This is a genomic window from Microbacterium neimengense, assembly GCF_054782995.1.
Map to the genome: position 1 here is coordinate 1 of NZ_BAAGRK010000015.1, position 56,771 is coordinate 56,771.

Here is a 56,771-nt window from a genome sequence, read left to right on the forward strand (position 1 = left end):
CGGAAGCTAAGCCTCTCAGCGCCGATGGTACTGCAGGGGGGACCCTGTGGGAGAGTAGGACACCGCCGGACTCCTTTTAGAAATGGCCACCCAAAGCTGGGTGGCCATTTCTGTTTTTCCAGGGGTTTACGTCGCGAGGAGAGAGCGAATGACGAACAACGACGACAACGAGCAGCGTCGGGAGTCTTCGCGCCCCCGCGGCGGAGACCACCCACGTCAGGGTGGCGACCGTGCCTATCGTCCGCGTCAGGACGGTCAGGGCTCGGATCGTCCGTACCGTCCGCGCGAGGGCGGCCAATCCGAGCGTCCGCGTCGCGATGGTGAGCGTCCGTTCCGCCCTCGTGAGGGTGGCGACCGTCCGTATCGCCCCCGTCAGGATGGGCAGTCTTCCGACCGCCCGCGCCGGGACGGCGATCGCCCGTACCGTCCGCGCGAAGGTGGGCAGGGCGGCGATCGTCCGTATCGCTCCCGCGAGGGTGGGCAGGGCGGCGATCGCCCGTATCGCCCGCGCGAGGGTGGGCAGGGCGGCGATCGCCCGTATCGCCCGCGTCAGGACGGGCAGTCTTCCGACCGCCCGCGCCGGGATGGCGACCGTCCGTTCCGTCCTCGTGAGGGCGGCGACCGTCCGTATCGCCCAAGTGAGGGTGGGCGGTACGGCGACCGCCCGTATCGTCCCCGTCAGGATGGGCAGTCTTCCGACCGCCCGCGTCGCGATGGCGATCGCCCGTACCGTCCGCGCGAAGGTGGGCAGGGCGGCGATCGTCCGTATCGCCCCCGTGAGGGTGGGCAGGGCGGCGACCGTCCGTTCCGTCCGCGCGAAGGTGGGCAGGGCGGCGATCGTCCGTATCGCCCCCGTGAGGGTGGGCAGGGCGGCGACCGTCCGTTCCGTCCTCGCGAAGGTGGGCAGGGCGGCGATCGTCCGTATCGCTCTCGTGAGGGTGGGCAGGGCGGCGATCGTCCGTATCGCCCGCGTCAGGGTGGGCAGGGCGGCGATCGTCCGTACCGCCCCCGTGAGGGCGGCGACCGTCCTTACCGCTCCCGCGAAGGCGGGGACCGGCCCTACCGCGGTGGCGGTTACGACTCTGATCGTTCCTCGCGTCCGCCGCAGCGCGACGCCGTGCGGGCGGCAAAGATCGCGGAGCCGGAGGTTCCCGAGGACATCACGGCACGGGATCTCCATCCGAGCGCGCGCAACGAGCTCAAAACCCTCAGCAAGGAGAACGCCGAGGAGGTCGCCCGTCACCTCGTGATGGCAGGGCGGCTGATCGACGAAGACCCCCAGCGTGCCCATGAGCACGCCCTCGCGGCATCCCGCCGTGCCGGCCGCATCGCTGTCGTGCGCGAGAGCGTGGCCATCACCGCCTACGCGACCGGCGACTACGCGCTCGCGCTGCGCGAGCTGCGCACCTACCGTCGCATCTCCGGCAACGAAGACCAGATCGCCCTCATGGTCGACAGCGAACGCGGTGTCGGCCGGCCCGACCGGGCGATCGAGGTCGGTCGCGCGGTCGATCGAAGCACGCTCCCGGTCGCGGTGCGCGTCTCTCTCGCGATCGCGCTCTCCGGCGCACGCCTGGACCTCGGTGAGACTGAGCGAGCCCTCGCCGAACTCGACATCCCCGAGCTCGACCCCGACCGGGCCTTCGAGTGGAGCCCGGCACTGTTCGCTGCCCGCGCCGCGGTGCTCGAAGAGCTCGGACGCGACGAGGAAGCAGCCGAGTGGACGCGGCGGGCGGACATCGCCGCCGAAGCGCTCGACGAGGCAGCAGGCAACGGATCGGACGAGGAGATCTTCGTGGAGGAGATCTTCGACGAGGAGTTCACCGAGGACACCGACGCCGATGCGCCTGACGTGGATGAGGACCTCCAGGCTGAAGCCGACGAGCGCGTGGACGTCGATGCTGACCATGACGACGAGGACGACTACTCCATCGCCGCGGAGGTGGAGGAGCTGCTCGCCGCCGCGGATGCGGCCGCCGACGCGCAGAGCACGACGACCGCGGATGACGAGGACGAGGCGCGCTGATGGCCCTGTTCACTCGCTCCGCTCCGACTCCGCTCGAGGGAGTCGACACCGTGCTTGCCGACCTCGACGGGGTCGTGTACGCCGGCGCGGGTGCGCTGCCCTACGCCGTCGATGCGTTGAACAACGTCGCGGCGACGCGCCGACTCGGCTTCATCACCAACAACGCGTCCCGTACCGACGCCAGTGTCGCCGCGCACCTGACCGAGCTCGGTCTGACCGTGACCGCCGACGATGTGGTCACCAGCCCCCAGGCCGCGGTGCGACTGCTGCGCACCCGCGTGCCCGCCGGAGCGACGATCCTCGTCGTCGGGGGAGAGGGACTTGTCGTCGAGCTCGAGAAGGCCGGCTTCGTTGTCACGCGATCGGCCGAGGACAATCCGGCCGCCGTCGTGCAGGGCTTCGCGCCGCACGTGGGCTGGTCGGATCTCGCTGAGGCCGCATTCGCGCTCAAGACGCCCGAGGATGAGGGCGGGATCCCGTGGATCGCCACCAACACCGACTGGACCATCCCGCAGGCGCGAGGCATCGCACCGGGAAACGGGACGCTCGTGTCCGCGGTCCACACCGCCATCGGACGGCTCGCTGTCGTCGCCGGCAAGCCCGAGACGCCGATCTTCGAAGAAGCGCTCGCCCGGTTCGACGCGCGCCGCGCGCTCTTCATCGGTGACCGTCTGGACACCGACATCGCGGGCGCGCAGGCCGCCGGCATCACCTCGGCGCTCGTGCTCACCGGCATCGATCGACCCAAGCACGTGCTCGCCGCCCCCGCGACGTCCCGTCCCGACTTCATCCTCGGCGACCTCCGCGAACTGCACGAGCCCTATCCGCAGACCAAGGTCAAGGGCGATGTGACCATCGTGGGCGATGCGCGCGTCGCCGTGGACGGTGCCGATCTCCGCATCCTGTCCGCGGGCTCGCGTCCCATCGATCTCGTGCGCGCGGGGGCTGCGGCGATCTGGTCGACGGGGCGAGCGATCTTCGGATTCCGCGTGCCCGAGGAGCTGTACGCGGATTCGTTCCATCGGCCCTGACGCGCCGTTCCCGCGGAGGGTGAGCCGTATCCTGGGGTGATGCACGCAGAACCCACGGAGCCGGCCGATGATCTGCTGCCCGCACTCGAGGTGATCGAGCAGCAGCCCCTCGGCGATCGAGCCGCGGCGTACGCGGTCCTGCTCGACGACATCGCTCGCCGCCTCGACTCCGGACCGCACGCCGGATGACCGAGCGCCTCGACGCCTCCGTCGCCGCGCGCGGGCTTGCGCGCTCCCGCACGCAGGCCGCGACTCTCATCACGCAGGGCCTCGTCTCCGTCGACGGCACCGTCGTCGTCAAGCCCTCGCATCGGGTCAGCGAGTCGGCCGAGATCGCCGTCGCCGCATCCGATCACTACGTGAGCCGGGCCGCCCACAAACTGCTCGCCGCGCTCGACGCGTTCTCGATCGACGTCGCCGGACGCGCCGCGTTGGACATGGGGGCCAGCACCGGAGGATTCACGCAGGTACTCCGCGAGCGCGGTGCCGAACCGGTGCTCGCGGTCGACGTCGGACACGATCAGCTCGCCGACAGCGTGCGCCAGGACTCCGGCGTGATCGCCGTCGAAGGGTTCAACGTCCGCTTCATGGACCCCGCCGCCCTCGCCGCCGCGGCAGGGTCGCCGTACACGCCGGAGGTCGTGACGGGTGATCTGTCCTTCATCTCCCTGTCCCACGTGCTCGAGCCGGTGCGCTCGGTCGTCACGGAGACGAGCGATGTCGTGCTGCTCATCAAACCGCAGTTCGAGGTGGGCCGTACCGCCGTGCGCGGCGGTCTCGTCACAGACCCGGCTCAGCGCGCCGAATCGATCTCGGCCGTGCTCTGGCAGGCGTGGGATGCGGGCCTTCAGACGGCGGGTTTGATCGCTTCTCCCGTGGTGGGTACCCACGGCAACCAGGAGTATCTCGTGCACCTCGGGCGCACCGGCGGGCGCATTCCGTCAGAATGGGAGAGCACTGTGACCGAGCTGACGGGAGTGCGATGACCGATACGCGCCACATCCTCGTGGTGGCCCACGCGCGCCGCGCAGACACCGTCGAGGCGGCCGATCGGGTGATCTCCGCCCTCAGAGCCGCGGGCGCCACTCCGGTGCTCGCCGAAGACGACCGCGACGAGCTCGCCGAAGTGCTGCCGCGGTGCGCCGACCTGGCCGTCCTCGGCGTCGACGTGCCCCTGCACGAGATCGAACTCGCGATCGTGCTCGGCGGCGACGGCACGATCCTTCGCGCCGCGGAGATGGTGCGCAGCGGCACAGCCCCCGTGCTCGGGATCAACATGGGTCACGTGGGCTTCCTCGCCGAGAGCGAGCGCGATGACATGGACGAGGCCGTGGCGCGGGTCATCGCCCGCGACTACCGCGTCGAAGAACGCCTCGCCCTGTCGGTGCGGGTCAAGGACGCCTCCGGGCAGGTCATCTACAGCACCTGGGCCTTGAACGAGGCGACGGTCGAGAAGGCGAGTCGCGAGCGGATGCTCGAGGTCGTCATGGAGATCGACGGCCGGCCCCTCTCGAGCTTCGGATGCGACGGCGTGGTCATCGCGACACCGACCGGATCGACGGCGTACAACTTCTCGGCCGGCGGACCGATCATCTGGCCGACGGTCGAAGCGATCTCGGTCGTCCCGCTGTCGGCGCACGCGCTGTTCGCGAAGCCGCTCGTCGTCGGGCCGGAGGCCGCGGTCGCGATCGAGGTGCTGGCCCGCACGCACGGCACCGGCATCCTCTGGTGCGATGGCCGCCGTTCGCACGAACTGCCCCCGGGGGCGCGCGTGGTCGCACGTCGATCCGCGGAGCCGGTGCGTCTCGCGCGGCTGCACCCGCCGGCATTCACCGAGCGCCTCGTGCAGAAGTTCCACCTGCCCGTCACCGGATGGCGGGGGCCGGCGGGAGAGGTCACCGCGTGATCGAGGAGATGCGCCTGCGAGAGCTCGGTGTCATCGCCGACGCGACGCTGCCCATGGGGCCGGGCTTCACCGCCATCACGGGCGAGACCGGTGCGGGCAAGACGATGGTCGTCACCGGGCTCGGGCTGCTGCTCGGAGCGCGCGCGGACTCGGGTGTCGTGCGATCGGGGGCGAGCGCCGCAGCCGTGGAGGGCGTCTGGCTCGTGGATGCGGACGGTGCCGCCGCCGAGCGCGTTCGCGAGGCCGGCGGGGAGCTCGACCCGGTCGCAGGCGACCGTGCCGAGCTCCTGCTCGGGCGCACCCTGAGTGCCGAAGGACGCAGCCGCGCCACGGTGGGCGGCAGATCGGCGCCGGTCGGCGTCTTGACGGATCTCGCCGATCTCCTCGTCGCCGTGCACGGGCAGTCCGACCAGCTGCGCCTGCGATCCGGCGCGGCCCAGCGGGACGCCCTCGACCGGTATGCGGGCCGGAACGTGGCCGTGCCGCTGGCGGAGTATCGGAGTGCCTACGAGCGCCTGCGTGCGCTGGATGCGGAACTCGCCGAGCTGGTGCAGCGCCGCGACGAGCGCGTACGCGAGGCGGAGCAGTTGCGCGCCGATCTCGCCGCCATCGACGCCGCAGCCCCGCAGCCGGGGGAGGACGTGCAGCTGGCGGCTCGCGCCGAGCTGCTCGCCAACGTGGAGGAGCTGCGAGAGGCCGCGGCTCTCGCGCACGAGGCGCTCGCCAGCGAGCAGGACGCGCCCGATGCGTCCACACTCGTCGCCGAGGCGCGTCGCGCTCTCGAACGCGTCTCCGACGCCGATCCCGCCGTGGCGGCGATGGCAGAGCAGGCCGCCGAGATCTCCTATCGGATCGTCGATCTCGCCGGGGCCGTCGCGGGGTATCTCGCAGACCTCGACGAGACGGGGCCGGCGGAGCTCGCCGCGGTCGAGGAGCGCCGCAGCGTCCTCGCCGGGCTCATCCGCGCCCACGGCAGCCTGGAAGCCGCGCTGACGCTCGCCGCCGCCGGCGGGGACCGCCTGGCCGAGCTCGACGACGACGATTCGCGCGTCGAACGGCTGAGCGCCGAACGCGCTCAGCTCGTCGAGCGCCTCGACGCCGCCGCCGGCGCGCTGACCGTCGCGCGACGGGAGGCGGCGGACCGGCTCGCGGCCGACGTCACCGAGGAGCTTCATGCCCTCGCCCTGCCCGACGCCCGCGTCGAGGTGCAGGTGAGCGAGACGCCGGCATCCGCCGCGGGACGCGACGAGATCGCGATCCTGCTCGCCCCGCATCCGGGGGCGGCGCCGCGTCCCGTGTCGAAGGGGGCGTCGGGTGGCGAGCTCAGTCGCGTCATGCTCGCGATCGAGGTCGTGATCGCCGCGACCGACCCGGTGCCCACGTTCGTCTTCGACGAGGTGGATGCGGGAATCGGCGGCGCGGCGGCGATCGAGGTCGGCCGACGCCTTGCCCGCCTCGCCGAGACCTCGCAGGTGATCGTGGTGACCCACCTCGCCCAGGTCGCGGCGTTCGCGACGAACCACCTCAGCGTCGTGAAGCAGAACGACGGCTCCGTCACGCAGTCGAGCGTGCGGCGCCTCGCGGGGGCCGAGCGCGAAGCGGAGATGGCGCGACTGCTGTCCGGTTTGGCAGACTCCGACGCAGCACTCACCCACGCGAGGGAGCTGCTCGCCCTCGCCGGTCCCGCCCACTGATAGGATAGAAGCCCGTGACGAACTCTTCCGGCTCAGGCCTCTCCCACGGTACGAACAACGACGACACCACCAAGCACATCTTCGTGACGGGCGGTGTCGTCTCCTCTTTGGGCAAGGGTCTGACCGCCGCCAGCCTCGGCAATCTGCTCACCGCTCGGGGCCTGCGCGTCGTCATGCAGAAGCTCGACCCGTACCTGAACGTCGACCCGGGAACGATGAACCCGTTCCAGCACGGCGAGGTCTTCGTCACCGACGACGGCGCCGAGACCGACCTCGACATCGGGCACTACGAGCGCTTCCTCGACATCGAGCTGAGCCAGGCGGCCAACGTCACGACCGGTCAGATCTACTCGCAGGTGATCGCTCGCGAGCGTCGCGGCGAGTACCTCGGCGACACGGTGCAGGTCATCCCGCACATCACCGACGAGATCAAGCGCCGGATGCGGCTGCAGGCCAGCGAGTCTCCCAAGCCCGACGTGATCATCACCGAGGTGGGGGGCACGGTCGGAGACATCGAGTCCCAGCCGTTCCTCGAGGCGGCACGTCAGCTACGCCACGAGCTCGGCCGCGACACCGTGTTCTTCGTGCACGTGTCGCTCGTGCCGTTCATGGGCGCCTCCGGTGAGCAGAAGACCAAGCCGACGCAGCACTCGGTCGCCGCCCTGCGTTCGATCGGCATCCAGCCCGACGCGCTCGTGCTGCGCAGCGATCGTCCCGTCACCGACGCCAACAAGCGCAAGATCGCGCTGATGTGCGACGTCGACGTCGAAGGCGTCATCAACACCGTCGACCTGCCGAGCATCTACGACATCCCCTCCACCCTCAACGAGCAGGGCCTGGACGCGTACATCGCGCGCCGGCTCGGGCTCAGTGAGAAGGCGGCGGAGGTCGACTGGTCGCGTTGGCAGCAGGTGCTCAACGCCGTGCACAACCCCAAGCACGACGTCACCATCGGGCTGGTCGGCAAGTACATCGACCTTCCCGACGCCTACCTGTCGGTCACGGAGGCGCTGAAGGCCGGCGGCTTCGCGCACGAGACGCACGTCAACATCCGATGGATCCCCTCGGACACGTGCGAGACGCCCGAGGGCGCCGCCGCCGCGCTCGCGGATGTCGACGGGATCGTCGTGCCCGGCGGGTTCGGCATCCGCGGCATCGAAGGCAAGCTCGGCGCCCTCCGCTTCGCGCGCGAGCAGGGCATCCCGACGCTCGGCATCTGCCTCGGTCTGCAGTGCATGGTCATCGAGTACGCCCGCACGATGGCGGGCCTGGAGGGCGCGTCCTCGAGCGAGTTCGACCCGGACACCGTGCACCCGGTCGTCGCCACGATGGCCGAGCAGGTCGACATCCTCGACCACGGTGACCTGGGCGGCACGATGCGACTGGGGCTGTACCCCGCCGACCTCGCCGAGGGTTCGATCGCGGCGGAGGTCTACGGTTCGGCCCGCGCCTCCGAGCGCCACCGCCACCGCTACGAGGTCAACAACGCGTACCGCGAGCAGCTGGCCGAGGCGGGCCTCGTCTTCTCGGGGCTGAATCCCGACCTCGGCCTGGTCGAGTACGTCGAGCTGCCGCGCGACGTGCACCCGTACTACATCGCGACCCAGGCCCATCCCGAGCTTCGCTCGCGGCCGACGGCGCCGCATCCGCTGTTCCGCGGGCTCGTCGGCGCGGCGCTGGACCGCCACCGCGCGAGCGAGCTGTTCGACGTCGAGAACGCCTGAGCGGGCGCGGCCGTGATCCAGGACGAGCGGTTCGACGGCGAGGTCGTCGACACGAGCGTGGTCTTCCACGGCCGCGTCTGGGACGTGCGCTCGGATGTCGTGCGCTACGGCGACGGTGAGATCGTGCGCGACTACGTGGATCACACGGGCGCTGCGGCGGTCGTGGCCGTCGACGACGAGAACCGGGTGCTGCTCATCCAGCAGTACCGGCATCCGATTCGCCACCGCGACTGGGAGATCCCGGCGGGGCTGCTGGATGTGGCGGGCGAGAGTCCGGCCGAGACCGCCCGTCGTGAGCTCGCGGAGGAGGTGGATCTGGCCGCAGGAAGCCTCGAACCGCTCGTGAGCCTGTTCACGAGCCCCGGCGGCAGCGACGAGATCGTCCACGTCTTCCTGGCGCGCGACCTCGTGCAGCTCAGCGCGCACGAGCGCACCGACGAGGAGGCGGACATCGTTGCGCAGTGGGTGCCGCTGTCCGAGGTCGTCGACGCGATCCTCGCCGGCGGCGTGCGTAACGGGATCCTCATCTCGGGTGTGCTCGCCGCGGCCGAACGGCTTCGCCGGGACGACCCGGTCGGTTGAGATGCGCATCGGCCGCGCGGTCGAGGTGTACCTGCGTCATGTGACGATCGAACGCGGACTGGCCTCCCACACCGTCGACGCCTACCGCCGTGACCTGGCGACCTATGTCGCGTGGCTCGCCGAGCGGGGCGTCGACGACGTCGACGAGGTGGATGCGGCGATGATCGCCGCGTTCGCCGCGGAGAAGGCGTCGGCCGAGCCGCGGCCGGCCGCATCCAGCCTCGCGCGTCTGCAGTCCTCGGTCCGCGGGCTGCACCGCTTCCTCGTACGTGAAGGGATCCGCGAGGACGATCCGGCGCAGGATCTTCGGCCGCCCAAGCTCGCGCAACGCCTCCCGAAGGCGTTGACCATCGAGCAGGTCGAGCGCCTCCTCGATGCGTCGGGCCCCGCGCCCGGTCGGGCGGATCAGGCCACCTCCATCCAGCTTCGCGATCGGGCGCTCGTCGAGCTGCTCTACGCGACGGGCGCGCGCGTCTCGGAGATCGTGCAGCTCGACGTCGACGACCTCGCTCACGGCGAGGTGCTGCGGGTGCGGGGAAAGGGATCGAAGGAGCGTATCGTGCCGGTCGGCTCCTACGCCCGCGCCGCGGTCGACGCCTACCTCACACGTGCGCGGCCCGAGCTCGCGCGCCGCGGCCGGGGCACTCCGCGCCTCTTCCTGGGTGCGCGCGGGGCGGGGCTGTCGCGGCAGAGCGCGTGGGCCGTCCTCCAGCAGGCGGCGGAAGGGGCGGGGCTCGAGGCGCACGTCTCGCCGCACACGCTGCGGCACTCGTTCGCGACGCACCTGCTGCAGGGCGGGGCAGACGTGCGGGTCGTCCAGGAACTGCTGGGCCACTCCTCGGTGGCCACGACGCAGATCTACACGCATGTGAGCGTCGACGCGCTCCGAGACGTCTACGCGGCGGCTCACCCGCGGGCGCGCTGAGCCGAACGCGCTCTCGATACCCGCCACCGGGGATAGTCACGGCTCCGCCGGGGGCGGTAGCCCGTGCGCCCGCGGATCATCGGAGGGGTGAGGAGACTGCGCCGCACCACGATGGGGGAGAGAGCCTCGGAACGTCCGGGCTTCGCCTACCTGCCCGCCGACACCGTATACCTGGATGCGGCCTGTCAGTCGATGCGCCCCGTGCCGGTCATCGAGGCGCTCGACGAGTACTTCCGCACCCGGAACGCGTGCGGCGGGCGCGCCTCTTACGAAAGCGCGCGACAGGTGGATGCGGGCGTCGCCGACACACGGGCCGCGGTGCTGCGTGCGCTCGGGTTGACCTCGCGCACGCACGCCGTCTCGTTCACGCTGAACACCACGTACGGCCTGAATCTCCTTCTGACGCAGATGCCGGCCGGCGGGTTCCGCCGAGTCGTGACGACGGTGACCGAGCACAACGCGGTCTTCCTCAGCACCATCGCCTTCGCCCGTGCTCGCGGGATCGATCGTGTCGTGCTGGAGCGCGATGCCCTCGGTGCTCTGATGTACCGCGACGCCGACCTCGCCGATGCCCTCGTGGTCGTCTCGGCCCAGAACAACGTCGACGGCGCCGTCATCGCGGATCTGGCGGGACTCGTGGCCGACGCGCACCGTCTCGGTGGGACCGTCATCATCGATGCCGCCCAGGCGATGGCGCACGCGCCCGAGGCCCTGCGCTCTCTCGCCGCCGATGCGATCTGCTTCTCGGCCCACAAGGCGTACGGCCCGTCGCTGGGTGTCGTCGTCGCGACGCGCGCGCTGCTGATGTCGCTCGAGGTCGGATTCGTCGGCGGCGGCCAGGTGGCCGAGGTCACCGCCGACGACTTCGTGCTGCTCGACGAGCCGCACACCCGCCTGGAACCGGGACTGCAGGCATGGGGGGAGATCCTCGCCTTCGGCGCGGCGCTCCGCTGGCGGGAGGCGTACGCGCGTGCCGCGGGGGAGTCGGTGGAGCAGCGCGAGCGACGGCTCACCCGTTCGCTGCGCGAGGGGCTCGGCGAGATCCCGAACCTGACCGTCTTCGGCGACCCCGACGGCGCGCTCGTGCCGCTTCTGGCCCACCGCGTCGACAGCAACCGTCTGGCGGTCTTCCTCTCGAAGGCCGAGATCTCCGCGCGCAGCGGCTACTTCTGCGCGCACTACTGGCTGCGCGAACGCGAGCGGGTCGAGCCGCTGCTGCGGTTCAGTCTGGGCGCGCACAACACCGAGGAGGACGTCGCACGCTGTCTCGATGTGCTCGGCCGGATGCTGAGGGGGCTCTGAATGCTGTGCATCGCCGCGTTCCTCGTGCTGCTCGTGCTGGCCGCCGTCTCCGCGAAGTACCGGCGCCTGCTCGGCACGGCCTGGCGGTGCGTGACCCGGCGCGTGACTTTCCGTCCCTGCGACACGTCGTTCCGCGATGACGTGAAGAACAGCATGCTCGCACCGCTCGCGGTGCGGGCGCCGAGGCTCGTGAAGCCGGCGAGCATCGCGATCGAGGTGACCGCCTGGATCATGGTGCTCTCTCTCGTGATCAGCCTGTACATCGTCGGCAAGAGCGGGCTGAACCTCTTCGTCTACGGGACCTGCAACCCGCAGGACACCCAGGCCTGCAGTCTGTCCGCGGGGGCGTGCAGCATCGACGCCGGTGCGGACGACTTCGGCTCGGCGCTCGCCAAGGGGGATGTGGTCGGCGCGTTCGCCGCGGAGTTCCGCTCGCTCGGCAAGACCTTCGACGCGCTCCCGAGCCGGCTGAAGGACTGGGATGCCGGCGAGTACCTTCCCGAGGCGGCGAGCTACGCCGGCGGCTATCGAGACGGGCTGCCGGTGTCGGTCGAGGTGATCGATCCGGGGTGCCGCTTCTGCGCCGAGCTCTTCCGCAACATCGAGAGCGCGGGCTTCGCCGACGAACACAACCTCGCCTACATCCCGTACCCGATCGGACCCGATGCCGCCCCGAAGTTCACGAACTCTCCTCTGATCGCGGACTACCTCACCGCTGTACGCCTCACGGAGCAGGGCGATGTCCCCGTAGGGGGAGGAACGGACTGGCGGATCCTCGAGCACATCTTCACGGGTGAGCGCCCCGACGGCGTCGCCTGGCAGACGTGGTTCAACGAGCAGGCCTCGACACAGCAGGCCGAGACCCAGCTGCAGGAGTGGCTCGCGGAGGCCGGCTACGACGCGGCCGGCATCCACGCCGTCGCGGGGCTCGCCGCATCCGACCGTGTGCACGACATCGTCGCCGACGGCAAGCGGATCGTCGAGCAGGAGATCCGCACGGCAACGGTTCCCACCCTCATCGCCGACGGCGCCCTGCACCCCGGCGTCGTGTCGGTCGACCGGCTCCAGGGGATGCGGTGAGCCGGACGCATTAGTCACGGCCGCCGCGCCCCATGAGTCGGACTTTTCGCGCGCACACTGAGCGCATGAGCGTTCCCACCGCGCCCCCGTCACGCGCGCTCGCCGTCTTCTGGATCATCGCCGGCCTGCTCGGCTGGGCGGTCTCGTTCCTGCTGTACCTGGAGTACATCGGGCAGTTGCGGGGCGTCGACCCGCTCGTGTCCTGCCAGTTGAGCGTGATCGTGACGTGCGGGCCCAACCTGCTCTCGCCCGGCGGCAACCTTCTCGGCTTCAGCAACTCGATCATCGGCGTCGTGCTCTTCCTCGGTCCGATCTATGCCGGCGTGACGGCACTCGGGGGCGCGGCGGGCCTCAGGAGCTGGTACTGGCGCACCTATCTGGCTTTCATCGCCGCGGCGTTCGTGTTCGTGCACTTCCTCGCCTACCGCAGCGTCTTCGAGTACGGCTCGCTCTGCCCGTGGTGCATGGTCGTGTGGCTCGTCACGATCCCGCTGTTCTGGGTCACGCTCGGCTGGAGCGCACGGGCGGGGCTGTGGGGGAGGCGGATGCGGCCGGTGGGCCGATGGCTCGCCAGCTGGGCGCCGCTGGTCGCCATCCTCGATGTCGCGCTGATCGCCGTCGTCGCGCAGCTCAGGCTGGACGTCCTGGGCTCCCTCTTCTGAGTCGACCCCGCGCGCGTGGGCGCGTCGCGTTACGAACCTGTGAATTGTCTAAGCGATTGACGCCGAATCCGACTAGCGTCGGGCGGACCGGGGAAACGCGAGAGGACACCACGTGACGACATCACGGCCACGAGCCACCCGTATCGGCATCGGAATCGGCGTCGGCGCGGCGCTGGCGGTGACCGCCGGCATCGCGCCGGCCTCCGCCGTCGATCCGGCCGATCTGGAAGAGCGGGTGACGGTGGACGCCGTCGTCGGCCACCTGCAGCAGTTGCAGGACATCGCCGATGCGAACGGCGGCAATCGGGCGGCGGGCACCAGCGGCTATGAGGCCAGCGCGGTCTACATCGAACAGACGCTGACGGCAGCCGGGTACACGCCGGAGCGTCAGTACTTCGACGCCGACCTGCAGACGATCGACGGGTACACGTTGACGATCGACGGCTACAGCCCTGCCGATCCCTTCGGCATCCCGATGGAGTTCACACCGGGCACACCCGTCGGCGGACTCTCGGACCTCCCGCTGATCGCCCCGACCGCACCGCTGGGGTGCACCGCGGACGACTGGGCGGGCACCGACGCCGCGGGCGCCATCGCACTCGTCTCCCGGGGCAGCTGCTCCTTCGCAGAGAAGTCGGCGGCGGCAGCGGCCGCGGGCGCGGAGGCCGTGATCATCTACAACAACGAGCCGGGGCCCCTCCAGGGCACCCTCGGCGCGCAGACGCCTGACCTCGCACCGACGGTCGGCATCCTGCAGAGCGAGGGGCAGGACCTCCTCGCCGCACTCGCCGACGGGCCGGTCCTGGCGGACCTCGATCTGCAGCAGCACATCGACTCCGTCGAGACGTTCAACATCATCGCCGACACGCCCACCGGACGCGATGACAACGTCGTGATGCTGGGCGCGCACCTGGACTCGGTCGAGGACGGTCCCGGTATCAACGACAACGGATCGGGCTCGGCGGCGATCCTGGAGGTCGCCCTCCAGCTGGCTGCTTCCGGTGAGCTGGAGAACACGGTCCGTTTCGCCTGGTGGGGTGCCGAGGAGATCGGGCTCCTGGGATCGGCGCACTACGTCGACGATCTCTATGAGACCGGTGGAGACGCGGCGCTGGAAACGATCGCGACCTACCTCAACTTCGACATGGTCGCCTCGCCCAACTACGTGATCGCCGTCTACGACGCCGACCAGTCCACCTACGAGGCGCCGGTGGAGGTCCCCGAGGGGTCGATCGCGACGGAGGCGGCTTTCACGAGCTACTTCGATGCGATCGGGCAGCCCTGGATCGACACGGCCTTCGACGCCCGCAGCGACTACAACGCGTTCATCCTGGCGGGCATCCCCGCATCCGGCCTGTTCACGGGTGCCGACGACGTCAAGACGGCGGAACAGGTCGCGCTGTTCGGCGGCACGGCGGGGATCATCATGGACCCGAACTATCACACGCCCGCTGACGACATCTCGAACATCAACGTCGAGGCGCTCGGGATCATGCTCGGCGCCATGGCGCACGTCACCGCGGCGCTCGCCAACGACACGTCGGCCGTCAACGGTGTCGCTCCCATCGTCGACCCGGCGGCGCCGGCTCCCGAGGTGACCGAGGAGGGCGACCACCTGCTGGCCGCATCCGGCTCGGAGATCTCCGGTGCCTGGCTCGGCGGCGGCATCGTGGCGCTGCTCGCGGGTGCCCTCGTGCTGGTCGCTGCCGCACGTCGCCGCCACACCGTCTGAGCACGGTTCGGGGAGGGGGCTCGGTGCGCCCTCCCCGAACCCGCGGCCCGCCGTCGCTAGAATCGATCGAACGACCAAGCAGAGCGGGAGTACGGTGGCGGAGCGCGCAGTGAAGCAGGCGGGTAAAGGCACGAAGGGCGATGTGCCCCTCGGCCCGACCGGTCGCCCCTATCAGGGGTTCGCGACACCGCCGGCGCTCGCCGCCCACGGCCCTGCCCGCATCATCGCCCTCTGCAACCAGAAGGGCGGGGTCGGCAAGACGACCACGACCATCAACCTGGCCGCGTCTCTCGCGCACTACGGCCGCAAGGTGCTGGCGGTCGACTTCGACCCGCAGGGCGCGCTGTCCGCGGGCCTGGGCATCACCACGCACGATGTGCCCACGATCTACGACCTGCTGCTGGACACCAAGCGCGACCCGCGCGAGGTCATCGTGAAGACCTCCGTCGAGGGGCTGGACGTGCTGCCGGCCAACATCGACCTGTCGGCCGCCGAGGTGCACCTCGTCAACGAGGTGGCCCGCGAGACGATCCTCGCCCGGGTGCTGCGCCATGTGGCGGGGGAGTACGACGTCATCCTCATCGACTGCCAGCCCTCGCTGGGGCTGCTGACGGTCAACGCCCTGACGGCGAGCCACGGTGTGCTGATCCCGCTCGAGTGCGAGTTCTTCGCCCTGCGCGGCGTCGCCCTGCTGATCGAGACGATCGACAAGGTGCGCGACCGGCTGAACCCCTCGATCACCCTCGACGGCGTGCTCGCCACGATGTACGACCCCCGCACGCTCCACTCGCGCGAGGTGCTCGAGCGCGTGGTCGAGGCGTTCGGCGACGACGTGCTGGAGACCGTGATCGGGCGCACCGTGAAGTTCCCCGACGCGTCGGTGTCGGGGATGCCCATCACCGAGTTCGCTCCCGAGCACGCCGCGGCGCAGGCCTACCTGCGTCTCGCGCGGGAGCTGGTCGCCCGTGGCGCCGTCGCCTGAGCCGCAGGACGCGGCCACCGACGGATTCCGGGTATCGCTGGGCGTCTTCGACGGCCCGTTCGATCTGCTGCTGACTCTCATCTCGCAGCGCGAGCTCGACATCACGGATGTGGCGCTCAGCGTCGTCACCGACGAGTTCATCGCGTACCTGCGCCAGCTCGGGCCGGATGCGGAGCTGGATGAGGCGTCGGAGTTCCTCGTCGTCGCCGCCACCCTGCTCGACATGAAGGTGGCGGGACTGCTCCCGCAGGGCGAGCTCGTGGATGCGGAGGCTGTGGCTCTGCTCGAGGCCCGCGACCTGCTGTTCGCGCGTCTGCTGCAGTACCGGGCCTTCAAAGAGGTGTCCGCCTGGTTCGCGCGCTCCCTGGAGCGCGAGGAGAGGCGGCACGCGCGCAGCGTCCGCATCGACGAGCGGTACCGGCAGGCGGCACCCGAGCTCGTGTGGACGCTCAGCACCGAGGATTTCGCCGCGCTCGCCATGCTGGCGATGGCGCCGAAGGAGATCCCCACGGTCGGGCTCGACCACCTGCACGCGCCGCTGGTCAGCATCCGCGAGCAGGCCGCGATCGTCGTGACCCTCCTGCGCCAGCGCGGCACGCTGACCTTCCGCGAACTGATCGCCGGAGTGGACGCCTCCGGCATCGTCGTCGCACGATTCCTCTCCATCCTCGAGCTGTACCGCCACGCGGCGCTGTCGTTCGAGCAGCTGGAGCCCCTCGGCGAGCTGACCCTGCGCTGGAGCGCGGAACGCTGGTCCGAGGAGAACCTCGCCACTCTGGGAGCCGACTATGACCGATGACATCCGCACCGAAGAGTCGGAGACCACCGCCTGGCCGCAGGATGTGGGTTCCGTCGCGCGCCGGCTCGAGGCCGTGCTGCTGATCCTCGACGAGCCGCACAGCGTCGTCGCGCTCGCGGCGGCCGTCAGTGCGCCCGTCCCGGCGGTGCGCAAGGCGATCGCGGCGCTCGTCGCCGACTACGACGGCGAGGACGGCGGCCCGCGACGCGGCTTCGAGCTGCGGGAGGTCGGCGGCGGATGGCGGCTCTACGTGCGCGAGGAGTACGACCGCGTCATCACCGAGTTCCTCGGCACACAGCAGCCCGCCCGTCTGTCGCAGGCGGCCCTGGAGACCCTCGCGGTCATCGCGTACAAGCAGCCCGTCACCCGTGGACAGGTCGCGTCGATCCGCGCCGTCAACGTCGACTCGGTCGTGCGCACGCTCGTGGGCCGCGGGCTCATCACCGAGGTGGGCCACGACGGGGAGACCGGTGCCATCCTGTACGGCACCACCGACGTGCTGCTGGAGAAGCTCGGCATCAACACGATCGACGAGCTTCCGCACATCTCACCGCTGCTGGATGACGGCAGCACCGGCTTCGAGGAGATCGCACGATGACCGACACCGAGGGCGTCCGCCTGCAGAAGGCGCTCGCGAACGCGGGCGTCGCCTCCCGCCGCGTGGCGGAGCAGTACATCGTCGAGGGCCGGGTGCGCGTCAACGGCGCCGTCGTGACCGAGCTCGGAAGCCGGATCGATCCCGAGACCGACCTCGTCGACGTCGACGGCGTCGCGGTCGAGTTCGACCAGTCGAAGCGGTACGTCATGCTCAACAAGCCCACCGGTGTCGTCAGCTCGATGGGGGACGACCGAGGCCGCCGTGATCTCCGCGAGTTCACCCGCGACTTCGAGGAGCGCCTCTACAACGTCGGTCGCCTGGATGCCGACACGTCGGGCCTGCTGCTGCTGACCAACGACGGGGAACTGGCCCACGTGCTGGCACACCCCTCGTTCGGTGTCACGAAGGTCTACATCGCGAAGGTCGACGGTCGGGTGTCGGCGCAGACGATCTCGACGCTCACGCGCGGCTTCGAGCTGGAGGACGGCTTCATCCGGGCGGACAAGGCGCGGCTGCTCGATGCCTCCGCCACGAGCAGCCTCGTGGAGCTCACGCTGCACTCCGGCCGCAACCGCATCGTGCGCCGCATGATGGCCTCGGTGGGGCATCCCGTTCTCGAACTCGTGCGCCGGCAGTTCGGGCCCCTCCACCTGGGAACACTCCCGGCAGGGAGGATGCGGGAGTTGACTAAGATCGAGCGGGGTGCGCTTCTCACGCTCGCGCGCCGCGACCAGGTGTCCGACCCGCCCGGAGAGCAGGAGAACCAGTGAGCGAGTCGAACGGCACCAGCGCGCCCGCGCGGGTCGCCGCGCGCACCTCGGGCACGGTCCGCGTCGTCGGCGCGGGTCTGCTGGGCGCCAGCATCGGTCACGCCCTCCGTGCCCTGGACGTCGACGTCGTGCTCGACGACACCTCACCCGCCCAGCTCCGCCTCGCCATCGATTACGGCGCGGGTCGTGCCGCGGCGCCCGGCGACGCCCCACGCCTCGTCGTCGTCGCCGTGCCGCCGGATGTGATCGCCGACGTCGTCGAGCGAGAACTCGCGGCCTACCCCGATGCCGTGGTGACCGATGTCGCAAGCGTCAAGGGTGAGCCGTTGCGCGCGCTTCGTGCCCGCGGCGTGGACCTCACGCGGTACATCGGCTCGCATCCCATGGCCGGACGCGAGCGCGGCGGTGCCATCGCCGCCCGCGCCGACCTGTTCATCGGGCGGCCGTGGGTGGTCTGCCGCGACGAGGAGACCGCCGCCGCCGATCTGGCGCTCGTGGAGGGGCTCGCGCTCGATCTCGGCGCGATGCCGATCGAGATGGCGCCGGACGAGCACGACCGCTCGGTGGCCCTCGTCTCGCACGTGCCGCAGCTCGTTTCGAGCCTTCTCGCCGCGCGGCTCACGGCCGCGCCCGAGGACGCCCTGCGCCTGGCGGGGCAGGGCGTTCGCGACACGACCCGGCTCGCCGCATCCGCACCCGAGCTCTGGGCGCAGATCCTCGGCGCCAATGCTGCTCCGGTCGTGGACGTGCTCGATGCCTTCGCCGAGGATCTCGCCGCCGTCGCCGACGCGCTGCGGGAGCCGGATGCACCGGGCGCGCGTCGCGGCGTCGCCGATACGATCCTGCGCGGAAACCAGGGCGTCGAGCGGCTGCCCGGCAAGCACGGGCAGAACCGCCGCTTCGAGACCATCGTCGTCATGGTGGACGACACGCCAGGGCAGCTCGGTCGCCTGTTCGGCGAACTCGGCGAGCTGGGTGTGAACGTCGAGGACCTGCGCCTGGAGCATTCGCCCGGCGCCCAGTTCGGCCTGGCAGAGATCAGTGTCGTTCCCGCGATCGCCGCGCCCGCCGTGGCGGGCCTCGAGGCGCGCGGGTGGAGGATTGCGAGCAGTGCAAATGAGTGATTCCGACGTCGCCATCGTCGCCGTCGACGGACCCGCCGGCAGCGGCAAGTCCTCGGTCTCGAAGGAGGTGGCGCGCCGCCTCGGTTACGGATACCTCGACACAGGCGCGGTCTACCGATCCCTGGCGTGGCACGCCCTCGACCGGGCCGTCGACACCTCCGACGCCACCGCTGTGCTGGAGGCGATGGGCGACTTCGACGGCAGCATCTCGCTAGATCCCGACGACTACTGGGTGCGAGTCGGCGACACGGACGTCACCGAGGCGATCCGCGAGACCCGCGTGACCGACGCGGTCAGCGGCGTCGCCCGCGTTCCCGTCGTCCGTCACACCGTCAATGCCCGTTTCCGCGCCCTCGTCGCCGACTCCGGACGACCCGGTGTCGTCGTGGAGGGCCGTGACATCACCACGGTCGTGGCTCCCGATGCGCCGGTGCGCATTCTGCTCACGGCAGCGCCCGAGGTGCGCGCTGCCCGGCGCAGCGCCGAGGTCACCGGACAGGATGCGGCGGCGGTCGCCGACTCGCTGCGCCGGCGTGACGCATCAGATTCCACCGTCGTCGACTTCATGTCGGCGGCCGAAGGGGTCGAGGTCGTGGATTCCACGCACCTCGACTTCGATGAGACAGTCGCGGCCGTTCTCGCGGTCGCAGAGAAAATGCAGGAGGTGCGCGATGCGCGCTGAGGACGAGTACGAAGCCGGACCGGATCAGCTCGAGGAGACCCTCGCCGGAATCGACGACACGCTGGCCGAGCAGCGCGCGATCGCGCTGCGGGCGTCGCTGGAGGACTACGACCTCGACGACGACGACGCCGAGGTGCTCGCGGGGCTCGTCGGCTCCGGTGACGGGATCGAGTACCTGCCGGCGCTGCCGGTGGTCGCGATCGTCGGCCGCCCGAACGTCGGCAAGTCCGCGCTGGTGAACCGCATCCTCGGACGCCGCGAGGCTGTCGTCGAGGACACTCCCGGTGTGACGCGCGACCGCGTGACGTACAAGGCGGAGTGGCTCGAGCGCCGCTTCTCGCTCGTCGACACCGGCGGTTGGGAGCCGGATGCCAAGGGCATCGACCGGTCGGTCGCCGCCCAGGCCGAGGTCGCGATCGACCTCGCCGACGTGGTGCTGTTCGTCGTGGACGCGATGGTGGGCGCCACCTCGACCGACGAGCACGTCGTGAAGCTGCTGCGTCGCAGCGGCAAGCCTGTCATGCTCGTCGCCAACAAGATCGACGACGCGCGTCAGGAGCCGGAAGCGGCTGCCCTGTGGAACCTGGGTCTCGGGGAGCCGCATCCGGTCTCCGCCATCCACGGCCGCGGCGTGGCGGACCTGCTCGACGAACTCGTGAAGGTGCTGCCGGACGTCTCCGCCGTCGCCAAGCACGAGATCGGCGGGCCTCGTCGCGTCGCGATCCTGGGGCGCCCCAACGTGGGGAAGTCCTCGCTGCTGAACAAGGCGGCCGGCGAGGAGCGCGTCGTCGTCAACGAGCTCGCCGGCACCACCCGCGACCCGGTCGACGAGATCGTCGAGCTCGGCGGCAAGCTCTGGCGTCTGGTCGACACCGCCGGCATCCGCCGCCGCGTGCACCTGCAGCAGGGCGCCGACTTCTACGCGTCGCTGCGCACCTCGGCGGCGCTCGAGAAGGCCGAAGTCGCCGTCGTCGTGCTGGACGTGTCGGAGCCGCTGAGCGAGCAGGACGTGCGCATCATCGACATGGTGCTCGAGTCGGGCCGCGCGCTCGTGCTCGCCTTCAACAAGTGGGACCGCCTGAACGACGACGACATGGCGAACATCGACCGTCGCCGGTACCTCGAGCGCGAGATCGAGCAGGATCTCGCGCACGTCGCGTGGGCGCCGCGCGTCAACATCTCCGCGCGCACCGGTCGCCACCTCGAGAAGCTCGTCCCTGCGCTGGAGACGGCTCTCGAGTCGTGGGACCAGCGCATCTCGACGGGCAAGTTCAACGCCTTCCTCTCCGAGCTCGTGGCGGAGCACCCGCATCCGGTGCGCGGCGGCAAGCAGCCCCGCATCCTGTTCGGCACGCAGGCGGGCACGCGGCCGCCGACCTTCGTCCTGTTCACGACCGGATTCCTGGACCCCGGCTACCGCCGGTTCATCCAGCGCCGCCTGCGCGAGCTCTACGGCTTCGAGGGAACGCCCATCGTCATCAACATGCGGGTTCGCGAGCGCCGCCAGCGCTGAGCTCAGCGCACCGCGAACCGCGCGAACCGCTCACCGGGCACCGCGTCGAGCGAGACCTCGTAGGAGGCCTCGCCGACGCGAGGCAAAGGGATGCGGGTTCCTTCGCTGCGGAAGCGCTGCAGCGCCCAGCACGTGACGCCGGCGTCGGCGAGGCGGTGCCCCAGCACGGCGAGCTCTGCCGCATCCGCCGCCTCGGGGTGCACCGTCGTGCGCACCTCGTAGTCGAGGGGGCGGGCGGTCCCCGCGCGCGCCGCCGACTCGGCGAGGACGACGGAGAGCGAACCCCAGGAGCGCTCGGCGCTGTTCGAGTAGCCGGTGACCTTCTCGTAGAGCCGTTTGCTCGTCTTGATGTCCAGACCCACCCAATCCACGTGGGGCAGGATGCGGACCAGCGCCGCCGGGTAGATCCCGGCCGTATGCAGGCCCACCGCGAATCCGAGCTGCCTCACCGCCGCGATCGCCGCCGGAAGCGCCGGCTGCATCGTGGGCTCCCCGCCGGAGAACACGACGCCGTCCAGCAGGCCGCGCCGCTTCTTCAGGAACGTCCACAGCGCGCGCCAGCTCATCGCGGCCGGCGCGCGCGGCGCGCGCAGCGCCGGGTTGTGGCAGTAGAAGCAATCCCACGGGCATCCCTGCAGGAAGACGGTCGCGACGAGCTTGTCGGGCCAGTCGACCGTGGACAGGCGTGTGAGACCGGCGATGCGCAGGGTGGCCGGGTCGATCGCGGCGGGGATCACCTCACACCGCCGCGGCGGCGAGGGAGCGCGACTCGGCGAACGCGACGCGCTCGGCGGCCTCGCCCTTCTTGCCCACGTTGAACGACGACACGGGGCGGAAGTAGCCCATGACCCGCGTCCACACCTCGCAGTCGGCGCCGCACTCCGGGCAGAGAAGGTGCTCGCCGGAGCGGTAGCCGTGGCGCGGGCAGATCGAGAACGTCGGCGTGATGGTGATGTACGGCAGCCGGAACTTCTCGAGCGCGCGCCGCACGAGCGTGCGGCAGGCAGCGGCGGAGGAGACCGCTTCGCCCATGTACAGGTGGAGCACGGTGCCGCCGGTGTATTTCTGCTGCAGGTCCTCCTGCAGCGCGAGCGCCTCGAACGCATCGTCGGTGTAGCCCACCGGCAGTTGCGAGGAGTTCGTGTAGTAGGGGTTGTCGTCGGTGCCGGCGTGGCGGATCCCGTCGTAGCGGGCGATGTCGCTCTTCGCGAAGCGGTACGTGGCGCCCTCCGCCGGGGTCGCCTCGAGGTTGTACATCGTGCCGGTCGCCTCTTGGAACTCCACCATCCGGTCGCGGATGTGTTCCAGGATGCGGGCGACGAGGGCGTGTCCCGCCGCCGAGGTGATGTCGTCCGTGTCGCCGGTGAAGTTGCGTACGAGCTCGTTGAGCCCGTTGACGCCGATCGTGGAGAAGTGGTTGTCGAGCGTGCCGAGGTAGCGCTTCGTGTAGGGGAAGAGGCCCCCGTCGATGTGCCGCTGGATCACGACGCGCTTGGCCTCGAGGCTGTCGCGGGCGATCTCGAGCAGCTCGTCGAGGCGGGCGATGAGACCCGCCTCGTCGCCCGGGTGCAGGTAGCCGAGGCGCGCACAGTTCACGGTGACCACTCCGAGGGATCCGGTCTGTTCCGCCGAGCCGAACAGGCCGTTGCCGCGGGCGAGCAGCTGGGTGAGGTCGAGCTGGAGGCGGCAGCACATCGACCGGATCATGTGCGGATCGAGGTCGGAATTCACGAAGTTCTGGAAGTAGGGCAGCCCGTACTTGGCGGTCATGGCGAACAGGGCGTCGACGGCGGGGTCGTCCCAGTCGAAGTCCTTCGTGATGTTGTAGGTCGGGATGGGGAAGGTGAAGGCCCGGCCGTCGGCGTCGCCGGCGGTCATGACGTCGATGAACGCCCGGTTGATCATCGCCATCTCGGGGGCGAGGTCGCCGTACGTGAAGTCGCACACCCGGCCACCGATCATGGGGCGCTGGTCGGCGAGGTCGTCCGGGCACGTCCAATCGAGGGTGAGGTTGGTGAAGGGCGTCTGGGTGCCCCAGCGGGAGGGAACGTTGAGGTTGAAGACGAACTCCTCGATCGCCTGCCGCACGGCCTCGGCATCGAGGTCGTCGAGGCGCACGAACGGGGCGAGGTAGGTGTCGAACGAACTGAACGCCTGTGCGCCCGCCCACTCGTTCTGGAGCGTCCCGAGGAAGTTGACCATCTGTCCGAGCGCGCTCGACAGATGGCGGGGCGGAGCGGAGGACACCTTGCCCGGCACGCCGTTGAAGCCCTGCTCGAGGAGGGTGCGCAGTGACCAGCCGGCGCAGTAGCCGGCGAACATGTCGAGGTCGTGGATGTGGATGTCACCGTCGCGGTGCGCGGCGCCCGCCTCGGGTGCGTACACCTGATCGAGCCAGTAGTTGGCGATGACTTTGCCGGACGTGTTGAGCATCATGCCGCCGAGGGAGTATCCCTGGTTGGCGTTGGCGTTGACGCGCCAGTCTCCGCGAGAGAGGTACTCGTCGATCGTGGGGGCGACGGAGATCGAGCGAGCGGTGGTGGACGTGGACATGCAGGCTCCTTCTAGCCGTGGGGTGAAGGTGATCTGCGGTGGTGTGACCACTGTATGTAGGGTCGCGGCGCGGTGTCGAACCCATATGTTGTGGAATAACAGTCCTCGTCGGATTTCCCTGCCACCGGCGTTGTGGGTGCCCACAGTCGCGCGCGTCGGTCCCTGCCCCGACCCGGGTGGGGGTGTATCGGGCGGGTCGGCTCTCCCGAATGCGTCGACGGTCGCGTCGGCATCCTCACAGTGTGCGAGGCTGTCAGCGTGACGATCGAACCCCCCGCCCCCGGAGAGCCGCGCCGGCCGCTGGGACCGCGGGATCCGGGGGATGCCTGGGTCGTCGCCCCGACGGGGGAGCGCTACTGGGGCCGCTTCGGGGCCGCGGGGCTTCTCGCGGTCGACCAGGTGCGCGGAGTGCTGCTGCAGCACCGTGTGTCGTGGAGCCACCACGGCGGCACGTGGGCCCTGCCGGGCGGGGCGCGCCACGAGGGCGAGTCGGCTCTGGACGGTGCGCTGCGCGAGGCGACCGAGGAAGCGGGTGTGCCCGAGGGTGCGGTCCGGCCCCGGCTCATGAGCGTGTTCGACCTCGGCTACTGGTCGTACGCGACGGTGCTGGCGGATGTGGTGGATGCGTTCGATCCGGTGATCAGCGACCCCGAGAGCGTGGAGCTGTCGTGGGTGCCGGTCGCCGACGTCGACGACTATCCGCTGCACCCCGGCTTCGCCGCATCCTGGCCGCGGCTGCGAGAGCTGCTGGCCGTGCGGCCGAAGATCGTGGTGGATGCGGCGAACGTCATCGGCTCGGTGCCGGACGGCTGGTGGAAGGACCGCGCGGGCGCGGCCGAGCGGCTCGTCGAGCGGCTCCGCGGCCTGGCCGTGCGTGGGATCCCCGGCGATGCCCTGGGATTGGCGGAAGACCGCTGGTACCCGCAGATCAAGGTCGTGCTGGAGGGGAAGGCCCGCGAGGCCGCGCCGGGCGCCGAGGTTCTCTACGCCGCGTCCTACCGGACTCCGGACGTGCTGGTGATCCGCGCCGAGGCCGCGGGCGACGACGCGATCGTCTGGACGGCGCGCGAGGAGGCGGAGTGGGGTGCTCGGGTCACCGTCGTCACGAGCGACCGCGAGCTCGCGGCACGGTGTGAGGCCGTCGGTGCCTCCGTCCGCGGTACGCGTTGGCTGCTGGACCTTCTCGAGGGCTGAGCCTCGGTGAGTGCTTCGCGGGATTCCGTCTCCGTCGCGCTCGTTGTCGCGGCCACCCCGGATGTCGTCTGGCGCGCGCTCACCGTCGATCGGGCGGAGTGGTGGCCGGATCTGCGCTTCGACGCCGTGGTCGGCGCGCCGCTCGTCGAGACCTGGATTGAGGCGGCGCAGCAGCGGCAGGCTCACGGGTTCGTCACGCGCTGCGAAGAGCCGGAGCTTCTTGCGTTCCGCTGGCGGGAGGACGGATGGGCGGCGCCGCTGGAGGTGAGGTTCGCGCTGGAGCCTCGTGGCTCCGCGACCTCCGTGACGATTACGGAGACGGGGTTTCGCCGTGCGGATGTGCCGCCGACGCTCGCCGATGAGCACGAGGAGGGGTGGAGCTACCACCTCACGCGGCTGGCGTGGGCGTGCGGAACATCGGATGATTCAGGCGTACCGACCCAGGATCGAACGGACTCATGAACGATCAGCCCTCTGCGCTGTTGCGCGCGGTTCGTGCCGCAGGCCTGCTCGTCGATCCCGTCGAGGAGGAGGGAGTTGTCCGCGGACCCGCGCGGCTCACCGCCGCCGGGTACGACGTATCGATCAATCTCGACCCCGAGCCGGAGTTCGATCCCCTCGACGACGAGTTGGGCGCCGAGCCCGTCCAACCGGCCACCCTCATCGCCGCGGCGGAGGCGTTCCTCGCGATGAGCCTCCCGCAGTGGGAGCGTCTGCTCGATGAGATCCTCGAGGAGATCGAGGACGGATTCGGGCCGGTCGCCGGGCGTCCCGTCGGGTGCGAGGACCTCGTGATCGAGTGGGTGGCGGTCGTCCCGGACGCGTACCTGGTGTCGTTCCCCGTGCCCCGCGAATCGCCCGAGGTCTTCATCCGCGCTCAGCTCGACGCCGACTTCCGGCTCGACGAACTCTACGTCGATGACGACGCGGACGACGACGACGATGATGATGACGCGATCGAGTTCGCCTCGCTCGAAGCACTGCTCGATGAGCTCAACGGCAAGAACGGGAAGGCCTGATCGCACGTCGCGACATGCTCTCCATATCCGTGTGCAGGCGAGAGCGAGCATCGTCTTACGGGTTCCGGCCCGTTGCGGGCTGAACGTCGTTTCATTGTCAGGGCGATCCGAGGGTGACCTTCGCTAGAAGGGCGGGTCGGCCGCGTCCGTGAAGACGACACGGGATGCGGGGGAATCGTGATGCTGTCGGCCCTGCGGGCTGGTCCACTCGAGGACGCCGTCCGGCCCGAGCCTGACGCGCCACGGCGAGGCGTGTTTGAGCGAGTGATGTCGTCGGCAGAGGTGCGCGAGATTGTCGACGTGCGTGGTTCCGCCGTGGGCCCAATCGACCGTGTGGTCGATGTCACAGCGGTGGGCGGGCATGCGGCATCCGGGGAACCGGCACCGCTCATCCCGCACCCGCAGCAGGCGCCGCTGGTCTTCGCTGGGCCGGTATCGGTCGACGCCCACCACGTTGCCCGTGACCGGATGGGTCAGCACGCGCGTCCACGCGGCGGCACCCCCGGCGAGCCGGCGCGCGGTCTCGGCGTCGACGGGGCTGACACCGATGAGCTCGGCGCCCGCATCCGCCGTGCCGAGGAGCGCAGTGGCGGGGATCGTCACGCGCACGTGCGCCTGCACGGCGTCGATGCCCGCATGTGGGGCGTCGGCGGTGTCGGCGGCGGTCGAGGTGAGCAGGAGATCGCTGAGGATATCGGCGCGCAGCTGGTCGATCGTGCGCGGATCGGCCTCGGCATCGTGGGCGTCACGCACGAGGTGTGCCATCCGCGTGAGCCGGTCGTGTGCGCCGTGAGCCTCGATGACGGGAAGGACGGCGGTGAGCTCGGCCATGCCGTCGGCCAGATCGCGCACGAAGACACCGCGGTGTGCACGGGCCTCGCGGTGGCGTTCCGTGAGCGGGCGCTGCTGCGCCTGCTCGGCCAGCCGGCGGAGGATCGGGCGCAGACGGTTGACGGACATCTCGGAGGCGGCCGCTGCGGCACGCTCGTCGTAGGCCGTGAGCTCGGGGCCGTCGAGCCCGGCGGAGGCCTCGTGGATCGCGCGCAGATGGCGGCGCGAGATGCGGCCCTCAGCAAGGGCGGCGAGGGAGCGCGGCAGCCGGCGGGCGATGTCGGCGGCGTCGTGCAGTTCGTTCTGCATGCCGCGGTCGTTCGCGTGCAGAGCCGTAGCGAACTCCGCAGCGATGTCGCGCAGCGGCATCTCGTGCGCCCGGGCCGACGGATCGGACAGGCGAGAGGTGCGGTCGGCGGCGATCCGGCGGGCGGTCGCGAGCAGATTCAGCTCGAGTGCTTCGAGCGCGGCGATGGATGCGCGGGTCTTCTCGACGCCGGCGAGCAGGCCCTCGAGCATCGCCGCTTCGGCGTCCTCGGGGCTCATCTCCGCCGTATCCTTCATGCCTGAAGTCTGGCACCGACCTCCGACATCGCCGGGGCCCGATCAGTCGTCGGCGGAACGCCCTCGGAGCCGGTCGATATCGCGCCTCTCGCGCTTGGTTGGACGCCCCGCGCCGCGGTCTCGGACCGGCACGAACGCGGTCAGTTCGCGCGGGGGTGGTGGGGGCGTCTTGTCTTCCGCGGCGAGGGCGGCGAGGGGTGCGCTGACCCGTTTGACGATCGTCTGGCGGACGACGAGGATGCGGTCGAAGCCGGAGATGCGGATGCGCACCTCATCGCCGGGGCGCACGAGCTGCGCGGCCTTCGCGCGGTCGCCGCCGATGCGGACGTGGCCGGCGCGGCATGCAATCGTGGCGGCGGATCGTGTCTTGTACACGCGGACGGCCCAGAGCCACGAGTCGACCCGAACGGGGGAAGCCGCATCCGTCATCCCTCCATCCTGGCGGATGCGGGCTCAGCCGAGGTCGAGTGCGACGATCGGCCGGTCGGCGCGGGGTCGCGCTGTCTCGACGAACCCCGCGTCGAGGAAGGTCGTGAGGGCGCCGTGGAAGAGCTCGTTGGACGAGGTCTTGGCCTCGGCGGTGTCGACCGGGTAGGCCTCGACGAGGCGCGCGCCGTTCTCGCGGGCGAAGGCGATGGCCGCGTCAAGCAGGCGGCGCGTGAGTCCCTGCCCGCGGAACTCCTTGCGCACGGAGAAACAGCTGATGGCCCAGGTGCCTGCGTCGGTCCAGGGTTCGGGGGAGGTCTTGCCATAGAGCTTCGTGCGCGCGAGCCGCTCGTGGTCGGGGCGCGGTCCGACGCGCACCCAGCCCGCGCCGACGCCGTCGACCGTGGCGACGAGGCCCGGCGGGACGGATGCGGCCGTCTCCTCACGCAGGAGCTCGGTCTTCTCCTCGACACTCAGCGCGCTGAAGCGGCTGCCCGACATCATCCACCACTGGCATTGACACGCCCGGCCGTCGCCGCCGCCGGTGAGGGCGTTCTCGACCTCGTCGAAGCGCGCGCTCGTCGCGGGAAGCACCTGGATCTCGCTCATGTCGTGACCGTACTCCCGGCCGTGGACACACATCCACCCCGTGCGCCACCCGCCGCGTTCGCGGCACGCTCTCGGACCGGCTAAGATGGTTGAGTTGCCCGCGCGCGGGCGGCTCCGGGATGTGGCGCAGCTTGGTAGCGCACTTGACTGGGGGTCAAGGGGTCGCAGGTTCAAATCCTGTCATCCCGACCGGAATGAGAAAGGGTCCGCCGTAGGCGGGCCCTTTTCTCGTTGCTGCGAGCGGATTGTTCAGGCGGGCCCCTGCCGCCGAGGCTTCGCGCGGTCCGTAGCGCCGGGTGGAGAAGCGGTAGGTCGCATCCCGACTACTGAGCTGGGCGACTAACTTGCTATGCTCGGCCGACAACGCTGCCAAGGAGACCCGATGACGGACGAACGCACCCGCGTAAAGCGACCGCATGGGCTGGAGACGCAGCAGGCCCTACTCGTGGCAGCCGGCCAGGTGTTCTCCCGTCTGGCTTATTCCGAGGCGCGGCTGAAAGACATCGCCGAAGCCGCTGACATCAGCCAGGGTGCCCTGTACTTCCACTTCGGCAACAAAGAGGACGTCGCGCAAGCGGTCCTCGATGTGCAGCAGCAACGCATGCGCGCCGTTCTCGATTCGGCCGTGTCCCACGAGGGCACCGCTCTCGAGCGGATGCTGAGGCTGTTCGAGGGTCTCGGAAAGTTGGTGGCGACCGACGAGCTCGTGCAGGCAGGAATCCGGTTGTCGATGCAGCCAGCGACAGGACTCGACGCGAAAGCGAGCTCGCCCTACCGGGACTGGGTCACCGTGGCCAGAGGCATCATCGAAGACGGCATCGCAGACGGCTCGATGTCACCCGGCCTGGCCCCGGACGCGGCCGCCGAGCTCGTGAACGAGATCTTCGTGGGAGCGCAGACGCTCGCCGGCCTCGAAGACAAGTGGGCTTCGCTGCCGAGACGGGTAGGGTCGGCTCGGGGCGCGATCGCTTTACTGCTCACCGGGTCGTCGCGGGCGTAAAGCACGTGGACGTGTCGATCATCGCGGAGTGCTCTGAAGCCGCGTACAGACCGATACCTCCCTCTTTGGTGCACAAACGCAATCCGGACAACGTCTGGGTCCGCTATCCCCGACCGCGTGCCGAGAGCGACCTCCACCTGGAGTTCAGCCACCCCGCCGATCTCGCAGGCGCCCGTCTTGCCGACCTCATCGAGGTGCAGCGGCAGGCTGGCATCTTCTATGTGCACTCCCGTCTCGGAGTTCCGGAGGGGGACGCGTTCGTGCTCTCTTCCATCTCGCTCGAGCGCAGCTCCTGGTCGTTCGAGCGGCCCCACGATTTGGCCGCGGAAGGAGGAGCGGTGGTCGTCCGGGAGGGGGTCGGCGATCACGAAGTGCCGACTCGATCTCCCTCTATCAGGCTCACCTTCGACCTGATGGCCAATAGCGGAGCGGCCACGGGGGCGGCCGCCGTGCGTGTGATCTCGCGGCGGGCTTACGAGCGGGTTCGCAGGTTGACGGCGCCCGAGCCGCAGGACGTGGAGTCCAACTGGGACTATGCCGGGCCGATCTTCGTTGACGAGAGCGACCCGCTCGTTACCGACCACTCCACCGACCACATGTCGGCCATGGCCGTGATCGTGTCCATCGAGCAGAGCGTCCTGTCTCTCGGAGCCGACCGTGTGGATGCGCTGTCGGCTGAGTTCAGGGCGTACATCGAGGAGGGCGAGGGCGCCGTGTGCCGGCTGAGCTTCGGCGCCGACGGCGCGTTCGCCGGCGCCGTCTCGCAGGCGGCGTCGGTCTGCGCAACGTTCACCGGGCGTGCTGTGGTGCAACCAGAAGGGTCTCTCGCATGAGCGGGCGTCCGCTCGCTGTCGTGACCGGTGCCACAGGCGGCATCGGGCGCGAGATCTGCGTCTCCCTGGCGCGGGCAGGACACGACTTGCTGGCGCAGTTCCATGTCGATGCGGAGGGTGCCCGGACGCTGGCGGCGGATGTGGCCGCCGAAGGAGGCCGGTGCAGGGTCGTCGCTGCGGATCTGAGCGGAGCCGAGGGTATCGCCGTCGTCCTCGAGGCGGCGGCCGAGGAGCTGAGTCGGCCCGATGTGCTCGGCCTCCGCGCGCTCATCAACAATGCGGCGAAGCTCCTCGGACCATCATTCAGCACAGCGACGCTCGCCGACTTCGATGCCTACTTCGCGGTGAACACCCGCGCGCCGTTCTTCCTCGCGCAGCAGCTCGTTCCGAAGATGTCGCGTGGCTCCAGCATCGTCAACGTGTCGTCCGCCAGCGCGCACTTCTCCAGTCCTGGCGACATCATCTACGCGATGAGCAAGGCGGCCGTTGAATCCATGACCAGGAATATGGCCGAGGCCGTCGCCGACCGTGCGATCAGGGTGAACGCGATCATCCCGGGGTTCACCCACAATGGGCACCCGGCGTTCGCCAACGAGGAGGCGCTGGCGTACATGTCGAGCTTCTCGGTGCTCGGCGGCGTTGCCGAGCCGAAGCACATCGCCGACGCGGTCCTCTTCCTCGTCTCCAGCGCGTCAGCGCGGACCACGGGCGCGATTCTCGATGTGAGCGGCGGGAGCACGCTCGGGGCGCGCGGCGGCCGTGCCCACTCCGTCCGCGACCTGCTCTGAGGGCTGATCAGGCGGCGCGCAGCAGCTGCCTCGAGGCGAGGTCGCGGTAGAGATCGCAGGTGGCGAGAAGCTCGTCGTGGGGTCCGAAGGCGACGAGCCGCCCTGCTTCCATCACTGCGATGTTGTCTGCCGCGATCACCGTGGACAGGCGGTGGGCGATGACGACGAGCGTTCGGCCCTGACCTGCGACGGTGAGAGCGTCCTGCACGAGATGCTCGTTGGCGCTGTCGAGATTCGAGGTGGCCTCGTCGAGGAGGATGACGTCGCTGTTGCGCAAGAGCGCCCGCGCGATCGCCAGACGCTGGCGTTCGCCCCCGCTCATCAACGCTCCCGCTTCGCCGACCTGCCGCGAGAGGAGCTCGTGACCGTCCTCGATGTTCCGAGCGAGATTCACCGCCAGGAGACCAGCGACGCACTCGGCGTCTTGGAGGTCGGGCCGGCCGATGCGGAGGTTATCGCCGATCGTCCCGGGGACGACGGGGCCGCCCTGCTCCACGTAGGCGACCCGCCGCCGGACGGCGTCTCGTTCGAGGCCGCGGACGTCGTCGCCGAAGAATCGCAGGCGGCCCTCCGTCGCGTCGTAGAACCGTTCGAGGAGGTGGAAGAGCGTCGACTTCCCGGCTCCGGACGGGCCGACGACGGCGGTGAACTGACGTGCGGGGATCGCGAGGGTGAGCCCGCTGATTGAGGGCCGGTCGGCGCCCTTGTGGCGGAAGGAGACGTCCTCGAACTCGAACGCCGCGTCAGCGCGTCCGGTTGCGACGCCGCGGACGCCGGTGGCTTCGACCTGCGCCTCCTGAGGCTGTTCGAGGACTTGAGCGACGCGCCCGAACGCTCCGAGCGCCTCGCTGAACCGCGTGAGGACGCCGGCGACCGCGGCGATGGGCGCGGTGACCATCATGGTGTACATCAGGAACGCGCTCATGTCGCCGATGCTCGTCTCGCCCGTCGCCACCCGAAGGGCGCCGACTCCGACGACGGTGAGGAGGAGCACCTGGACCGCGATCCCCGAGAAGGATCCGGCGATCGCGCGCAGCCAGGCAAGCCTGTAGCCGACGGCCCGCGCGTCCTCGGCGACGGAGATGACGCGCGAGGCCTCCTGCTCCGTCGCGACCGATGACCGGATCAACGGCAGGCTCCGAATCGTGCCGGCGACCATCCCCGACAGAGTGCCGAGCGCGGACTGCAACGCGAACGATGCAGGACGAGACCTCCGGGTGATGACAGCCATCGCCGCCACGACGGCGAGGAGCGCAGCGACCACGATGAGCGTGAGCAGCGGGTCGAGCACGATCATCATGCACAGCGCCACAGTGACGGAGGCGGCGGAGATCAGCAGGTCGACGATGCCTTGGCTGAGCAGGCCCCGAAGGGTGTTCGTGTCGGTGACGACTCGCGAGACGAGGTCGCCGTGCGCCGAGCGGTGGAGGGTCGCGACGGGAAGCCGCGCGACATGCTCGACGAGCCGGGAGCGGATGGCGAGGACGAAGTCCTCACTGCAGCGTTCGAGGATGACCTGCCGCAGGGCCCCGAGCACGATGCCTGCGACGAACAGGGCTCCGAGAGCGGCGAGTGTTCCGATGGCGATCCCCGTGCCAACCTCGTCGACGATGTCGGAGACGAGCATCGGCTGCACGAGTGTTGCGCCGGAGGCCGCGAACCCGATCGCCATCGCGACGCCGACGCGGCGTCGATAAGGCGCGAGGTACGGCCACAGGTCCCGGAGCCGCGCCTCGGAGGGCAGCCGGCTCATCTCGGCGCCAGCACGGTGCCCAGGCTCTTCCTGGATGCCGCGGCCGCGGGTACCCGGATGGAGACGGCAAGGGGGATGAAACCGACAAGCACCGTCAGGGCGATCACTCCGACGTTCACCACGAAGTGCGCCCCGCCCCCGGTGAGCGCGACGGGCAGCCCGATCATGAGGCTAGCGAACGCGCTGATCAGCACGCTGAGGATGAAGGCGGTAACCGCGTAGATCGCTGCCTCCAGGAGCCCCGCCGTCTGCGACATGGTCCGCGGGGTCCCTGCGGCGCGCAGAGACCCTTCGTACCTCTCCCTCCCTGCGCCCGTGGTGAAGAGATTGCAGGTGGCGGCGATGATCGCGAGCACAGCGCCGGGGCCGAAGAGGATGAGGCCCTGCACCGTGTTCGAGCTTCCCCCCGACAGGCCGCGGCCGAGAACGGACTCCCACGTCGAGATCACGCTGAAATACACCCCGATCATGGCGGCGGCGATCATGAGGGGGATGACGGCGGCTGTCGTGGACCCCAGGCGCGCCAGCACGTAGCGGCGTGCGAGGAACCACGCCGGGACGCTGCCTTCGCTGATGACCCGCGTCCAGAGCTGGGTGAGCGGAGGGAGCAGCCATGGCGCGCACAGCGTGACGAAAACGATGAGGGAGAAGCCTGCGAAGATCGCCTGCATGGCACGGTCACTGGTCTGGTCGGTGCCGAGCGCCAGCACCCCGAGCCCGATCGTAGCAAGGCCGAAGATGCCGCCGAGGATCCACCTCGCCCTGGTGTGTGTGCCGGTGCTGAGCTTCTCGGAGAACAGGACCGCAGGTTTGACGGTGCTAGCTCGCTTCGCAGGCCGGAGCGACCCGAGGAAGGTCAGCAGGCACATGATCACGATAAGAGCAGCGAAAGGCACGACCCCGAGGGTCACCCGAAGGTCGACGGGGATGTCGGTGGAGGAGACGAGGTAGGTCACGGCAGGCTGCAGGAACGGCAGCGAAAGCGCATATCCGACGAGCGCGGCGAGGACGGCCACCAGGAACGAGCGAATCCTCACGGCCTGCCTGACCTGGCGCGGGCTCGCTCCGGCCAGCCGCCAGCTCGCATACACGGTCTCGCTCTCACGAATCGCAAGCGACGAGACGATCGACGCCGTCACGATGATCGGCACGCCGAGGCCGAGAACGATGAGCACGATCGCGAGCGAGGTCAGCGCGCCGGCCGTGCCCGAGGGAGCCGCGTCGATCGCGGCCGCGCCAGCCGGGGTGATCGCCGACCAGAGGAAGTGCAGGGCGATCGAGAGGAGCACTGCGGCAGCGGTGAGCAGGAGGAACGGCGCGATGACAGCGCGTGCATCATGCCGAAGTGAGGAGTATGCGAGTCGAATCACGATGCCCGCCCTCGCGGCGCATTGCTGAGCGCGTCGAGGATCGCAGCGGGGGTCGGGTCGTCGAGCTGGCGGACGGTACGGCCGTCCCTCAGCACGATCACCTTGTCCGCGCGGCTCGCCGCGGCGACATCGTGCGTGACCATGACGACGGCGACACCTCGCTGGGCATGCTCGTGGAGGATGTCCAACACGAGCAGTCCGTTCTCGGAGTCGAGAGCCCCGGTGGGCTCGTCAGCGAACACGATCGCGGGGCGCTTGAACAGCGCCCGGATGAGAGCGACCCGCTGCTGCTCACCGCCGGAGAGCTGGCTCGGCAGATGACCGGTCTTCGACTGCAGGCCGAGCCGCTCGAACCAAGCCCGTGCCTCTTTCTCGGAAACGCGCTTCTTGGCCAGACGCTGCGGCAGGATCACGTTGTCGAATGCCGTGAGGGACTCGACGAGGTTGTACTGCTGGAAGACGAATCCCACGCTCTCTCGGTAGATGCGCGAGATCTCGGCTTCGTCGCTGGTGTGAAGGTCCCGGTTGAGGAGGACGATCGAGCCGTCGTCCGGGAGGTCCAGGCCGCTCAGGCACTGGAGCAACGTCGATTTGCCGGAGCCCGACGGGCCCACGATGGCCGTCATCCCGCTGTCTCCGATGGTCAGGGACACCTCATCGAGCGCGCGCACGTCCGTGCCTTTCCCGCTGCGGTACGTGCGCGATATGCGGTCGGCGATGATCTTCGGCATGAGGCCTCCTCGACCTAGACGGGGGATGTGGGAACAGGAGCGGCGGCTGCGAGATCCGGCGGCCCGTTCGGAGCGGTGGGTGGACGGCCTGCGTCGATGATGGGTAGCCACGGCACGGTGGCTGCCTGCTCGGCCGCGGTCAGAGCGGCGAGCACTCCGGCGGACCCGGTGCTGAGGTCCATCGAGAGCCGCAGGTAGTTGTCTCCGGGGAAGACGAGCTCGCCGTCCCACTCGAGCGCGAGATCGAACAGGTCCTCGAGCTGGCGGTTCATGATCTCTGCCGCACCGGGAAGGGAAGCGGCGAAGGCGAGAGACGCCACGATGCCGGCTCGTCCGTTGAACAGTCCGGTGAAGGCGTATTCGCGGCTGTCGCATGCGGCGAGGATGCCGTCGATCTGAGCCTCCCTCGACGTCGAGGCGGAGAGCTCAGTGATCGCGACGTGCGGTAAGAGCATGCCACTTGTCCCTCTGGACAGATAGGGGAGCGAGCGATTGCCTGCGCGCTCCCACGCGTGAAGCGCCCCGTCATCCGTCCACACGGTGTTGGCGAGGTCGGCTTCGAGAGCCCGCTCGGCGAAGTCGAGATAGCGAGCCTGCTGCGTGAACTTCGCCATTTCGGCGAGGAGCAGCGCTGGTCCGCTCCACCCTTGGAGAAGCCCGGCGGATGCGTCGAGAGCGTCCGTGGTGCGGGGCGACGGCGAGGTGAAGAGCCGGTCGATGATGGTTTCGGAGACCTTCTGCGCGATGGCGATGCGCGCGGGGTCATCGAAACGGGCGCCGAATCTCAGAAGCGCCAGCCCGATGCCTGCAAGGCCGTCCGCCAGGTCGACTTCTCTCACCGACGCGAGGTGCCCCTCGACGTGCTGGAGGACGGCTTCGGCGAGTGCACCGTGCCCTGTCTCCTGAAGCGCCGCCACCAGACCCGCGGACCCGCGGAGCAGACCGAACGGCATCCTCCGGTACTCGCGTGCCGCGGCGCGGGCGAAGTCTTCGTGCGCTTCCACAGCCGGACTCCCGGCACGAGAGAGAGCGAGCAATACGCCTGCGGTGCCGGTAGCGACATCGAGATATCCGGTGCCGTCCCACCGTCGGATGTCCCCGGGGTATCCGCCATCGAAGGGGGGCTCTACCACCGGCCGGATACCGGCCGCTATCGTCTGCTTCGCCTGATCGATGTCGACGCCGGCGACGTTCCGAGGCCACGGCGCGATGCGCGCCCGCGGAGTGAAGGTCGTCGCGCCGGACGACTTGCCGGCACGGTCTTCGATCTCGTCGAGCAGTGCGATCGGGCGCGACCCGAATCGGCGCGAGATCCAGTCCCGGGCGGTTCCCCAGAACGGTGGGGAGAGGACGTCGACGGGGGATGCGACGTAGAACGCCGCGGCGATCAGCCGGGTGACCCCGTACCAATCGGCCTGGGCTGCGGTGAGGCCCGCCGGCGCCTCGTACCCGAATGCGTTGAACGGCGCCGCGCCGATCTCATCGGGTGCGCGAGCATCTTCGAGATCGATGAGCTTCACCTGACCGCTGGGCTGGATGAGGATGTTGGAGGGATGGAGGTCGCCCACGACGACGCCTTCGGTGTGCGAGCGACCGACTGCCGCCACGATCCGGTGGAGGATTCCCATCAGCTCGAAGGTGTAGTCCTCGATCTGGTCGACCGTGATGCGGTTCGAGAACGGGTGGTTCTGCACGTTCCACCGCTTCAGCGTCGTGGCCTCGACGTATTCGATCTCGGCGTATCGATGCTCCCACACACCGAATTGGCGCAGAAGGCGCGGTGCGACGCCCGTTGTTTCGAGTGCTCGGAGGTTGGCCGCCTCCTGGTCGAGGCGCGCGAGCGCGTCGCGACCGGTCCGGTCGAGCCCGGCGTGGGGCCGAGCTTCCTTGAGGACCGTAACTGTCCCGTCCGCGGTCGTGGCTCGGTACACGCCTCCGCTGTTGGAGAAGTGCAGCGCCTTGATCTGGTCGTAGTCGCCCAGCGCGCCCTTGTCGCCTGGCGCGGTCTGCGCAGCGATGCTCTCCTCGACGATCGGGGGAGTGCGAGCCCATTTCGGTGCGCGGAAGATCGGAACTCGGGAGTCCTCGACCAACTCGCCGTTGGGGTCGATGAGATACGACATGCCGGCGTTGCGCTGGTCCATCTTCTGGAGCGGCCGAAACCCACCGAATCGGAAGAACACGGGGCCGTCGTGGTATCTGACGTCGCTAAGGATGAACGGGCCTGGCATCCCGCCAATCTCGTCGTCGAGCTGCTGCGCAAGGGAGGCGAGTTGCCCGTCATCGCGAGGATAGATGGTGATGAACTTCCCGCTTGCGCTGCGGTCCGCGCTCTTCGAGTTGCGTGTGATGAGTTGCTCGCGGGTCCCGAGGAACTTGAACGGGACGCGCTCTCGCACGCAGATGCCGGCCGCAACAATCAGGATTTCTCGGGCGTTGTCCGGGGTCGCGCTGACGTGCATCTTCCAGCCCTGCTGGCGCAGCTCTACGTCCGCCGGGGTGCACATGACCCAGGGGCCGCTCGAGCCTCGCAGCCAGGTCGAGGGCAGCCACTCGATGCCAAAAGTCGTCGCCGCTCCGCCGGGTGCCGTCGTGTAGAACGGGCTCGACGACTTCGCGTACCCGAGGTAGCGGAGGTCCATTCACGTTCCTTTGTTCTGCAATACCGTTCGCTGTCAAACCTGCGGACGACCAGAAGCCCTGAGTGCTGCAGTCAGCTCAGGGCTTCTGGTTGGTGAGGCTGTCTCAACAGGCGAAGAGGCTGGCCTCACTCGGGTCGGGGTCGTCGTTGCACGAGAACCAGCTCCAGTTGCTGCTCGCGGACGTCGGAGCCTCGATCTTCTCGTCCTGCAGTTCCAGTACGGGGGACATGTGACCTCCTTTGTCATGACTTCGCCGTGCCTACTAAGTGAGTGGACCAACTAAGTCTCTTGTCGCAAAAGGTAACGCTCCTGTTGTGCGTCCGCAAGAGAATCCAGCGCATCGGGTACACCTGTCGGCGCGCCTCGCTGAAGTGACGGTTTCGATGCGGGTGATCTATGCGGGCGACGGGTGCAAGTACCTGCTGCGCATCGTCGCGGCAGGCGATGGCGATCGCTCGCTCTCGAGCCCGCTGAGGCGCGATGACAACGCCGACGGCACCCCGCCGGGTCGCTGGCTCGGCGCCGGAATCGCCACGCTCGGCGGCGCGCGGATCAGCGTGGGTGATCAGGTCTCCGAACCCCAGCTCCAGCCCCTGGGCGGGGTGGGTCGCGATCCCGTCACCGGGGAACCGCTCGGCCGCGCCTACCCCGAGTATCGGAGCGTGGCCGAGCGTATAGAAGCGCGCACCGGGGCGCTCGATCCGTCACTCGGGCCCCGTCTGCTGCGAGAGATCACAGGTGGCGCATCCCGACCGGACCCCCGAAGCCCCCGACCGTGAGGCCGCCGTCCCGGCAGCCTCGCGGTCGGGGGACGGGGCGTCAGAACGCGCCGGTCGTGATTCCTGCCGAGCCGTACGGTGGCGTGTTAAGGATGTTGTTGCCGCCGGGTTCCCAGGCGTCCGCGGTGTTCGGATTGACGGCTTCCTGGCGCTTGATGCACTTCCACTCGATCGCGCTCGACGGCGGGAGGTCGCCGATCACGCCCGTCCAGGTGGGGTACGCGCTCGGCGTGAGCTTGATCGCGCTTGCCGGCGACCAGTTGCCCAGCTGCGGGATGTTGCCCACGACGTAGACCGACTGGCCGAAGGTCGTCGTCGCGAACTCGCACGCGAACGTCGCCCATACGGCTTCCTCGCCGAGCGTGAACGCGAACGTCTTGTCCGATGCGACCGAGCTGCTCGCCGCCTTCGCGATCACCGTGCTGCCGCCCGCGTTGTACCAGCCGCTGCTGGCGGCGTCGAACGCGGCCTTGTTCGCGTACTCGGTGAGCGCGCTGCCGCCGAGCGTGACGGATGCGGCCTGCGTGCCATCCGTGACGAGCTTGACGACGGTCGGACGTGACGACGGCGCGCCCGCGTAGGTTCCCGATGCGGCGCCCACCGTGACTGTGGCGACGCCGCCGGACATCGACTGACTGATCGGTGTGGTACGCACGGCGCCGCTCTCGTACGCGGTGCTCGCGCCGTCGTCCTCGTACAGGGTGAAGGTCGACGCGGTGTCGCTCGCGTACACCGTGGTGATCTGCTCGTCGTGGACGACCGAGTCGGCGCGCAGACCCGTGATGTCCTTCGTCTCCGCGTCGACGAACGCCTGCGGGATGATGGCGCCCGCACGGGCGTAGGCGGGGAGCGTGAAGACGCCGTTGCGCCACAGGGGCACGTCGGTGATCCACTGGCCCGTGCTGACGATCCGCTCGTTCGTGTGGACGTCGATCCACTCGCCCGCGGGGAGGTACACGTCGCGCTCGCGCTCACCCGAGCCCGCCACGATCGCGACCATCAGATCACGGCCGAGCATCTTCTGGTGGCCCATCTCACGGACGTTGTCGTCGTTCTGGTAGTAGTACACGAGCGGCGGCGCGACCGGCTCTCCGTAGAGGTTCGCGCGGTGCGCGAGCGAGTACGTGTACGGCGCGTTCCCGTAGCGGCGCACGAGGTTGGCCCGATTGCTGGCGACGTCACCGATCGCGTCGGGGGTCGTCTCCAGGCAGTTGCAGAGGTTCTCGGTGTGCGGGCGCAGCGGCGTGTCGAACCAGGCGCTGTCGGCGAACCACTGCGTGTACAGCTCGTCGGCGTCCGCGTCGAGCATCTCGCGGCGGAAGCCGCCCACATCCGACCCGTAGTAGTCGATGCCCGACATCGACATGTGCATCTGCGTGTTCTGCTGCGAGGCGAGCGCCTTCATCGTCGAGCCGATGTCGGCCGACCACATCGCCGTGCCGAAGCGCTGGATGCCGCCGGCGGCGGCGCGCGAGAGCAGGAACGGACGTGCCGTCTCATCGTTGCGCTCGTACCCGTCGCCGATGCTCTGCGCCCAGAGCAGGTTGTAGGCGTTGTGGTACTCGGCGTGCGCGTGCTTGCCGGGGATGACCCCTGCGGTCCAGTCGTTCGCGTCGTACATCTCGGGTTCGCCGAGGTCGAGCCAGTGGCCCATGACGCCTTCGTCGACGAGGTGCTGGCGCTGCTCGTCGTGCCACGCGGCGCCCGCGGCGGGCTGCGTCCAGTCGATCATTCCGCCCTTGCCCCACCACGGGTTGCCGGTCAGGTAGGCGGGTGCGCACGTCGCGCATCCGGCCCGGACGAGGTAGCCGTCCGCCGCCATGTCGGCGTGCTCGGGGAGGTTCTTGCCCACGTACGACTCCTCGATCGGGATGATTCCGACGCCGTCGGCCTTGAGCGAGGCGATCTTGGCCGCGGGGTTCGGGAACTTCGTGGTGTCCCAATCCAGTGTGCCCATGCGGGTGTCATCGGAGTCGGCCGTGACGCCGCCGAACCACTGCACGTCGAGCATCGCCCCGTCGACGGGGAAGTCCGCGGCGCGGAGCCCCGCGAGGGTGCTGTCCAGCTCCGACCAGTCGTCGTAGCCGAACTCCGACACCCACAGGCCGAACGCCTTCTTGGGAGGCACGGGCGGAGTGCCGGTCAACTCCATGTAGTCCTTGCGCAGATCGGGCAGGTCCGGCCCCGACATGAGGTACCAGCGCACCTGGTCGCCCCACGTACGCATCGTCCACGGGTCGCCCGTCAGGTTCCACTCCTGCTTGTAGAGCTGGTCGACGAACAGTCCGTAGTTGGCGTTGTCGTCGCCGACCGCGAACAGCACCGGGATCTGCGTGTTGCCGACGGGCCCGTTCTCCGCGTCGTAGACCATCGCGTTGCCGTACGTGCCGCCGGGGGAGCGCACGCGGCCCACCCAGTCGCCGTCGGCACTCGCGCCGGTGAAGAACTGCTGGCCGAGCCCGTACGCGTTCTCCATCGACGACTTGGTGATGTTCAGGCCCTTCCAGGCCTGGGTGAGATCGACCGGACACGTTGTCTGCAGCACCAGGTCGGGCGTGCGCGTGATATCCGTCGACGTGACGCACAGCGTCGAGGTGTCGACCTCGAGCTGCAGTCCCGCCGTCTCGATCGTTCCGCCACTGCGGGTGTAGGTGTTCGGCCCCGCGTAGTCGGTCTTCGCGACCTGCGGCGTGGTGAACAGCGGATTCGTGGTGCCAGGCGCCGTCCCGGCGCCGGCGAGCTCGAAGTGCACCAGGTCGTCGTCCAGCACCTCGACGACGAGGTAGCTCGAGCCCGAGGTGAACTGGGCGCGTTGCACGCCCAGGGGTGCGGCAGCGGCGGGCTCGGCGTCCGCCCATCCGCCGATGGCGGTGAGCGATGCCGCGGCGATCGCCGCGATCGCGACGCTCGCGACGCGTCGTCGCAGGTTCAGGGTGTTCATGGATGTCCTCCGTGGAATCCGGCTCAGCGCGCGAGCACGAGGTTGTCGAGGTTGATGCCGCCCGCGCTGCCGCTCGCATACTCGATGCGCACGGTGTGCCGGCCGGGGGTGAGGGCCGCGCCGATCGACGCGGTGCCCCAGCTGTCCCACGAGCCGGTCGAAGGCAGGGTGAGGGTGCCGACGGACGTGCCGTCGACCCGGATGGTGCGCACCGCCGAGGACGTCACGCCGTTGCCGTAGCGGAAGCGCAGCTGGTGCGTCCCGTTCGCCTCGGCCCACACGTCGAACTCCACGGCGTCTCCGCTCTCGGCGAAGCCGTCCACGAAGCCGATACCGGTGTGGCCCGGGTGATCGGTGTTGGTGCTGACGGCGGTGTGCGCCGCGAACTCAGCCTCGTAGGCGGCCTTGTCGACGCTGCTCAGGACGATCGCGCGGGTCGAGGCGCTCGCGCCGACTTTGACGTAGGTCAGCTGCTGCACCGAATCCCACAACCACCCGGTGCTCGCCGACGCGAGCGCCGAGACCGAGGCGACCTCGGAGAGCGCGGAGCCGGCCACGGTGACGCCGGACGGCTTCGACCCCGACACCTGATAGGTCGCCGCGGTGGTCAGCGGCGGCGCCGAGACCGACACGGTGCGTGCCACGCGGTCGGCGGTGACCGAGATCGCGCGGTGGGCGTTCGCCGAGTCCTCGAAGTAGTCGTAGGTGCTCGATGAAGCCGGGTAGATGCGGAAGGTGAGGTTGTCGTAGGTGTCGACGTCATTGCCGATGGTTCCGCCCAGCTGGTAGGCGTCGTTGAGGTTGAGCGGCACGACGGCCCCCGCCTTGGCGTACACGGGGATGCTGTCCGTACCGGCGTAGTACTGCTTCACGCCGTCGCCGATCGCGCGTCCGCCGTTCCAGAAGTCGTACCATTCGCCCGCGGGCAGGTAGACGTCCTTCACGGTCTGGCCCTGCGTCGTGATGGGAGCCACGAGCAGCTGCGAACCGAAGAGGTACTGCTGGTCGTAGGCGGCGGCCGCGGCGTCGCCGGGGAACGCGAGGCTCATCGCCCGCATCATCGGTACCCCGGTCGTGGCGCTGTCATTCGCCTCCGTGTAGAGGTACGGCACGAGGTTCATCCGCACGTTCGCGAACTTCGCGAACGTGGACACGACGCTCGTGTCGCCGGTGCGTGCTTGCACGTTCCATGGTGTGCGCGCCTCGGACGGGCTCGGGTCGGCCTTCTCGGAGTGGTACTGCATGATCGGCGAGAACGCCGCCTGCGAGGTCGAACGAAGGTACAGCTCGGAACTCGGGAAGGAACCGGTGAAGCCCGCCAGATCCCACGCCCAGAACGGCACGCCCGACTGTCCGGCGCTCTGGCCCGCGCGGACCGCCTCCTGGAAGGCGCCGAACGTCGAGGCCTGGTCACCGGCCCAGAAGATGGACTGGCTCTGGCCGCCGGAGGTGCCCGCGCGGCTGAAGATCGTGCCGTCGCCGTCGGTCTTCGTCTGGACGTAGTCGTTGTAGGCGCGCGTGTACTCGTTGGGGTACGCGTTGTGCATCTCGTCGCCGCGTCGTCCATCGGCCACCTGCAGGTCGCGTCCGAACAGCGCCTCGCTGCCGTCGGTCTTGAAACCGTCGACGCCGAGATCGTCGAGAAGGTACTGGCGTTTGCTCATCCACCAGCTCGTCGCCGCGGTGCTCGTGAAGTCCGGCACGGTGCTGTCGCCGAACCACTGACCGGTCGGGATGCGGTAGGGCTGGCCCGCTCCGTCCTTCACGAGGAAGTCCTGCGCCTGGGCGTACGCCTTGTCGTTGAGATGCTGCTGCGGGGCGGTCGACGGGTTCGAGGAGAAGTTCTCCTTGAGCACCGGGATCTGCCACAGGATCACCTTGACGTTCTGGTCGTGGGCATCCTGGATCATCTGCTTCGGATCGGTCCACGCGCCTCCGGCAGGGAAGGTCAGATCGGCATAGTCGAGCGAGCCGCTCCCCGCGCTCGGCGTGTACTGCGCGTCCTTCCACAGGTAGAACGTGGCCTCGTCGCTCCACTGCTCGAGGACGAGCACGCTGTGCGGGATGCCGGAAGTGTCGACCTGGTCGAGCCACGCGTCGACCTCGGCCTGCGTGTTCCATTCGTTGGCCGATGCCCAGAGCCCGAACGCCCACTTCGGGGGCAGCAGCGGGCGCCCCGTCACGGCGGTGTAGTCGTCGAGGATCGCGGTCTGATCGCCCGCGAAGAACTGGTACGTGAGCGTGGAGTCCAGTGCGCCGCCCGTGTCGACGGTGAACCCGGCCATGTCGGAGCGGTGGGTGGCCAGGTTGAAGATCGCGTAGCGGGTGCTCGGGATGTGCACGCCGTAGCCGGCGGAGTTCGCGAAGAAGGGCACCGAGTAGTACGTGCGCCGAGTCGCACCCTGGTCCTGGTACTGGTTGTAGACGTAGTTGTGCACGTCGGTGCCGCGGTGATCGAGCCGATCGTAACGCTCGCCGAAGCCCTCGAACCGCTCGCCGGCGGGCGTCAGGTAGTGGTCTTCGATCTTCGTCACGGTCGAGCTGCCGTCACTGGCCCAGCCGATGTTGCGGAACTGCGCCGGGTCGTACTGGCGGGTGATGAGCGTCGTGCCGTCGCCCTTGTACACCGAGAGCCGGTAGGGGCTCTTGTCGATCTTGAGCACCAGTTCGCTCGTGGCGATCGTCACCTGCGAGGCGCCGTCGGTGAGCGTGTATCCGGTCGGCCCGCTCAGGCTCAGCCCCGAGCCGGTCGGGGCGATCTGCACGTCGTAGCCGTCGGGACGGGGGAAGGCGAAGCGCACCTTGGGGGTGAAGTCTCCCGCGCTGTCGCCCGTGACGATGTCCACCGACGTGCCGTTGTCGATCACGTCGGTCACGTCGGTCACGGTGCTCCACGAGGTGGTCGCGAAGGTGAAGGGGCCGATGTCGCGCTGCCCGCCGCCGTTCACGTCGGCGCGGACGGTGTACTGCACGTCGTCGCCGCGCGAGAAGGATCCGAGATCGACCTTCCAGTACGTGTTGTTGCCGGAGTTGTAGTCGTAGCTCGCGCCGCGCGGGGTCTGCGCCACGCCGTTGACGCTCCACGTGACCCAGACCGACTGGCCCGAGGCGATCGGCCAGGTCGTCGCCCGGACCGTGACGTTCTCGCCCGCCATCGGATCGCGCGGGGAGCGCTCGGTGGGCTGCGAGGCGTACAGCTCGTCGTCGCCGTACGGGTCGTGCCACACCCCGTTGAGCGTGTTGGCGTGTGCCGGAGCGGCCGTGAGCAGGGCGAGGACAAGCGCAGCCGCGAGTCCGGTGGCGAGCACGACCGCGCGACGCGGCGCCGCGTGCAGCGCGGTGCGGAAGGTCGCGAGCAGCCGCATCCTGCGGGCAGCGTCAGACATGGGAACCCCTTTGTTCAGGTCTGTATTTAGTGGAGAATATGGACCACCCAGGCCCCCGAGGTCAAGAGCATGTATGTATCGGCCTGGCTGCCGGTGTCGGCGGAGGCTGTTGCGGCGAACCGAGTTGACGCCCAGCGTACTTCCGCTCTAGAGTTCGTTCAGACCTGAACAAAGGGGTTCTCTTGCCGTCATCCTCTGCCCGCGCCGATGTCACTCGCTCGGCTGTGCTCGCCTTCATCGGCGGCAGCGGTCCCACCTCCCGCGCCGACCTCGCGCGCGAACTGGGCGTCTCGCCCGCGCTCATCACTCAGCACACGCGTCAGCTGATCGCCGACGGACTGCTCGTCGAGCTCGACCACAGTCCGTCCAGCGGTGGCCGCCCCGCCCGCCTGCTGGGCCTGGTGGCCGACGCGGGACGCGCGATCGGCGTCAAGGTGGTCGCGGACCACATCACGGTCGTCGAGGTCGGGATCGACGGCACCGTGGTGCGCTCGGCCACCGAGCCGTTCGATGCGGCGGCCGGGACGGCAATCACGCGCCTGGGGGAGAAGCTCCGTGCCTTCATCGGCGGGGGAGACGGCGCGCCGCTGCTCGGCATCGGCGTCGGCGTGCCCGGCAACGTCGACGAGCAGGCCGTGGGGACGGTCGACTCCACGCAGCTCGGGTGGCAGCGCGTCCCGCTCGGCGAGGCGCTGCGTCGCGAGCTCGATCTGCCGGTCCTGGTGGAGAACAACGTCAACGCGCTCGCGATCGCCGAGGCGCTGCACGGACAGGCGCGCGGGCACGAGAATGTGCTCGTCCTCACGATCGGCACCGGCGTCGGTGCGGGACTCGTCACCGACGGTCGGGTGCTGCGCGGACGCAGCGGGGGAGCCGGGGAGATCGGCCACGTCCCGGTCGAGGAAGACGGCCCGCTCTGCCAGTGCGGTGGACACGGATGTCTGGAAGCCCTCGTGGGTCAGGCGGCGCTCGTGCGTCGCGCGCGCGACGAGGCGCTGATCGGTCCGGATGCCGGCATCGCTGCGCTGCGCTCGCTCGCGGATGCGGGCGACTCCGGTGCGCAGAGACTCTTCTCCCACGCCGGACATCTGCTCGGACGCGTGCTGGCCGGCGTCGTGAACGTCGTCGACCCCGAGATCGTGATCCTGCTCGGCGAAGGTGTGGAGTCGTGGCGGCATTGGTCGTTCGGGTTCGAGCCGGCGTTCCGCGCGGGCCTGATCCCGCGCAACCGCGCCGTGCCCGTGGCCGTCGAGACCTGGCAGGACGACCGCTGGGCCCAGGGTGCGGCATCCCTCGTCCTGTCCACGCCGTTCGACGACCAGGGGCGCTCCGGCGAGCAGGGCCGCCTCGTTCGGGAGCGCCTCGCGGTCGCCCGGGCGACCGAGCCGGGCGAGAGCGGTCAGCCGACATGACCCTGACCTTCCGACCGCTCCCCGTCGAGGAGGGGCGCGAGGCGATCGAGACTCCACCCGTGCGCCGCAGGCGGGGGCGCGTGCGCTACGCGCTCGTCGTCCTCGCCTTCCTGCTGCCCAGCGCCATTCCGCTCGCGATGTTCACGATCTATCCGATGTTCGGGGCGTTGTGGACGAGTCTGCACGAGTGGAACCTGCTCGCCCCGATGAAATGGGTCGGGTTCGACAACTACGTGCACCTCGCCCAGGATCCGGCCACGCAGCGCGCGTTCTTCAACACGCTCTACTACCTCGTCGGCTACCTGCCGCTGGTCTACGTCGGGGGACTGGCACTTGCGCTCGCGCTCAACGTGCGCCTGCGCGGTCGGAACATCCTGCGCGGCGTGTACTTCCTGCCCGTCGTGACGAGCTGGATCGTCGTCGCGCTCGTATGGCGCTGGCTGCTCAACCCCTCGGTCGGCATCGTCAACGCCGCGCTCGCGGTGTTCGGCATCGACGGCCCCGGGTGGTGGACGGATCCGGCGTGGTCGATGCCTTCGATCATCCTCGCGTCGGCGTGGAAGGACCTGGGCTTCGTGATGATCATCCTGCTCGCCGGTCTCCAGGCCATCCCGACCGAGATGTACGAGGCGGCCAAGGTGGACGGTGCAGGCCCGTGGCGGCGCCTGTTCAACGTGACGCTGCCGCTCCTGTCGCCTTCGACGTTCTTCGTCGTCGTGATTTCGCTGATCAACGGGTTCCAGGTGTTCGACCAGGTGTACGCGATGACCGGCGGCGGTCCGGCGGGATCCAGCACGGTCGTCGTGCAGCAGATCTACGACCTGACCTTCCGCTATGGGGCCGCGGGCGAAGCGTCCGCGCTGTCGTGGATGCTGTTCATCCTCGTGCTCGGCGTCACCGTCGTGCAGATCGTCGGGCAGAAGAGGTGGGTGACCTATGCGTGAGAGAACCCGACGCGGCCTGCTCACCGCGGTGCTGATCCTCGGCGCCCTCGTGATGTTCTTCCCGTTCCTGTGGACGCTGTCCACGTCGTTCTCGCCGGGGGCGGGACTGGATGCGACGCCGAAGCTCATCCCCGACGAGCCGTCGTTCTCGGCGTACCAGACGCTGTTCGCCGAGCTGCCGTTCGCCCGGATCATCGCGAACTCGATCGGACTCGCCGTCGTCACGGCCGTGCTGCAGCTGGTGACCAGCGCGCTCGCCGCCTACGCGTTCAGCCGCTTGCCGTTCCGCGGACGCGGCGTCGTGTTCGCGCTGTACCTGGCGACCATGATGATCCCGATCCAAGTGCTGATCGTGCCGCTGTTCGTGCAGATGCGCGACCTCGGGCTCGTCGACACGTACCTCGGCGTGCTGCTCCCCGGCGTCGCGAGCGCGTTCGGCGTCTTTCTCCTGCGCCAGGCGATGAACGCCGTGCCGCGCGAGCTCGACGAGGCCGCGACGCTGGACGGCGCGGGGCACTTCCGCATCTTCGGCACCGTGGTTCTGCCGCTGGTGGGTCCCACCCTCGCCACGCTTGCGGTGTTCTCGTTCATGAACAGCTGGAACAGCTTCCTCTGGCCCCTCATCATCTTGCGCTCGGCCGAGTTGAAGACCCTTCCGCTCGCGCTCGCCGGGCTCCAGGGGCAGTACACCACCCAGTGGGACGTGATGATGGCCGGTTCCGTCGTCAGCATCCTTCCCATGCTCGCCATCTATCTGTTCGCTCAGCGCTACGTCGTGCAGGGCGTCGCGTCGAGCGGCATCAAATGACCCGCACCACTCCCACCCGCATCCATATCGAAGGAGATATCGCATGAACCGCACAGCACCCCTCGCCGGGATCGGCGTCCTCGCCGTCGCCGGCCTCGCCCTGGCCGGATGCTCCGGCTCGACGACGACGCCGTCGGACGGCGGAGCCGTCACCATCACCTACACCAACTTCATCTCGGCCGGTGGCAACGAAGACAACCTGCAGAAGATCGTCGACGCGTTCGAGGCGGAGAACTCCGGCATCACGGTCGAGGTCAAGACGTTGCCGTACGCCGACTACTTCACGGCGCTGCAGACGGACCTCGCGGGCGGGACGTCATCGGACGTGTTCGACATCGAGTTCGCGAACTACGCCGCATACCAGCAGAGCGGGGTGCTCGCGCCGCTCGAGGGCGTCGACACGAGCGCCTACCAGACCTCGCTCGCCGACGCGTACGCCACCGACGGCACGCAGTACGCACTGCCCAGCTCGTTCTCCAACGTCGTGCTGTTCTACAACACGGACCTCTTCGATGCGGCAGGCCTCGAATACCCGACGTCGGACTGGACGTGGGCGGATGAGAAGGCCGCGGCGGAGAAGCTCACCGACACCGCCGCCGGGGTGTGGGGCGACTACCAGCCCATCTCGTACCACGAGTTCTACAAGGCGGTCGCTCAGGCGGGCGGGGAGTTCCTGACCGCCGACGGCAAGCTCGGATTCAACAGCCCAGAGGGGATCGCGGCAGCTGAGTGGCTCGTCGGCAAGAGCGGCACGACGATGCCGACCGCCGAGCAGGGCGCAGGCACCCCCGACTTCGACAGCGGCCTGTTCGCCGGCGGCAAGCTGGCGATGTGGCACAGCGGTATCTGGATGTTCGGCACGCTCGCCGACGCCTCGATCGGCTGGGACATCGCCGTCGAGCCCGGCGACACGCAGCACGCGAGCGCGCTGTTCTCCAACGCCGTCGCCGTCTCGGCCGGCACGAAGAACAAGGACGCGGCGACGAAGTTCGCCGAGTTCCTGACGAGTTCGAAGACCACGGTCGACACGCGCCTGGAGGCCGGATGGGAGCTCCCGCCGATCGCCGACGAGACGGCCCTGTCGGCCTACCTCGACATCACGCCGCCGACCAACCGACAGGCCGTGTTCGAGTCGCTCGAAGAGGTCGCCCTCGCGCCCTCGATCGGCGACGGCCAGGCGGAAATGCAGGACATCGTCACCGAGGAGCTGACCGAGGCGGCCGCAGGCCGCAAGACGGTCGAGCAGGCGCTCACCGATGCCGAGAGCCGCATCACGCCGCTGCTCGGCTGACACCCCCGCCCTCTGACCGGGGGTGCAACGAGCGCCCCCGGTCACCGCGACTTCCAGGGAACGGACCCATGACCACGACACCCCGCGTCGACCTCGGCGCGCTCCTCGACCGCTCTCGCGCCGTCATCACCTCGCTTCAGGAGCCCAACGGCGCGTACCCCGCCTCACCGTCGTTCTCGGCGTACCGCGGGTACTGCTGGTTCCGCGACGGATCGTTCATCGCCGACGGTGCGTCGGCGGCGGGCGAGGTGGCCTCCGCATCCGCGTTCCACGACTGGTGCGCGATGGTCGTGAACCTGCACGCCGACCGCATCCGCGACATCGTCGAGGCGGCCGACGCAGGTACGCCGCTTCCGGACGAGCTCATGCTTCCCGCGCGCTTCACGTTCGACGGCGGGCTCGGCGCGGACGACTGGTGGGACTTCCAGCTCGACGGCTATGGAACGTGGTTGTGGGCCGCCGCTGCGCACGCCGAGCGTCACGCGATCGACCCTGCGAGGTGGGCCGATGCCGCCGCGCTCACGGTCGAGTACCTGCTCAGCTCCTGGGAGCGCCCGTGCTACGACTGGTGGGAGGAGCACGACGAGGCTGTGCACGGCTCGACGCTCGGATGCATCGCGGCCGGTCTGCGCGCAGCCGCCGACGCGGGCCTGGTCACGGGCGAGCGCGCCGAGCGCGCCCGCGCGGGAGCCGAGGACGTGACCGCGCGCCTCGAGCGCGACGCCGTGGTCGACGGGCACCTCGTCAAGTGGATCGGTTCGGATGCCGTGGACGCGAGCCTCAGCTCGCTCATCGCCCCGCTGGGGGTCGTCGACCCGTCCTCGTCGCTCGCAACGGCCACACTGCGCGCGGTGTCGGATCAGCTCGAGGTCGACGGCGGGGTGTACCGCTTCCGCGCCGACACCTTCTTCGGCGGCGGCCGCTGGCCGCTGCTGTCGTGCTTCCTCGGCCTCGCGTACGCCGCGGTCGGCGATCGCGCCGAGGCGCGGCGCCTGCTGGAGTGGGCGGCATCCGCAGCCAACGATGCGGGAATGCTGCCCGAGCAGGTCGACGGACACCTCCTCGCTCCCGAGTACCGCCAGGAGTGGATCGACCGGTGGGGCCCGGTCGCGACGCCGCTGTTGTGGAGTCATGCGATGGTGCTGCGCCTCGCCGCAGAGCTCGGCGTCGACCGCGCGGAGCTCGCGGCATGATCCGCCACCGCCCGTCCGGCTCGGGGCATCCGTACTCCGACGACACGGAGCAGCGCAGTCCGGTGCAGCCGGTCGCGGGGGAGACCCTGCGCCTCGGTGTGCGCACGTCCGGCGACATCGATGACGTGATCCTCGAGCTGCACGTCGACGGCGAGTCCGCCCGCTCGGTGCCGCTCACGCGCGTCGCACGCTCGTCCCGCGGCCGGGCCGTCGACGGCGGCCATCTCGCCTCGGCGCAGGCCCGGACGGCCCGCGCAGCCGGGGGCTGGCAGGTCGAGCTCGACGCCCCGGCTGCGCACACCGCGCTGCGCTACCGATTCACCGCCACCGGGGCGGACGGCCGCATCCAGCGCACGCGGTGGTTCGAGACCCGCGTCGCCGGATGGCGCCCCGCCCCCACGGGTACGCTCGCGATCGAGGGGTCCGCGGTCGCGGTGCAGGACGGGATCGAGGTCCTCGACGACGGCGAGCGTGTCCACCGTGTGCGCTTCGTGCTGCCGCTCGAACCCGGCGAGCACGTCACCGGGTTCGGCGAGCGCTACGACGCGCTCGATCACCGCGGCACGCGCCTGGACTCGGTCGTGTTCGAGCAGTACAAGAGCCAGGGCGCGCACCGGCGCACGTATCTGCCGATGCCGTTCGCGCACGTCGTGGGCGGGCAGGGCTGGGGGTTCCACGTGCGTACGTCGCGTCGGGTGTGGTTCGACATCGGCGAGGCGTCACCAGAGCGTCTGTTGGTCGAGGCCGAGGTGGATGCCGCCTCCACCGACCGCGAGGTGCTCTCGCTCGCGCTGTATGCGGGCACGCCCACCGCGGTGCTCGACGCGTTCCTCGGCGAGACCGGGCGTCCCCGCGCCCTGCCCGACTGGGTCTTCGGGCTCTGGGCCAGCGGCAACGAGTGGAACACGCAGTCCGAGGTCGAGCGGCAGATGGCTCTTCACCGCGAGCACGGTGTCCCCGTGCGCAACGTGGTGATCGAGGCGTGGAGCGACGAGAAGAGCTTCACGATCTTCCGCGACGCCGAGTACCGGGTGCGTGAGGACGGCGGCCCCATGCGCCTGGCCGACTTCACGTTCCCGGCCGAGGGGGCATGGCCCGATCCCAAGGGCATGGTGGACGCGCTGCACGCGCACGACGTGCGCGTGCACCTGTGGCAGATCCCGCTGCTCAAGCTCCGCCCGCATCCGACCGGGCAGGCCGCCGCCGACGCGCGCGCCGCGCGCGCGCAGGACGTGCTGATCCGCGAGACCGCGCCGGATGGGACGTTGCGTCCGTATCGCAATCGTGGGTGGTGGTTCCCGCTCTCCCTCATGCCCGACCTCACCGACGAGCGTGCCGCGGACTGGTGGACCGAGAAGCGTCGGTACCTGGTCGAAGAGGTGGGGATCGACGGCTTCAAGACCGACGGCGGCGAGCACGCGTGGGGTGAGGACCTCGCATACCTCGACGGTTCGTCGGGCGACGCGTCGAACAACCGGTTCCCCGTGGCGTACGCCGCGGCTTACGGCCGGCTCCTGGAGTCGGCGGGCAAGGCACCCGTGACGTTCAGCCGCGCCGGTTTCACCGGCTCTGCGGCGCACGGAGCGTTCTGGGCCGGCGACGAGAACTCCACGTGGGAGGCGTTCCGCTGGTCGATGCTGGCGGGGTTGTCGGCCGCGTCGTGCGGGATCGTCTACTGGGGGTGGGACATCGCCGGCTTCTCCGGGCCGATTCCCGATGCCGAGCTCTACGTGCGGGCGATGGCTGCGAGCGTGTTCGTGCCGATCATGCAGTACCACTCGGAGTTCAACCACCACAAACTGCCCTCCAACGACCGCACGCCGTGGAACATCGCCGAGCGCACGGGTGACGCCGACGTGATCGCCGACGTACGCGGGCTCGTCGAGCAGCGCGAGCGCCTGATCCCGTACCTGGCCGCCTCCGCCGCATCCACGATCGACACGTCGGTGCCGCTCATGCGCCCGCTGTACTTCGACCACCCCGACGATCCGCGGGTGTGGGAGCATCCGCTGCAATGGATGCTGGGACCCGACCTGCTCGTCGCCCCGGTGCTCGAGGCCGGCGTGACCGCCTGGGACGTCTACCTTCCCGCGGGCGAGTGGATCGAGGCTCGCACCGGCGCGTCGTCCACGGGAGGTCGAGTGGTCACAGTGGACGTGTCGTCGCGCTCCTCCGTCCCGCTCTTCGTCCGCGCCGCAGCGTGGCCGGCGCTGTCCGAGGTCCTGACGGGCCGGGGCTGACTCGCGTGGGACGGGCGTCGGCGAGCTCGGCCGCTCCGGCGGCGGAGTCGGGTGCTCACCTATCCGCCGCGGTCACGGCCGCAGCGACGCGACGAAGTCGAGCTTCTCCAGCACCGGGTCCGGCAGGGCGAAGGGGTAGAAGTCCGTCTTGCCCATGGAGCGGTTGATCATGTTGAGTGCGGTGGACAGTGGCATCCAGATCTCCGTCAGGACGTCGCGGAACGTGGCGAACGCGTCGATTCCCACGAACACGGCAAGCCCGTACTGGTCGGCGGTCTCGAGCGTGTCGGTGATGTGCAGGAAGTGGGCCCAAGTCTCGGCGAAGTCCTCGTAGGGGTGCATGGTCGCGTACGTCGAGATGTAGCGCGCCTGCCAGCCGGCCGGCGGCCCCTCGGAGTAGTGGCGGTCGATCTCGGCCTGGTAGTCGGCGCGCTCGTCGCCGAACAGCGTGCGCGCCTCGGCGACGCGGTCCGTGCTCTCCACGAGCAGCCACTCGAAGTAGTGCCCGACCTCGTGACGGAAGTGACCGAGCATGGTTCGGTAGGGCTCACCCAGCTGCTTCTGCACCTTCACCCGGTATGCGTCGTCGCTCTCGGCCAGATCGATCGTGATGACGCCCGCATCATGGCCGATGACGACGTTCTCCTGCACGCTCGAGAGCAGATCGAAGCACAGTCCCTTTTCGGGGTCCTCGGCCTTCCCGATGACGGCGAAGCCGAGCCGGTCGAGCTCGAAGAGCAGCCACCTCTTGGCTCGTTCGGCGACGGGATACTGCGAAAGCCCCTCGAGGTCGGCGTCGTTGGGGCGTACGCGGGTGAGGTCGCACGCAGAGCACTGACCACCTTCGAGCGGGGCCAGCCACGTGCAGCCGGAGAGGTCGAGGTTTCGGCACACGTGCCACACCGCCCCTGACCGATCCACGTACCGGCCCGTGCCGTCGACCGGAACGATCTCACCCTCGGCGCGGGAGAAGCCGAGCGACGTGCCGCACGACGTGCAGACGGAGTTCTCGAAGTACAGGGGGTTCCCGCACACGCGGCATCGGAAGGCTCTCACCCGGCAAGCGTGGCAGAGCGGACCGATCGGCGGTGCGGGCTTGCGGTCCCCAACGGATGCGGTCCGCCTGCTGCCCGGTAGACTCGCGCGCATGGGAACGTTGAACGCAGCGCCGATGACGGCGTTCGTCTCTTCGGTCCGCGACCGCCGCGCCTGACGGCGCGTCGCTGATCTTCGCGTGATCGCGCCGTCTTCCGGGATGTCCTCGCACCCCGGCAGCGCGTCCTTCTTCGTACCCGCTCACCGGGGTGCTCCGAATCTTCCTTTGGAGCGCTCATGCGTACCCGTTCGGTTCACGGCGGCCGCCACGAACTCGGCCAGAACTTCCTCGTCCACCCACCCACCATCGACCGGATCGTCTCGCTCATCGCAGCATCCGAGGGACCGATCCTCGAGATCGGGGCCGGCGGCGGCGCACTCACCGCAGGGCTTGCACGTCTCGGCCGCGAACTCACCGCGATCGACATCGACGAGCGCTGTGTCGTCGCCCTTCGTCGCGCGCATCCCTCCGTGCAGGTCGAGCACGCGGATGTCCTGCGGCATCCGCTCGACGCGCCTGTCATCGCCGGCAACATCCCCTTCCACCTCACGACGCCGATCCTGCGTCGACTGCTGCAACGACCCACGTGGCGCTACGCGATCCTGCTCACCCAGTGGGAGGTCGCCCGCAAGCGCGCCGGGATCGGCGGCGGAACCCTCCTCACCGCGCAGTCGGCACCGTGGTTCGAGTTCGCCCTGCAGGGGCGCGTGCCGGCGCGCGCATTCCGCCCCGCGCCGTCGGTCGATGGCGGGCTTCTCGCGATCACTCGTCGCCCCGCGCCTCTCGTTTCGCATGCCGACAGGCGCGCGTATGAGCGGTTCGTCGGCGATGTCTTCACCGCCCGAGGGCGAGGCATGGCGGCGATCCTTGCGGCGGCCGGTCGGATGCCCCGACCCGCCGCGCGACGTCGACTGGATGGGGTAGGAATCGCCCCCGACGCGCTGCCCCGCGATCTGAGTGCAGACCACTGGTCGCGGCTGTGGCGGGAGTGCGCCGTGCGCGAGGTGCTCGATGAGACCCGCTCCATGCGCGGTGCGGGCAGGATGGACACGCGGGAGGGACAGGAATGAGCGCACGGACCGTCGGATTCATCGGGCTCGGCATCATGGGGGTTCCCATGGCGACGAATCTCGTCAGGGCGGGGTTCGACGTGGTCGTCTGGGCGCGGTCGGCGGCACCGCAAGACGAGTTGGTTGCGCACGGCGCGCGGGCCGCCGCGGACGTCGCGGGAGTCTTCGCCGCGGCCGAGACGGTCATCCTGATGCTGCGTGACGAGCCGGCGGTCGATGCCGTGCTCGGGCGCGGTACGGACGACTTCGGCAGGCTGGTGGCCGACCGAACCGTCGTCCTGATGGGGACGTTCACGACCGCTTTCTCTCAGGCACTGGCCGACGACGTCGCCGCGGCGGGCGGCCGGTACGTCGAGGCGCCCGTCTCGGGATCGCGGGGTCCCGCGATCGAGGGAACGCTCGTGGGAATGCTCGCGGGGGAGCCCGACGCGCTGGCCCACGTCGAACCCATCGTCCAAGCGATGTGCGCGCAGACATTCCGGTGCGGAGACATCCCGAAGGCTCTGACGATGAAGCTCGCGGTGAACACGTATCTGATCACGATGGTGACCGGTCTTGCCGAGACGATCCACTTCGCCGAACGTGCCGGCGCCGACCTCGGTGTGCTCCGAGAGGTGCTCGCCGCAGGCCCGATGGCGTCGGCGGTGTCGCGCGGCAAGGCGCAGAAGCTCGCCGACGGCGACCTGTCGGCGCAGGCGGCGATCGCCGATGTGCTCAAGAACGCCAGGCTCGCCGAGGACGCAGCCCGCGCGGCGGGCTCCGCGCATCCGTTGATCACCGCGAGCAGGCGACTGTACGAGGAAGCCGTCGACGCGGGGTGGGGCGAACTCGACATGATCGGTGTCATCGAGGCGCTCGCCGCCCGACCTCCGCGAACGGACGAGAAGAACAAGGAGCGATCATGACGGTGCTCAGCCGCCCTGCTGCAGCATCCGATCATCCGCGCCTCGTGGAGGTGTGGCGGTCGGCGGTCGAAGCGACGCACGACTTCCTGACCTCGGCCGAGGTCGACCTCTACGAGCAGCAGCTGCGCGTCTACCTTTCGCAGATGCCGGAGGTATGGGTCGCGGTCGAGGACGACACGATCATCGGATTCCTGGGCTGCGGCGACGGTGCCATCGAGATGCTCTTCGTCGACCCCGCCAGGCACGGACGCGGCGTCGGTAGGGCGCTCGTCGCGCGCGTCGCCGAGGGAGCGGCTCCACTGCGAGTCGACGTGAACGAGGAGAACCCGGGCGCACGGCGCTTCTACGCCGCGCTGGGGTTCGTCGAGGTGGCACGGTCGGCCGTGGATGGCGAGGGGCAGCCGCATCCGATCCTCCATCTCCAGCGCCGGCTCGGCTAACCTGGACCCACACATACGACACGGGGTGCCCCACGGGGCTGAGATCACACCCGTCGAACCTGATCTCGTCAGTACGAGCGGAGGGATGTCGCACATGACGCGCGCGCCAGAGAACCTGATCGAATCCAGCATCCGGGCTCGGGAGGCGGTGCGCGAGCGAAGCCCTCTCGTGCAGTGCCTGACCAACGCGGTGGTCACGGGCTTCACCGCCAACGTCCTGCTCGCCCTCGGAGCTGCGCCGGCGATGGTCGACATCCCCGACGAGGCGGGGCCGTTCGCGCGCATCGCCTCGGGTGTGCTGGTGAATCTCGGCACACCCGGTTCGGAGCAGCGGGAGGCGATGCGGGAGGCCGTGGCGGCCGCACAGGATGCGGGTACTCCCTGGGTGCTCGACCCCGTGGCGATCGGCGTCCTGTCGGTGCGCACCGCGCTCGCCGCCGAACTTGTCGCGGCAGGGCCGAGCGTCGTGCGCGGCAACGCATCCGAGATCATCGCTCTCGACGGCTCGGGCGCGGGAGGCCGCGGAGTCGACGCGACCGACGGTGTCGAGGATGCGGTCGCCGCCGCCCGGCGCATCGCCGAGGCGACCGGCGCGGTCGTCGCCGTGTCGGGCGCGGTGGACGTGGTGACCGACGGCGATCGCGAAGCGCGGTTGAGCAACGGCGATGCCCTGCTCACGCGGGTCACCGGCGGTGGCTGCGCCCTCGGTGCAGTGATGGCCGCGTTCGCGGGCGCGCACGAGGACCGCTTCTCGGCGGTGGTCGCCGCGGTGACGGTCTACAACGTGGCCGCGGAGGTCGCAGCCGAGAGCTCGTCGGGGC

General features: G+C 69.6%; 51 protein-coding genes, 1 tRNA gene, 1 rRNA gene and 1 riboswitch (1 of these 54 running past the window's edge). Of the genes, 39 read left to right on the forward strand and 14 right to left on the reverse strand.

Translation table 11 applies throughout. The features are described from left to right. Positions 1-71, forward strand: a 5S ribosomal RNA gene (rrf, locus tag ACYVJS_RS10510); the annotation flags it as partial. Between the two features lie 5 nt (positions 72-76). Here rrf and ACYVJS_RS10515 read toward each other — a convergent pair. Continuing rightward, positions 77-1,291: a hypothetical protein gene (locus tag ACYVJS_RS10515; protein ID WP_460739897.1), complete on the reverse strand. Its 1,215-nt coding sequence runs from the start codon at positions 1,289-1,291 to the stop codon at positions 77-79. On the opposite strand from ACYVJS_RS10515, the gene ACYVJS_RS10520 reads away from it, so the two are divergent. The 20 genes from ACYVJS_RS10520 (at position 1,250) to der (ending at position 21,132) form a co-directional block, all read left to right on the forward strand. Further along, a complete protein-coding gene (locus tag ACYVJS_RS10520) occupies positions 1,250-2,026 on the forward strand; it encodes a hypothetical protein (protein ID WP_460739898.1) in 777 nt (258 codons plus the stop codon). The genes ACYVJS_RS10515 and ACYVJS_RS10520 overlap by 42 nt on opposite strands. Continuing rightward, positions 2,026-3,057 carry an HAD-IIA family hydrolase gene (locus ACYVJS_RS10525; protein WP_460739899.1) on the forward strand — a complete coding sequence of 344 codons (1,032 nt, stop codon included), beginning with the start codon at positions 2,026-2,028 and terminating at the stop codon, positions 3,055-3,057. Before ACYVJS_RS10520 ends, ACYVJS_RS10525 begins: the two co-directional genes overlap by 1 nt. A 39-nt stretch (positions 3,058-3,096) precedes the next feature. Next, positions 3,097-3,246 carry a hypothetical protein gene (locus ACYVJS_RS10530; protein WP_243228166.1) on the forward strand — a complete coding sequence of 50 codons (150 nt, stop codon included), beginning with the start codon at positions 3,097-3,099 and terminating at the stop codon, positions 3,244-3,246. Beyond that, on the forward strand, positions 3,243-4,043 hold the full coding sequence (locus ACYVJS_RS10535) for a TlyA family RNA methyltransferase (protein WP_460739900.1): 801 nt from the start codon (positions 3,243-3,245) through the stop codon (positions 4,041-4,043). Before ACYVJS_RS10530 ends, ACYVJS_RS10535 begins: the two co-directional genes overlap by 4 nt. After that, entirely contained in the window at positions 4,040-4,963 is a 924-nt protein-coding gene (locus tag ACYVJS_RS10540) for an NAD kinase (protein ID WP_460739901.1), read from the forward strand. The genes ACYVJS_RS10535 and ACYVJS_RS10540 overlap by 4 nt, the downstream gene beginning before the upstream one ends. Further along, positions 4,960-6,657 (forward strand): DNA repair protein RecN, encoded by a 1,698-nt coding sequence (recN, locus tag ACYVJS_RS10545; RefSeq protein ID WP_460739902.1) that lies wholly within the window; start codon positions 4,960-4,962, stop codon positions 6,655-6,657. Before ACYVJS_RS10540 ends, recN begins: the two co-directional genes overlap by 4 nt. A gap of 14 nt (positions 6,658-6,671) precedes the next feature. Next, on the forward strand, positions 6,672-8,381 hold the full coding sequence (locus ACYVJS_RS10550) for a CTP synthase (protein ID WP_460739903.1): 1,710 nt from the start codon (positions 6,672-6,674) through the stop codon (positions 8,379-8,381). A 12-nt stretch (positions 8,382-8,393) separates the two neighbouring features. Next, a complete protein-coding gene (locus ACYVJS_RS10555) occupies positions 8,394-8,963 on the forward strand; it encodes an NUDIX domain-containing protein (RefSeq protein ID WP_460739904.1) in 570 nt (189 codons plus the stop codon). A 1-nt stretch (position 8,964) separates the two neighbouring features. Next, on the forward strand, positions 8,965-9,888 hold the full coding sequence (xerD, locus tag ACYVJS_RS10560) for a site-specific tyrosine recombinase XerD (RefSeq protein WP_460739905.1): 924 nt from the start codon (positions 8,965-8,967) through the stop codon (positions 9,886-9,888). Between the two features lie 87 nt (positions 9,889-9,975). Further along, on the forward strand, positions 9,976-11,190 hold the full coding sequence (locus ACYVJS_RS10565) for an aminotransferase class V-fold PLP-dependent enzyme (protein ID WP_460739906.1): 1,215 nt from the start codon (positions 9,976-9,978) through the stop codon (positions 11,188-11,190). Continuing rightward, positions 11,191-12,270, forward strand: a complete 1,080-nt coding sequence (locus ACYVJS_RS10570) for a hypothetical protein (protein ID WP_460739907.1) — start codon at positions 11,191-11,193, stop codon at positions 12,268-12,270. A gap of 65 nt (positions 12,271-12,335) precedes the next feature. Then, positions 12,336-12,932, forward strand: a complete 597-nt coding sequence (locus tag ACYVJS_RS10575) for a vitamin K epoxide reductase family protein (protein WP_460739908.1) — start codon at positions 12,336-12,338, stop codon at positions 12,930-12,932. 112 nt (positions 12,933-13,044) lie between these two features. After that, on the forward strand, positions 13,045-14,664 hold the full coding sequence (locus ACYVJS_RS10580; RefSeq protein WP_460739909.1) for a M20/M25/M40 family metallo-hydrolase: 1,620 nt from the start codon (positions 13,045-13,047) through the stop codon (positions 14,662-14,664). A gap of 94 nt (positions 14,665-14,758) precedes the next feature. Further along, a complete protein-coding gene (locus ACYVJS_RS10585) occupies positions 14,759-15,646 on the forward strand; it encodes a ParA family protein (protein ID WP_243228155.1) in 888 nt (295 codons plus the stop codon). Further along, a complete protein-coding gene (locus ACYVJS_RS10590; RefSeq protein WP_460739910.1) occupies positions 15,630-16,445 on the forward strand; it encodes a segregation and condensation protein A in 816 nt (271 codons plus the stop codon). The genes ACYVJS_RS10585 and ACYVJS_RS10590 overlap by 17 nt, the downstream gene beginning before the upstream one ends. After that, on the forward strand, positions 16,435-17,043 hold the full coding sequence (gene scpB, locus ACYVJS_RS10595) for an SMC-Scp complex subunit ScpB (RefSeq protein ID WP_460739911.1): 609 nt from the start codon (positions 16,435-16,437) through the stop codon (positions 17,041-17,043). Before ACYVJS_RS10590 ends, scpB begins: the two co-directional genes overlap by 11 nt. Next, positions 17,040-17,813 (forward strand): pseudouridine synthase, encoded by a 774-nt coding sequence (locus ACYVJS_RS10600; protein WP_243228152.1) that lies wholly within the window; start codon positions 17,040-17,042, stop codon positions 17,811-17,813. The genes scpB and ACYVJS_RS10600 overlap by 4 nt, the downstream gene beginning before the upstream one ends. Next, on the forward strand, positions 17,810-18,937 hold the full coding sequence (locus tag ACYVJS_RS10605; protein ID WP_460739912.1) for a prephenate dehydrogenase: 1,128 nt from the start codon (positions 17,810-17,812) through the stop codon (positions 18,935-18,937). The genes ACYVJS_RS10600 and ACYVJS_RS10605 overlap by 4 nt, the downstream gene beginning before the upstream one ends. Further along, the gene (gene cmk / locus ACYVJS_RS10610) at positions 18,930-19,619 is read left to right on the forward strand and encodes a (d)CMP kinase (protein WP_460739913.1); all 690 of its coding nucleotides are present in this window, start codon (positions 18,930-18,932) and stop codon (positions 19,617-19,619) included. The genes ACYVJS_RS10605 and cmk overlap by 8 nt, the downstream gene beginning before the upstream one ends. Beyond that, positions 19,609-21,132 carry a ribosome biogenesis GTPase Der gene (der, locus tag ACYVJS_RS10615; RefSeq protein WP_137416650.1) on the forward strand — a complete coding sequence of 508 codons (1,524 nt, stop codon included), beginning with the start codon at positions 19,609-19,611 and terminating at the stop codon, positions 21,130-21,132. The genes cmk and der overlap by 11 nt, the downstream gene beginning before the upstream one ends. Before the next feature lie 2 nt (positions 21,133-21,134). Here the strand turns inward: der and ACYVJS_RS10620 are convergent, their stop codons facing one another. Together ACYVJS_RS10620 and ACYVJS_RS10625 are read right to left on the reverse strand one after the other, a co-directional pair. Next, positions 21,135-21,869, reverse strand: a complete 735-nt coding sequence (locus ACYVJS_RS10620) for an anaerobic ribonucleoside-triphosphate reductase activating protein (RefSeq protein WP_460739914.1) — start codon at positions 21,867-21,869, stop codon at positions 21,135-21,137. 1 nt (position 21,870) lies between these two features. Further along, positions 21,871-23,685 carry a ribonucleoside triphosphate reductase gene (locus ACYVJS_RS10625; protein WP_460739915.1) on the reverse strand — a complete coding sequence of 605 codons (1,815 nt, stop codon included), beginning with the start codon at positions 23,683-23,685 and terminating at the stop codon, positions 21,871-21,873. A gap of 258 nt (positions 23,686-23,943) precedes the next feature. On the opposite strand from ACYVJS_RS10625, the gene ACYVJS_RS10630 reads away from it, so the two are divergent. From ACYVJS_RS10630 to ACYVJS_RS10640, 3 genes are read left to right on the forward strand one after another with little or no spacing between them, the layout of a single operon-like run. Further along, entirely contained in the window at positions 23,944-24,879 is a 936-nt protein-coding gene (locus ACYVJS_RS10630; RefSeq protein ID WP_460739916.1) for an NUDIX domain-containing protein, read from the forward strand. 6 nt (positions 24,880-24,885) lie between these two features. Beyond that, positions 24,886-25,341 carry an SRPBCC family protein gene (locus ACYVJS_RS10635; protein WP_460739917.1) on the forward strand — a complete coding sequence of 152 codons (456 nt, stop codon included), beginning with the start codon at positions 24,886-24,888 and terminating at the stop codon, positions 25,339-25,341. Further along, positions 25,338-25,898, forward strand: a complete 561-nt coding sequence (locus ACYVJS_RS10640; protein WP_460739918.1) for a hypothetical protein — start codon at positions 25,338-25,340, stop codon at positions 25,896-25,898. Before ACYVJS_RS10635 ends, ACYVJS_RS10640 begins: the two co-directional genes overlap by 4 nt. A 123-nt stretch (positions 25,899-26,021) precedes the next feature. Here the strand turns inward: ACYVJS_RS10640 and ACYVJS_RS10645 are convergent, their stop codons facing one another. Genes ACYVJS_RS10645 through ACYVJS_RS10655 form a run of 3 tightly spaced genes read right to left on the reverse strand, consistent with a single transcriptional unit; the run spans position 26,022 to position 28,328 of the window. Further along, positions 26,022-27,293: an HNH endonuclease signature motif containing protein gene (locus ACYVJS_RS10645; protein WP_460739919.1), complete on the reverse strand. Its 1,272-nt coding sequence runs from the start codon at positions 27,291-27,293 to the stop codon at positions 26,022-26,024. Positions 27,294-27,335: 42 nt separating this feature from the next. Continuing rightward, on the reverse strand, positions 27,336-27,722 hold the full coding sequence (locus ACYVJS_RS10650; protein WP_460739920.1) for an RNA-binding S4 domain-containing protein: 387 nt from the start codon (positions 27,720-27,722) through the stop codon (positions 27,336-27,338). Positions 27,723-27,746: 24 nt separating this feature from the next. Beyond that, positions 27,747-28,328: a GNAT family N-acetyltransferase gene (locus tag ACYVJS_RS10655; protein WP_460739921.1), complete on the reverse strand. Its 582-nt coding sequence runs from the start codon at positions 28,326-28,328 to the stop codon at positions 27,747-27,749. Between the two features lie 115 nt (positions 28,329-28,443). Here ACYVJS_RS10655 and ACYVJS_RS10660 point away from each other — a divergent pair. The 4 genes from ACYVJS_RS10660 (at position 28,444) to ACYVJS_RS10675 (ending at position 30,949) form a co-directional block, all read left to right on the forward strand. Next, positions 28,444-28,517 (forward strand) — tRNA-Pro (locus ACYVJS_RS10660). A 193-nt stretch (positions 28,518-28,710) separates the two neighbouring features. Beyond that, positions 28,711-29,328 (forward strand): TetR family transcriptional regulator, encoded by a 618-nt coding sequence (locus ACYVJS_RS10665; RefSeq protein ID WP_460739922.1) that lies wholly within the window; start codon positions 28,711-28,713, stop codon positions 29,326-29,328. A 68-nt stretch (positions 29,329-29,396) separates the two neighbouring features. After that, positions 29,397-30,161, forward strand: a complete 765-nt coding sequence (locus ACYVJS_RS10670; protein ID WP_460739923.1) for a hypothetical protein — start codon at positions 29,397-29,399, stop codon at positions 30,159-30,161. Beyond that, on the forward strand, positions 30,158-30,949 hold the full coding sequence (locus ACYVJS_RS10675; RefSeq protein WP_460739924.1) for an SDR family NAD(P)-dependent oxidoreductase: 792 nt from the start codon (positions 30,158-30,160) through the stop codon (positions 30,947-30,949). Before ACYVJS_RS10670 ends, ACYVJS_RS10675 begins: the two co-directional genes overlap by 4 nt. Before the next feature lie 7 nt (positions 30,950-30,956). Here the strand turns inward: ACYVJS_RS10675 and ACYVJS_RS10680 are convergent, their stop codons facing one another. The 5 genes from ACYVJS_RS10680 to ACYVJS_RS10700 all read right to left on the reverse strand — a co-directional run bounded on the left by ACYVJS_RS10680 (position 30,957) and on the right by ACYVJS_RS10700 (position 37,674). Continuing rightward, positions 30,957-32,702, reverse strand: coding sequence for an ABC transporter ATP-binding protein (locus ACYVJS_RS10680; protein WP_460739925.1), 1,746 nt, complete (start codon positions 32,700-32,702; stop codon positions 30,957-30,959). Next, the gene (locus ACYVJS_RS10685; protein ID WP_460739926.1) at positions 32,699-34,072 is read right to left on the reverse strand and encodes an FtsX-like permease family protein; all 1,374 of its coding nucleotides are present in this window, start codon (positions 34,070-34,072) and stop codon (positions 32,699-32,701) included. The genes ACYVJS_RS10680 and ACYVJS_RS10685 overlap by 4 nt, the downstream gene beginning before the upstream one ends. Further along, a complete protein-coding gene (locus ACYVJS_RS10690) occupies positions 34,069-34,803 on the reverse strand; it encodes an ABC transporter ATP-binding protein (protein ID WP_460739927.1) in 735 nt (244 codons plus the stop codon). The genes ACYVJS_RS10685 and ACYVJS_RS10690 overlap by 4 nt, the downstream gene beginning before the upstream one ends. Before the next feature lie 14 nt (positions 34,804-34,817). After that, positions 34,818-37,445, reverse strand: a complete 2,628-nt coding sequence (gene lanKC, locus ACYVJS_RS10695) for a class III lanthionine synthetase LanKC (protein ID WP_460739928.1) — start codon at positions 37,443-37,445, stop codon at positions 34,818-34,820. 103 nt (positions 37,446-37,548) lie between these two features. After that, entirely contained in the window at positions 37,549-37,674 is a 126-nt protein-coding gene (locus ACYVJS_RS10700; protein WP_460739929.1) for a hypothetical protein, read from the reverse strand. A 142-nt stretch (positions 37,675-37,816) separates the two neighbouring features. Here ACYVJS_RS10700 and ACYVJS_RS10705 point away from each other — a divergent pair, with 142 nt between their 5' ends. Beyond that, positions 37,817-38,224 carry a relaxase domain-containing protein gene (locus tag ACYVJS_RS10705; protein WP_460739930.1) on the forward strand — a complete coding sequence of 136 codons (408 nt, stop codon included), beginning with the start codon at positions 37,817-37,819 and terminating at the stop codon, positions 38,222-38,224. Positions 38,225-38,264: 40 nt separating this feature from the next. Here ACYVJS_RS10705 and ACYVJS_RS10710 read toward each other — a convergent pair whose 3' ends face one another. Next, positions 38,265-41,165, reverse strand: a complete 2,901-nt coding sequence (locus ACYVJS_RS10710) for a TIM-barrel domain-containing protein (protein ID WP_460739931.1) — start codon at positions 41,163-41,165, stop codon at positions 38,265-38,267. Between the two features lie 23 nt (positions 41,166-41,188). Then, positions 41,189-44,551, reverse strand: a complete 3,363-nt coding sequence (locus ACYVJS_RS10715; protein ID WP_460739932.1) for a TIM-barrel domain-containing protein — start codon at positions 44,549-44,551, stop codon at positions 41,189-41,191. 182 nt (positions 44,552-44,733) lie between these two features. On the opposite strand from ACYVJS_RS10715, the gene ACYVJS_RS10720 reads away from it, so the two are divergent. From ACYVJS_RS10720 to ACYVJS_RS10745, 6 genes are all read left to right on the forward strand, one after another. After that, positions 44,734-45,963 carry an ROK family protein gene (locus ACYVJS_RS10720; protein ID WP_460739933.1) on the forward strand — a complete coding sequence of 410 codons (1,230 nt, stop codon included), beginning with the start codon at positions 44,734-44,736 and terminating at the stop codon, positions 45,961-45,963. Then, a complete protein-coding gene (locus ACYVJS_RS10725; RefSeq protein WP_460739934.1) occupies positions 45,960-46,907 on the forward strand; it encodes a carbohydrate ABC transporter permease in 948 nt (315 codons plus the stop codon). Before ACYVJS_RS10720 ends, ACYVJS_RS10725 begins: the two co-directional genes overlap by 4 nt. Beyond that, positions 46,900-47,715: a carbohydrate ABC transporter permease gene (locus tag ACYVJS_RS10730; RefSeq protein WP_460739935.1), complete on the forward strand. Its 816-nt coding sequence runs from the start codon at positions 46,900-46,902 to the stop codon at positions 47,713-47,715. Before ACYVJS_RS10725 ends, ACYVJS_RS10730 begins: the two co-directional genes overlap by 8 nt. A 43-nt stretch (positions 47,716-47,758) precedes the next feature. Next, a complete protein-coding gene (locus tag ACYVJS_RS10735) occupies positions 47,759-49,006 on the forward strand; it encodes an ABC transporter substrate-binding protein (RefSeq protein WP_460739936.1) in 1,248 nt (415 codons plus the stop codon). Positions 49,007-49,074: 68 nt separating this feature from the next. Next, entirely contained in the window at positions 49,075-50,199 is a 1,125-nt protein-coding gene (locus tag ACYVJS_RS10740; RefSeq protein WP_460739937.1) for a glycoside hydrolase family 15 protein, read from the forward strand. Beyond that, a complete protein-coding gene (locus tag ACYVJS_RS10745) occupies positions 50,196-52,439 on the forward strand; it encodes a glycoside hydrolase family 31 protein (protein ID WP_460739938.1) in 2,244 nt (747 codons plus the stop codon). The genes ACYVJS_RS10740 and ACYVJS_RS10745 overlap by 4 nt, the downstream gene beginning before the upstream one ends. Positions 52,440-52,511: 72 nt before the next feature. On the opposite strand, the gene ACYVJS_RS10750 is transcribed toward ACYVJS_RS10745, so the two are convergent. Beyond that, positions 52,512-53,495 carry a zinc-binding metallopeptidase family protein gene (locus ACYVJS_RS10750; protein ID WP_460739939.1) on the reverse strand — a complete coding sequence of 328 codons (984 nt, stop codon included), beginning with the start codon at positions 53,493-53,495 and terminating at the stop codon, positions 52,512-52,514. Between the two features lie 276 nt (positions 53,496-53,771). On the opposite strand from ACYVJS_RS10750, the gene erm reads away from it, so the two are divergent. The 4 genes from erm to thiM form a co-directional block, all read left to right on the forward strand. Continuing rightward, positions 53,772-54,605: a 23S ribosomal RNA methyltransferase Erm gene (gene erm, locus ACYVJS_RS10755; protein WP_460739940.1), complete on the forward strand. Its 834-nt coding sequence runs from the start codon at positions 53,772-53,774 to the stop codon at positions 54,603-54,605. Beyond that, positions 54,602-55,510, forward strand: coding sequence for an NAD(P)-dependent oxidoreductase (locus tag ACYVJS_RS10760; protein WP_460739941.1), 909 nt, complete (start codon positions 54,602-54,604; stop codon positions 55,508-55,510). Before erm ends, ACYVJS_RS10760 begins: the two co-directional genes overlap by 4 nt. After that, positions 55,507-55,950, forward strand: coding sequence for a GNAT family N-acetyltransferase (locus ACYVJS_RS10765; protein WP_460739942.1), 444 nt, complete (start codon positions 55,507-55,509; stop codon positions 55,948-55,950). Before ACYVJS_RS10760 ends, ACYVJS_RS10765 begins: the two co-directional genes overlap by 4 nt. A gap of 11 nt (positions 55,951-55,961) precedes the next feature. After that, positions 55,962-56,053, forward strand: a riboswitch (TPP riboswitch). Further along, positions 56,045-56,771, forward strand: the 5' portion of a protein-coding gene (gene thiM / locus ACYVJS_RS10770; protein WP_460739943.1) for a hydroxyethylthiazole kinase. Its footprint extends 83 nt past the window's final position; only the first 727 of its 810 coding nucleotides appear in the window; it begins with the start codon at positions 56,045-56,047; its stop codon lies beyond the right edge, outside the window. Its footprint overlaps the riboswitch before it by 9 nt.

Excerpts from the sequence above, each read along its gene's own strand:
- ACYVJS_RS10520 (WP_460739898.1), top strand. The coding sequence starts at position 1,250 with ATGGCAGGGCGGCTGATCGACGAAGACCCCCAGCGTGCCCATGAGCAC.
- ACYVJS_RS10515 (WP_460739897.1), bottom strand. The coding sequence starts at position 1,291 with ATGGGCACGCTGGGGGTCTTCGTCGATCAGCCGCCCTGCCATCACGAG.
- ACYVJS_RS10525 (WP_460739899.1), top strand. The coding sequence starts at position 2,026 with ATGGCCCTGTTCACTCGCTCCGCTCCGACTCCGCTCGAGGGAGTCGAC.
- ACYVJS_RS10530 (WP_243228166.1), top strand. The coding sequence starts at position 3,097 with ATGCACGCAGAACCCACGGAGCCGGCCGATGATCTGCTGCCCGCACTC.
- ACYVJS_RS10535 (WP_460739900.1), top strand. The coding sequence starts at position 3,243 with ATGACCGAGCGCCTCGACGCCTCCGTCGCCGCGCGCGGGCTTGCGCGC.
- ACYVJS_RS10540 (WP_460739901.1), top strand. The coding sequence starts at position 4,040 with ATGACCGATACGCGCCACATCCTCGTGGTGGCCCACGCGCGCCGCGCA.
- xerD (WP_460739905.1), top strand. The coding sequence starts at position 8,965 with ATGCGCATCGGCCGCGCGGTCGAGGTGTACCTGCGTCATGTGACGATC.
- ACYVJS_RS10570 (WP_460739907.1), top strand. The coding sequence starts at position 11,191 with ATGCTGTGCATCGCCGCGTTCCTCGTGCTGCTCGTGCTGGCCGCCGTC.
- ACYVJS_RS10575 (WP_460739908.1), top strand. The coding sequence starts at position 12,336 with ATGAGCGTTCCCACCGCGCCCCCGTCACGCGCGCTCGCCGTCTTCTGG.
- scpB (WP_460739911.1), top strand. The coding sequence starts at position 16,435 with ATGACCGATGACATCCGCACCGAAGAGTCGGAGACCACCGCCTGGCCG.
- ACYVJS_RS10600 (WP_243228152.1), top strand. The coding sequence starts at position 17,040 with ATGACCGACACCGAGGGCGTCCGCCTGCAGAAGGCGCTCGCGAACGCG.
- cmk (WP_460739913.1), top strand. The coding sequence starts at position 18,930 with ATGAGTGATTCCGACGTCGCCATCGTCGCCGTCGACGGACCCGCCGGC.
- der (WP_137416650.1), top strand. The coding sequence starts at position 19,609 with ATGCGCGCTGAGGACGAGTACGAAGCCGGACCGGATCAGCTCGAGGAG.
- ACYVJS_RS10625 (WP_460739915.1), bottom strand. The coding sequence starts at position 23,685 with ATGTCCACGTCCACCACCGCTCGCTCGATCTCCGTCGCCCCCACGATC.
- ACYVJS_RS10640 (WP_460739918.1), top strand. The coding sequence starts at position 25,338 with ATGAACGATCAGCCCTCTGCGCTGTTGCGCGCGGTTCGTGCCGCAGGC.
- ACYVJS_RS10645 (WP_460739919.1), bottom strand. The coding sequence starts at position 27,293 with ATGAAGGATACGGCGGAGATGAGCCCCGAGGACGCCGAAGCGGCGATG.
- ACYVJS_RS10650 (WP_460739920.1), bottom strand. The coding sequence starts at position 27,722 with ATGACGGATGCGGCTTCCCCCGTTCGGGTCGACTCGTGGCTCTGGGCC.
- ACYVJS_RS10655 (WP_460739921.1), bottom strand. The coding sequence starts at position 28,328 with ATGAGCGAGATCCAGGTGCTTCCCGCGACGAGCGCGCGCTTCGACGAG.
- ACYVJS_RS10665 (WP_460739922.1), top strand. The coding sequence starts at position 28,711 with ATGACGGACGAACGCACCCGCGTAAAGCGACCGCATGGGCTGGAGACG.
- ACYVJS_RS10675 (WP_460739924.1), top strand. The coding sequence starts at position 30,158 with ATGAGCGGGCGTCCGCTCGCTGTCGTGACCGGTGCCACAGGCGGCATC.
- ACYVJS_RS10680 (WP_460739925.1), bottom strand. The coding sequence starts at position 32,702 with ATGAGCCGGCTGCCCTCCGAGGCGCGGCTCCGGGACCTGTGGCCGTAC.
- ACYVJS_RS10690 (WP_460739927.1), bottom strand. The coding sequence starts at position 34,803 with ATGCCGAAGATCATCGCCGACCGCATATCGCGCACGTACCGCAGCGGG.
- lanKC (WP_460739928.1), bottom strand. The coding sequence starts at position 37,445 with ATGGACCTCCGCTACCTCGGGTACGCGAAGTCGTCGAGCCCGTTCTAC.
- ACYVJS_RS10700 (WP_460739929.1), bottom strand. The coding sequence starts at position 37,674 with ATGTCCCCCGTACTGGAACTGCAGGACGAGAAGATCGAGGCTCCGACG.
- ACYVJS_RS10710 (WP_460739931.1), bottom strand. The coding sequence starts at position 41,165 with ATGAACACCCTGAACCTGCGACGACGCGTCGCGAGCGTCGCGATCGCG.
- ACYVJS_RS10715 (WP_460739932.1), bottom strand. The coding sequence starts at position 44,551 with ATGTCTGACGCTGCCCGCAGGATGCGGCTGCTCGCGACCTTCCGCACC.
- ACYVJS_RS10725 (WP_460739934.1), top strand. The coding sequence starts at position 45,960 with ATGACCCTGACCTTCCGACCGCTCCCCGTCGAGGAGGGGCGCGAGGCG.
- ACYVJS_RS10730 (WP_460739935.1), top strand. The coding sequence starts at position 46,900 with ATGCGTGAGAGAACCCGACGCGGCCTGCTCACCGCGGTGCTGATCCTC.
- ACYVJS_RS10735 (WP_460739936.1), top strand. The coding sequence starts at position 47,759 with ATGAACCGCACAGCACCCCTCGCCGGGATCGGCGTCCTCGCCGTCGCC.
- ACYVJS_RS10740 (WP_460739937.1), top strand. The coding sequence starts at position 49,075 with ATGACCACGACACCCCGCGTCGACCTCGGCGCGCTCCTCGACCGCTCT.
- ACYVJS_RS10745 (WP_460739938.1), top strand. The coding sequence starts at position 50,196 with ATGATCCGCCACCGCCCGTCCGGCTCGGGGCATCCGTACTCCGACGAC.
- erm (WP_460739940.1), top strand. The coding sequence starts at position 53,772 with ATGCGTACCCGTTCGGTTCACGGCGGCCGCCACGAACTCGGCCAGAAC.
- ACYVJS_RS10760 (WP_460739941.1), top strand. The coding sequence starts at position 54,602 with ATGAGCGCACGGACCGTCGGATTCATCGGGCTCGGCATCATGGGGGTT.
- ACYVJS_RS10765 (WP_460739942.1), top strand. The coding sequence starts at position 55,507 with ATGACGGTGCTCAGCCGCCCTGCTGCAGCATCCGATCATCCGCGCCTC.